Source organism: Bradyrhizobium sp. IAR9 (assembly GCF_013408065.1).
In the GTDB taxonomy this organism is placed as follows: domain Bacteria; phylum Pseudomonadota; class Alphaproteobacteria; order Rhizobiales; family Xanthobacteraceae; genus Bradyrhizobium.
Genome location: NZ_JACBZW010000001.1, coordinates 671,809 through 727,659, shown reverse-complemented (window position 1 = coordinate 727,659; position 55,851 = coordinate 671,809). Strand labels below are relative to the sequence as shown.

Below are 55,851 nucleotides of genomic sequence, written 5' to 3'. Positions count from 1 at the left end.
TCGGAACCGCATTGGAAGCGACAGGGAAGTGAGATGAGCAATTTCAACCAGGAAAGCGTTTTGAGCGTCCACCACTGGACCGATACGCTGTTCTCCTTCAAGACCACGCGCAGCCCGACTTTCCGCTTCCGCAACGGCGAATTCACCATGATCGGGCTCAAGGTCGGCGAGAAGCCGCTGCTGCGGGCCTATAGCGTCGCCAGCGCCAATTACGAGGAGACGCTGGAGTTCTTCTCGATCAAGGTGCCGGACGGTCCGCTGACCTCGCGGCTCCAGCATTTGAGGGAAGGCGACGAGATCATCGTCAGCCGCAAGGCCACCGGCACGCTGGTGATCGACAATTTGGAGGAGGGGCGCAACCTCTACCTGATCGGCACCGGCACGGGCCTTGCGCCGTTCCTGAGCGTGATCAAGGACCCCGAGACCTATGAGCGGTTCGAGAAGGTCGTGCTGTTGCATGGCTGCCGGCACGTCAAGGAGCTCGCCTATGGCGAGATGATCACCGAGACGCTGCCGAAGGACGAGCTGATCGGCGAGTACATTCAGAACCAGCTGATCTATTATCCGACCGTGACGCGCGATCCGTTCCGCAACCGCGGCCGCATCACCGACCTCATCACCACAGGCAAGCTGTTCGCCGATATCGGCCTGCCGGCGCTGGAGGCCGCCCACGACCGCGTCATGATTTGCGGCAGCCCGGCACTGGTCGCTGATACCCGCGTGCTCCTGGGAGAGCGCGGCTTTGTCGAGGGCAATCACGGCGAGCCGGCCCAATTCGTGGTCGAAAAGGCCTTTGCCGAGCGCTAACGCGCAATTCTAGCTTGAGAAGACCGCATTTTCGCCGCGTGGGGCCCGTTGCGGCGCCGATTCGGCGCTTGATACACTGTGGGAACGAATCAGCGGAGTTCCCACATGGTTGCGGACAGCGACAGCAACATCGCCTGGCACCGGGTCCAGTTGAAGAAGAACCGCGCCGAGTTGAAGGCGCTGGAGACCGCGCGCTTCACGATGGGCGAGATCGCCTCCTCGAAGCGGAACGGCCAGACCCAGAAGGCGATCGCGGAACTCAAGCGCAAGATCGCCCAGTCCGAGCGCGTGATCGCCGATCACGACAAGCGCACGCGCCGTCCGCTCGGCACGGACATGCAGAGCCTCAGCAACGGCAGCTGGAGCCATTGGGACGCCTATACCAACCAGCAGCAGCGCAAGACCGGCCAGCGCTCGCCGGGGCGTGGATAGATCGTCGTCTCCTCGCGCGGGTTCCGACTTGCGGGTTGGCCCGCGCATACCATCTGGGTGAGACGCCAACAATCACTCCGGTGATCCCATGACAGCGCGCCTCGATTTCACCAGCGAGGCCTTCTTTCGCGATCCGCCCAAGGCGATCGCGGCGTTGCGCATGTCCGGTCCTCTCGTCGCGACGCGATTTCCTCTGGTCGGCGATGTCTGGATCACCACGACCCATGACGCGACGGCACACGTGCTGAAGGACGGCGCTACCTTCACGCTGCGCAAGGAGGATGGCGACGTCGCGGCTCTGCGCTGGTGGATGCCGAGCTTCGTCAGAACCATCGCCAACAACATGCTGACGATGGACGAGCCGGATCACACGAGGCTCCGCAGCATCGTGGACGAGGCCTTTCGCCGTCGTGCCATCGTCGCGATGGAGCCGCGCATCCGTGCCATTGCCGACGGCCTGGCCGACGAGCTGTTCGCGGAGGGACGGCCAGCCGATCTGGTCCAGCGCTACGCGCGCATCCTGCCGCTCGCAGTGATCTCCGAGCTTCTGGGATTGCCTCTGGCCGACCGGCCCAAATTCATCGCCTGGGGCAACGCGATGTCCTCGCTGACGAACGTCGTCAGCTTCTTCCGCTTGCTGTGGGCGTTCCGAAAGATGCGGAGCTACCTGGAGCAGCAATTGCAGGCCGCGCGCGTGCAGGGCGGCGAAGGCCTGATCGCCGAACTGGTCCAGGTCGAGCGCGAGGGTGCCCGGATCACGCCGGATGAAATGGTCTCGATGGTGTTTCTGCTGCTCGCAGCAGGCTCCGAGACGACCACGCATCTCATCAGCGGTTCCGCCTACGAGCTGCTTAGGAGTCCTGGCCTCCGCGACTGGCTGGAGCAGGACTGGAGCCGTGTCGGGCTTGCGGTGGAGGAGTTTCTTCGCTTCGTGTCACCGGTGCAGTTCTCCAAGCCACGCTATGTGCGGCGGGACATCGAGGTCGAAGGCGTGCGTCTGAAGAAGGGCGACCGTGTCATGGTGATGCTCGCCGCCGCCAACATGGATCCGGCGATGCATGATCGTCCCGAAAGCCTCGATCTCGAACGCAAGCCGAACCGTCACCTCTCGTTCGGGACGGGAATCCATTTCTGCCTTGGCCATCAGCTTGCGCGGATCGAGGCGGCCTGCGCGCTGGAAGCGCTGTTCGTGCGCTGGCCGAAACTTGGTCTGGCCGTCGACCCCTCGCAGATCCATTGGCGCAAGCGCCCGGGGATTCGCATGATTGCGAAGCTTCCCGTCACGGCCGAGATCCACGGAACATTTGCCGCTGCGGCGCCAGCGATGGCCGATCGTTCTCCCGTGCGGGCGGAGTGAAGCTCTCTCCTTCGGCAAATCGTCGCTGACCATGATCCGCTCGGAACGGCCTGCGGCGCTTGCTGTTGTCCACCGGGACCTGAGGCACGCGACGGAACAGTTCCGGGCCCAGAAGTCCCATCTCTCGAAGAGGTTGGATCATGACCAGCAAAATGCCGAATGTTCCGCCGGCCAATCAGAGCCGGAAGGGAACTGGCGACACCAAGCAAACATCGGCCGATCAGACTCCGCGCGGTCAGCAGCGCGCGGAAAATCCGGACCAACAGGGACAGCAAGGCAACATCAAGCAGAACACGACCAATCAGGGATACCAGCAAGACCGTTGAGGAGGCGACATTCATGTCGACATCCACCAAGACACCCAACAGTATTCGCCAGGGCGGCCCCGGCGCATCGCATGAGAATGCGAAGGCGCCGCTGGAAGTGAAGAAGCCGCCTGCGGACGATGAGCAGCGAAGCCACAGCCGCGTCTCCGGTGGTGGAGGCGAGCAGGATTCTCATCACCGCCACGACGCGGCCGGCAAGGGCGGCGGCAGGTGACGATTGGAGATCAGAATGCAAGGCAGAAAGACCCACGAACAGCAGGTTCGCATTCTCGAGCGCAAGCCTGACATTCCCGATGCGAGGGAGCTCGATCAGGCATCCGGCCGCAACGTCGAGGGTACCGCTGCTCATCGCGCGCGGCCGGAAGCTCGACACAGCGAATTTCCGGTGAGCCGCGGCGGTCTCAACCAGGAGAGCGACCACAACAAGCACAACGACGCCGGCCAGAGCGGCCACAAGCAGCCGAAACCGACAGCGGCGCAACAGAAGCACTAGAGAAGATCACGGCCAAGAGGAGAGACTGATGCCAGGTGGGCACGGTAGCAAGACGCACTTCAGATCCGGCATGCATGGCAAGGGCGACGGCACCGGTGCATTGACCGATGTGCCCAAGGAGAAGATCGGCGATAACATGGTCCTGTCCAACCGCGACAAGGCCCAGCATTCGGACATTCGCGGCATGGACGGCAAGTCCATTCAGACCGAACAGTATCAGGATCATGCAGCCAACCGGCTCGACGAGACGCCGGAGACTGATGAGACCTGAGAGGGGCGTTCCTCCCGCTGAACTCGCGGACCGGTCTTCAGCCGGTCCGCTTTTTTGTCGGCACGAGGTCGCGCTCCCAGCCGAACACGGAGCGGCCGTCGAGGTCGGGTGAGGCCCCGCGCTCGCCGGCGATATAGGTCTCGACGGACGGGCCGCGCGCGGTGCGTTCCAGCCGCCGCGCCTGGTCGTCGAGGCGCCTGATCGCCTGCATCTCTTCGTCCTGTCCGAGCTTGGCGCTCTGGATCGCGCCCTTCAGCACGCGAATGGTCTCGTCGTAGACCTTGATCGGGACAGGGTAGGGATGCCGATCCTTGCCGCCATGGGCGAGCGAGAAGCGCGCGGGATCCTTGAAGCGATAGGGCGCGCCGTGCATGACCTCGGCGACCATCGCCAGTGAGCGCACGGTGCGCGCGCCGACGCCGGGCGTCAGCAGCAGCTCCGGGAAATCGATCGGGCCGCGCTCGGCGGCTGCGGCGAGGGTGCCGTGCAGGCGCCGCGCGAATACATCCTTCGGCCGGACATCATGATGCGCGGGCATGATCAGATGCGGCAGCATGGCCTGCGCAGGCTCGGGCGCAGTCCCGGTGAGCCGCTCGAATTCAGTGAGGATGCGATCGGGGCCGAGATCGCTGAGGAGCTCGAGCTGCGCGTTGCGCGAGACATCGGCGCGGTGGTCGGTCAGATTGACGATCTCGCCTTGTTGCGGGCCGTCGATCGCGCTGTGCGGCGCATCGACAAAGCTCTTCAGCACCTCGGAATGCCAGTGATACCGGCGGGCCTGCCGCTTGTCGCCGTTCATGCCTTGCTGCACCACCGTCCATTTGCCGTCGGCGGTCACGAAGAAGCCGTGGAGATAGAGATCGAAGCCGTCCTGCACGGCCGCGCTGTCGACCTTCGCCACCAGGCGGCTGGCGCGGGTCAGCTTTGCGCCGTCGAATCCGACGCGGTCGCCGAGCTGCATCAACTCGTCCGGCGTCTTGCGCGAATGCTGGCCGCGTCCGCCGCAGACATAGATGCCAAGCTCATCCTGAAGCGGCCCGAGCCCGCGTTTCAGCGCGCCGATCACGGATGTCGTGATGCCGGAGGAGTGCCAATCCATTCCCATCACGGCGCCGAACGACTGGAACCAGAACGGATGCGACAGCCGCTGCAGAAACGCATCGCGGCCGTAATGATGCACGATCGCCTGCGTGACGATCGCCCCTAACGAAGCCATGCGGCTCGCAAGCCACGGCGGAACCCGTCCGGTGTGCAAGGGAAGATCGGCGCTGCCGGTACGTCTGGTCATGATGCCCCCAAATTAGCGCAGTTCGGCGACGGTTGCATCTGCGGAATGCTGCGTTGCACGAGAGAGGGGAGCGAAGCCGGCCGGGAGGCGTTGAGCGGGCTACGCGAATGCAATGACGGGGACAATCGATGAATCTGCAGGCACTGATGGCCGACATCGACAGGATGTTCGGCTGGATACCGTCGTGGTTTGTCGGCCTCGGCCTGGTTCTCGGTGCGATCTTGCTTGCGCTGTTCATCTACCGGGTCGCCGTATGGCTGCTGGCTCGCGCCTTCGGAACCCGTCTTCCGCTGCTGAGCGTGTTCATCGACCGCACCGCGGGCCCGGCTCAGCTGGCGCTTTGCCTGGCGGCCGTCGCATTGGTCCTGCCGCTTGCCCCGCTCGACGACATGATCCGCACGCCGCTGATGCGCCTGTTCGTCGTGGCCGTCATCGCCCTGATCGGCTGGATCTCGATCCGGGTCGTTGACATGAGCGCGGCGCGGTACCTGCAGAATTTCCGCGATGTCACCGAGAATTTCGTCGCGCGCAAGCACGTCACGCAAGTTCGCGTGTTCAAGCGCGTCACCGATACCATCATCGTCGTCATCACGGTGTCCACCGCGCTGATGACGTTCGATTCGGTGAGGCAATACGGCGTCAGCCTGTTCGCCTCCGCCGGCGCGGCCGGCATCATCGTCGGTCTTGCCGCACGGCCGCTGCTCAGCAACCTGATCGCCGGCCTGCAGATTGCGATCACGCAGCCGATCCGCATCGAGGATGCCGTGATCATCGAGAACGAATGGGGCTGGGTGGAGGATATCGCCTCGACCTATGTCGTGATCCGGCTGTGGGACTGGCGCCGCATGGTGGTGCCGCTGTCCTATTTCATCGAAAAGCCGTTCCAGAACTGGACCCGAGACACCGCCTCCCTGATCGGCGTCATCGCGCTGCACGTCGATTATCGCGCCGACGTGCCGCGCATCCGGCGTTGGCTGGAGGATGCCGTGAAGCAGTCCAAGCTCTGGGATGGCGCGGTGGTCAATCTCCAGGTGATCGACGCGGACTCCCGGACCATCGAGCTACGTGCGCTGGTCAGCGCAAGAAACGCGCCGCAATCCTGGGACCTGCGCTGCGAGATCAGGGAAAAGCTCGTCGCCTTCATCCGCGACGAGATGCCGGAGGCGCTGCCGCGCGAGCGCGCGATCCTGATCCCGTCGGCCGACGATGATGCCGATCTCCTGCGGCCCGTCGCGCGGCCGGAGAAGATGCGGGCGAGCGCGCATAATTGACCGTCCGAGCGATCAGCGGGCGCCGACCACGGCCGCGCCGGCCTGGCGGTCGGAGCGCGGTCGCCGCTTGCGCAGCTTACGTCGGGCCCAGATCAGGAGACCGGTCGACAGCAGCGTGAGCAGCGCGATCGACGTCACCACATTGAGCGACGAGGCGATCAGGGCCGACCAGTTTCCCTCATGGATCAGGCGCGGCCAATTGCGTGGCAGTGGCGTGACCTCCGATGAATTGACGGCATAGGCGCGTAGTTCTCCTCCGTCATAGATTCGCGCCATCATGTGGCCACCGCGCAGACCGATCGAGATCACGTGCGTGAGATCGTGGGAGGCCGCGACCATGCGTATCGCGTCAGGCAGGGCGAGGGGGCGGCCGCTGCCGGCCGGAACGCCTCCGCTCTGAAACGTCAGGCCGAACGCCATGCACAGGCCGCTCAGCGGGCTCAACAGGACGAGTGGCAGCGCGAACCAGGCCGTGCCCTTGTGCCATCCGGACAGCGTGTTGCGCAGCCGCGGCAGTCCCATGAGGCTGCCGAGCAGCATCAGGATGACCATGGCGATGGTCGAGCTTGTCGCCAGCCACGCCTGGCCGAGCAGCCGTTCATGCGTGATCCGCGCCCACCGGAAGAGATCGGTCGGGCCGGAGCTGGCCGCAGCGGGTGCGCCGGTCACGAGATCGATGGCCGGCGCGCCGGAGCCTTGCAGCGTCATCCGCTGGCTAGCCGCATTGATCGAAAGCCCGCGCGCCTTGTTGTGTGGATCGTACGTCTTCACCAGCTCGACGACGCGCGCGGCATCGATCGCCGGACCGCCGATGCCATTGACTTGCATCAGCGGCTCGAACGACAGGATCAGGCCGGTGGTGATGATCGCGAACAGGGGAAGCGCAAAGACCAGCGTGATCCAGCGATGGAGTGTCAACAACAGGGGTTTGTTCATTCTTCGGTCTCCGGCGATCTTGGCACTGGTCGCCTAGCGCAGCCCCGAAGACAAATGACGCTTTGTCCACCTTGTCGCGTTGATTTGCAGCAAATGGACGCGAGGCTATCGCGATGCTGCGATCGCCAATCGTTCGCAGGTTTTCGAGAGACTTGCAGCAGCTGCGTCGTGCGGTCTCGCTCGGCAGGACCTACTCGCGCGTTACCTTCATCGCGCCGCGCAAGCCAGCCTGACGTTGGATCGTCTCCAACGCGCCGGACGACTGTTTCTCCGCAACGAAGCTGTTGAGCAGTGACAGCGCCTCCTCGCGTCCTCTGGGGATCGCGATGGCCATGTGCTCCAGGCCCCAATTGCCGTCGAGAATCCTTGCGCCCGGCATCTGGTCGGACATTTCGAACAGCGTCGGCTTGTTGGTCGCGTAGAGATCGATCTCACTGCTCCCGAACATCGCGATGGCGGCCTTGACGCTTGCGGCGGGAACGATGGCCGCGTTCTTGAATTTTGTCGGCAGCGTGCGCTCGGAGGTCGAGCCTTTGGTGACGCCGATCTTCACACCGGGCTTGTCGATGTCCTCGACCTCTCTGATCGGCGAATTCGCCGGGACGAGAAAGCCGAGCTCGATTGCCAGCACGGGCCGGCTGAAGCTCACCTCGTTGGCGCGGGCCGGCGTGGCGTTGGTCACGGTGAAGTCGATCTTGCCATCGTGGATCGCGCTGACGATGTCGGCAACGCGCTCGAACCTGACATAATCGACGCCAACGCCGAGCCGTTTGGCGAGCTCGGCGCCGAGATCATAGGCGAGGCCGTGCGGCTTGCCGACGGCATCCGTCACCATCGAGGTCGGGCTGCCCGGATAGATGCCGACGCGCAAGCTGCCACTCGGCGCCAGCAGCTTTGCCTCGCCGTCGGCGCGCGCGGACGCGCCGACGAGGCTGATGATTGCGGCCACCAGCAGGGCGGTGCGGGCGAGGCGTCCAGAGAAGGCCCTCATGCAAAGAGGCTCACTGCGCGCGGATGTTGGCCGCCTTCAGCACCGGCTCCCATTTGGTCGCCTCGGCGTGCATATAGGCGTCAAACTCCTTGGCGGAGGAGCCGACCGGAGCGGCGCCGATCTTGCCGAGCGTCGACAGCACGTTCGGATCCTGCAGCGCCGCCTTGAGATCGGTTTCGAGCTTCGCCACGATCTCCGGCGGCATTTTTGCCGGACCAAGCACGCCCCACCAGACCGAGACGTCATAGCCGGAGACGCCGGACTCGGCGACGGTCGGGACGTCAGGCAGCGCCTTGGAGCGTTCAGCCGAGGTCACCGCGAGCGCGCGCACCGGACCGCCTTCGAGCTGGCCGATCGCTTCCGCAAGCGGATTGATGCTGAGCGGGATTTCGCCGGCGATGACAGCGGTCAATGCCGGCGCGCCGCCCTTGTAGGGGATCGCGACGATCTTGCTGCCGGACATGTGTTTCAGCAGTTCGCCGGCCAGATGCGCCGAGGTACCGTTTCCGGACATGCCGTAAGATAGCTTGTCCGGCTCTTTCTTCGCCGCAGCCAGGAGGTCGCCGAGCGTCTTGTAGGGACTGTCCTTGGCCACCACGATCGCGAGCGGTGAGGAGGCGACTTCGGTGATTGCGGTAAAATCCCTGAACGTGTCGTAGGGCACGCTCGGATAGATGAACTGGTTGAGCGGATGGCCGCTCGCGACCAGGATCAGCGTGTAGCCGTCGGGCGCGGCCTGCGTCAGCGCCTGCGAGGCAACGATGCCGCCGGCGCCGGGACGATTGTCGACTACCGGCTGCTGACCCCAGGACTTGGCCAGCGCCTGGCTCAGCGTGCGCGCGAGCACGTCGACCGCGCCACCGGCCGCGTAAGGTACGAGGATGTGAACCGGCTTGCTCGGATAAGTGTCGGCGGCCTGCGCGGCGCTGCCCGCGAGCAGCAAACCGGCGCCCAGCATCAATCCGCCGATTGTCTTGTTCATACCCAGCATTTTCCCAGCACTCCTTGCGGGCGCACGCATCCTTGCATCGGTCTTCCAGGCCGTCCGGACGCCGCCCATGGTTTTTGTTGACGAGACCTGATCTTTTGTACGATAGTACAAATCACATGGTACGCAAGCCCACCAGCAAGGAAACGGCCCGCAAGCCGAACATGCGCGAGGCAATCCTCGCCGCGGCCGAGGAGCTGTTCGCCACCAACGGCTTCAACGCCGTCTCGGTGCGCGACATCGCCCAGGCTGCCGGAGCCAATCCCGGCAGCGTGACCTATCATTTCAAGACCAAGGACGGCTTGCTGCTGGAGATCTACCGGCGGCATTGCGGGCCGATGAATTTGCGACGTTGGGAGCTGCTCGCCGCCGCCAGGCGGGTGCGCGATCTCCAGGACCGGCTGGAGGCTGTGGTGCGGGCCTACGTCGTGCCGGCTTTCACCTCGGGCAGCGACCTTGCCGGCGGCGGTGCGCGCTTCACGCGGCTGCGCGCCGTGATGTCGGCCGAGGGCAACGAGGTCGCGCGAAAAATCATCGCGCAGACTTTTGACGACACCAGTCACGCCTTCATCGATGCGATCCACGAGAGCCTGCCGCACATTCCGCGCACCGACATCGTCTGGCGCAGTCACTTCCTGCTCGGCGCACTCTATTACTCGTTGGTGACACCGGATCGCGTCTCGCGCCTGTCGCGCGGCGAGGCCGATGGCGGCGATGCCGCCAGCGCTATCGAGCAGCTGGTGCAGGCCACGGTCGCCTCATTCCAGGCGCCGCCGCTCGATCATGCCGCGCCGGTGCGGCGGCGGCCGGTCGTCAGCAGCAAGACTTGAAAGAAGCCACCCGAGCGGAGGCGCGTAACAGCGCTTCCGCTCGCAGGCGGACGGTGTGACAGGGTGTTGGGAACATGAACAGGCGGGAGTGCTTGCATCTCTTGACCGGACTGGCCGGTACGGCGCTTGCGAGCGAGGCGTGTGCGCAAGGCGCAGAGCCGAAAGCGATGCCGACGATCACGCCGCCGGACCCAAATCCCACGACGCCGTCGTTCAGGCTGCCGGCAAAATCCTGCGACAGCCATACCCACATCTTCGGGCCGGCGTCGCGTTACCCCTTCGCGGAAAAGCGTCCCTACAACACGGCTGATGCGCCACTGGAGGCGTTCCGCCGCGTGCACGAGACGATCGGCGTCGAGCGCTGCGTCATCGTGAATGCGACCGTGCACGGCACCGACAATCGCGTCGTCACCGACGCCATCGCCCAGAGCGAGGGGGCCTATAGGGGCATCGCCAACGTCAATGACGAGATGACCGAGAAGGAGCTGGCGGCGCTCGACAAGGCCGGCATCTGCGGCTGCCGTTTTGCCTTCCTCAGGCGTCTCGGCGGCGTCGGCGATATGGGTAAGTTCCAGCGCATCGTGCACCGCGTTGCCGAGCTCGGCTGGCACATCGACGTCTATTTTGAGCCGGGCACGATCGCCGAATTCGCAGGCCTCCTGACTGCGCTGCCGACGCCTTATGTGATCGATCACATGGGCACGGTGCAGGCCGGGAAGGGGCTTGACGATCCCGGCTTCACCGCGCTGCTCGACCTTCAGAAAAAGGACGAGAAGTGCTGGGTCAAGATCACCGGCCTCGAGCGCGCCTCCGCCGTCGGCAAGCCGTTCCACGATGCGGTGCCGTTTGCCAAGGCGCTGATCGACAACGCGCCCGATCGCGTGCTCTGGGGCACCGATTGGCCGCACCCTAACGTCAAGGTCATGCCGAACGACGGCGAGATCGTTGACCTGATTCCCCTCTACGCGCCCGACGCAAAGGTCCGGCAAAAGCTGCTGGTCGACAATCCCGCACGCCTGTTCAAGTTCACCTGATGACGATGATGTACACACCCACCATTCCGCCGCCCGATCGGAACACGCGCACGCCGAAGTTCAAGCTGCCAAAACTGTCCTGCGATGCGCACTGCCACATCTTCGGGCCCGGCTCGAAATACCCTTACGCGCCTGACCGATCCTACACGCCGCCGGATGCGCCGCTGGAGGATTTCCGCGCGCTGCATGCCAAGATCGGTGTCGAGCGCGCCGTCATCGTCAATGCCAGCGTGCACGGCACCGACAACAGTGTGGCGCTCGATGCCATCGCGCAGAGTAGCGGCGCCTACCGCGCCGTCGCCAATATCGACGGCACCATCACCGAGCGCGGGCTTCGTGCGCTGCACGAGGGCGGTTTTCGCGGCTGCCGCTTCAATTTCGTCCGCCATCTCGGCGGCGTCCCTGACAAGGGCGTGTTCGATCGCGTCATCGCCATGGTCGCGCCGCTCGGCTGGCACATCGACCTGCATTTCGATGCGATCGACCTGCCTGATTATGCCGACATGCTGGCAAGGCTGCCGCTGAGCTACACCATCGATCATATGGGACGGGTGAAGGCCTCCGAGGGGCTCGACCAGTTGCCGTTCAAGATTTTGATCGAGCTGATGCAGCGCGACGAAAAATGCTGGGTCAAGATCTGTGGCTCGGAGCGGGTGTCCTCCAGCGGTCCGCCCTTTACCGACGCGGTGCCGTTCGCGCGAAAGATCGTCGAGACTGCGCTTGACCGCGTCATCTGGGGCACCGACTGGCCGCATCCCAACGTCAAGGTGATGCCGAATGACGGCGACCTCGTCGATCTGATTCCGCTGTTCGCGCCGGAGCCGGAGTTCCAGCAGAAGATCCTTGTCGACAATCCGGCGCGCCTGTTCGAATTCGACCGATGACGGTGCTCGCGATCGACAAGCCGCGCGGGCGGCCCTGGTGGAGGGAGCTCTGGATCCAGGTGCTCATCGCCATGGCGGCCGGCATCGCGCTTGGGATCGCCAGTCCGGAGGCGGGCGCCAAGATGCAGCCGCTCGGGGATGCCTTCATCAAGGCGATCCGGATGCTGATCGCGCCGATCATCTTCTGCACCGTCGTGCACGGCATCGCCCACATGGCCGATATGGCGCGGGTCGGGCGCGTCGCGGTGAAGGCGATCGTCTATTTCGAGATCATGACCACGATCGCGCTGATCATCGGTCTCATCGCGATCAATTTGCTCAAGCCCGGCGTCGGCATGAACATCGATCCCGCCAGCATCAATGCCAGCGCGATCGAGCCTTATGTCAAGCAGACCAGCGTCATCGGCTTCGTGCCATTCCTGATGAACATCGTGCCCGCGACGTTCATCGGCGCCTTCGCCGAAGGCAACATCCTCCAGGTGCTGTTCATCTCGGTCCTTTGCGGCTTTGCGCTGGTGCAGCTCGGCGAACGGGCCGCGCCGCTGGTCCATCTGATCGACATCGCCGCCAAGATGGTGTTCGCCGTCGTCGGTTTCGTGATGTGGGCGGCCCCGATCGGTGCGTTCGGCGCCATCGCCTTCACGGTCGGCAAGTTCGGCGTGGGATCGCTGGCCTCGCTCGGCAAGCTCCTCGGAGGCTTTTATCTCACCTGCCTGGTGTTCATCGTCGCGGCGCTCGGCCCGGTCGCGCGGCTCTGCGGCTTCTCGCTGCTCAAGCTGATCCGTTACATCTGGGAAGAGCTGCTGATCTGCATCGCCACGACGTCGTCGGAGACGGTGCTGCCGCGGATGCTGACCAAGCTGGAGAAGGCGGGCTGCGAGAAGAGCGTGGTCGGGCTCGTGATCCCGACCGGCTACTCCTTCAATCTCGACGGCACCTGCCTCTACCTTGCCGCGGCCTCAGTGTTCCTGGCGCAGGCGACCAACACGCCGTTCGGGCTTGCCGAGCAGATCGAGCTCTTGCTGATCCTGCTGGTGACCTCCAAGGGCGCGGCGGGGATCGCGGGCGCCGCCTTCGTCGTGCTGGCGGCGACGCTGTCGGCGACCGGCACCATCCCGGTGACGAGCGTGGCGCTGGTGCTCGGCATCCATCGCCTGATGTCGCAGGGCTTGACGCCGACCAATCTGATCGGGAACGCGGTCGCGACCATCGCGATTGCCAAATGGGAAGGCGCGCTCGACGGCGAACGGCTGAGGCGCGTGCTCGACGGCGAGGAACAAGCGGCCGCTGCGATCCGATGAATTGGCTTCCGGCGCGACGCAGGCGGCTTATGATGCTTACGAACAAGAGAGGGGAGTTTCTCCCATGAAGACAGGTCTCGTCATCACCGCCCATCCCGGCGATTTCGTCTGGCGCGCCGGCGGCGCGATCGCGCTGCATGCGAAGAAGGGCTATCGCATGAAGATCGTCTGCCTGTCCTTTGGCGAGCGCGGCGAGAGCCAGTTTGCCTGGAAGGAAAAGGGCGCGACGCTGGAATCGGTCAAGGCCGGGCGCAAGGACGAGGCGGAGCGGGCGGCAAAGCTGCTAGGCGCGGAGATCGAGTTCTTCGATTGCGGCGATTATCCCCTCAAGCTGACCGAGGCGCATTTCGACCGCATGGTCGACATCTACCGCGAGCTCAATCCCAGCTTCGTGCTGACCCACGCGCTGGAAGACCCTTATAATTTCGACCACCCGAACGCAGCGCATTTCGCCCAGGAGACGCGTGTGGTCGCGCAGGCGATGGGTCACAAGCCCGGCGCGCAGTACAAATATTCGGCGCCGCCGGTGTTCCTGTTCGAACCGCATCAGCCAGAGCAGTGCAATTACAAGCCGGATCTGCTCCTCAAGATCGACGAGGTCTGGAAGGAGAAGTACGAGGCATTCCAGATCCTCGCCGCGCAAAAACATCTGTGGGGCTATTACGAGCGCGTCGCGCTCAACCGCGGCATCCAGGGCAGCCGCAACACCGGCGTGCCCATGACCTATGGCGAGGCCTATCAGCGCCTGTTCCCAACGGTTGCGGAGGAGCTGGCATGAAGCCGGTCGTCGTTCGCAATATCAAGCGTGCCGATCCCGCCGGAATGGCGGCGTACGGCGTCTCGACCGTGCACGAGGCTTACGGGCGCGTGGGTCTGATGAAGCCCTATTTGCGCCCGGTCTGGGCGGGCGCGTCGATCGCCGGGCCCGCCGTCACCGTGCTGGCGCAGCCCGGCGACAATTGGATGATCCATGTCGCCGTCGAGCAGTGCAAAAAGGGCGACATCCTCGTCGTCGGCTGCACCACCGACAATACCGATGGCATGTTCGGCGAATTGCTGGCGACCTCGCTGCAGGCACGCGGCGTGCAGGGGCTGATCATCGATGCCGGCTGCCGCGACGTCAATGCGCTGCATGAGATGAAATTTCCGGTATGGTCGCGCGCTGTCTCGGCCAAGGGCACAGTCAAGGCGACGCTCGGCTCGGTCAACATTCCCGTGGTCTGTGCCGGCGTCAATGTCGATCCCGGCGACATCATCGTCGCCGATGACGACGGCGTCGTCGTGGTCCCGAAGCGCCATGCGGCCGAGGTCGCCGGGAAGGCGAAGAAGCGCAACGCTGACGAGGGCGGCAAGCGCAAGCGTCTCGCTTCGGGCGAGCTTGGCCTCGACATGTACAGCATGCGCGAGGCGCTGGCGAAGGCCGGGCTCGTCTATGTCGACAATCCCGAGGACGTCTGAAGATGAGCGGAGCGGGCGGATGGATCGTCTCAAGCTGAAGGCCGTGCTCGGCAATCATCCCCATGTGCAGGCGGTGAAGAGCGGCGCGCTCCGCTCCGATCTTTTCGATCTCGACTTCATCACGTACACGCCGACCAACACCGCGTTCAAGCCGATGGTCCGGGAGCAGGCCTTCGATGTCTGCGAGATGGCGATTGTCACCTACCTGATGGCGAAAGCCCACGGCAAGCCGCTGGTGCTGCTGCCGGCGACCATGCTTGGTCGCTTCCAGCATTCCTATGCGCTCTACAATCCCACGAAGGGAACGCTCGGGCCGTCCGATCTCGAAGGCAAGCGCGTCGGCATCCGCTCGTTCACGACGACGACCGGCGCCTGGATCCGGGGCATTCTCGCCAACGATTACGGCGTCAATCTCGACAAGATCCGCTGGGTCACCTTCGAGGATCCGCACGTGGCCGAATATGTCGACACCACCGAGCGCGCCCCGAAGGACAAGAAGATTCTGCAGATGCTGCTCGACGGTGAGCTCGACGCTGTCCTCGGTGAGATCTCTGATAGTCCCAGGTTGAAGCCTCTATTCCCGGATCCGGCCGCGGAGGCTGCCAGATGGTACGCCAAGCGCGGCGTCGTGCCGGTCAATCATCTCGTGGTCGTGACCGAGCAACTGGCGAGAACGCGTCCCGGGATCGTTGCGGGCGTCTATGATCTCCTCAAGCAGAACAAGGTGCAGGTGGGGCCTGCGGCAACGCCAGATCTTGTCCCGTTCGGGATCGAGGCCAACCGGAAGCCGCTGGAGTTGATCGTCGACTACGCATTCCAGCAGGCGCTGATCCCGCGCCGCTATGCGGTCGAGGAGCTGTTCGACGAGACGACCCGAGGATTGAACTGATGGTGGATCCGAAACGATGGCAGATCGGGCTTATCGGCTATGGCGAAGTCGGCCGTATCCTGGCCGAGGATTTGCGCCAGCAGGATATCAAGGTCTCGGCCTATGACATCAAGCTCGGTGGCGAGCAGGGCGCGCCGCTGAAGGAGCATGCGGCGAAACACGGTGTGACGCTGGCAGCATCTCATGCTGAGCTGACCGCGAAATCAGATTTCATTATCTCCGCTGTCACCGCCAGCCAGGCCGTGCCGGTGGCGAAGGCCTGCGCCGCTGCGATCAACCAGGGCACCTGGTTCCTCGATTTCAATTCGGCCTCTCCGGGCGCCAAGCAGCGCGCCGCTGCGCTGATCGACGGCGCCGCCGGCCGCTATGTCGAAGGTGCCGTGATGACCTCGGTGCCGCCCTATCGCATCAAGGTGCCGTTGCTGCTCGGCGGTCCCGGCGCGAGAGAGTTGGAGCCGCTGCTCAGCGCGATCGGCTTTGCCGCCAGGGTCGCGAGCGACAAGCTCGGCGTGTCCTCCGCGGTGAAGATGTGCCGCAGCATCATGATCAAGGGCCTGGAGGCCATGGTCATCGAGAGTTTTACGACCGCGCGCGCCTATGGGGTCGAGGATGCCGTGCTGGCCTCGCTCGCGGAAACCTTTCCCGCGATCAACTGGGAGAAGCAGGGCACCTATTTCTTCCAGCGCGTCATCGAGCACGGTCGCCGACGCGCCGAGGAGGTGCGTGAGGTCGCCGAGACTGTGCGTGAGGCGGGACTGACACCATGGTCCGCGCAGGGCACAGCCGAGCGTCAGGCCTGGGTCGCTGATCTCGCCGATGAAGGGCTGTTCGGCGCCAGGGGCACCAAGGAGTTTGCGCGCAGCGCTGATTGGCGTACCGAGGCAGATCGAATCCTGAGCAAGATCAAGGGCTGACGCCGAACGCGCAGGTTGAGCTCAAAACCCTGCCGCGGTCGCGATAGTTCGAGATTTCGTCACGGGCGAGCTCGATCAGGTCGACCAGGCATTTGGCCTCGCGGACGACCTGCTCCTTGGCGGGCGCGGGGCGGAACTCTGCGAGAATCATGCGGATGCACTTGTCGGCAGTATCCAGCGTCCAAAGCGCGCGGGTCATGTCGTCCTGCGTGTGGATCGCCGAGATGTCGAGGCCAGATAGGACTTCGCCGATTCCCTTCAGGCGCTTGACGGCCGTTTCCGCCGGCGAGTCGGCCCGAATGGAGCGATAATCCATGCTACTGAATGCGCTGAACATATACATGCTTCCCCACTGAACGCAGATCGTTCAGTGCGCCCCTTTAATATGATCCGGACGGCCTGTTGTGCAATGCGCACAGCTACGGTCCGGGATTCTACCGGGCTCGGATCTGGGGACGGATCGACCGTGAATCGGCGCGAAACGGTCCGATGATCAGCCGTGTTCCTGACGATTTTACCGTTGGAGAGTCGACCGGAACGCGTTCAGGCCCCAGGCCGGAACAGCGCGGGCCGCTGCCGTGCGAACGTCTGTCGGCCATCCTTGAAGCCCATCATGACGTCGGGCAGCGCGGCGATGGCGAAGCGGCTGTCTTGCGTGTCAAGCACGATGAGATCGGCGGGATTGCCGACCTTGATGCCGTAATCGTCGAGGTTCATCAGCCGCGCCGGCAGCTCGGTCACGAGATCGAGGCAGGTGTCGAAATCCCCCACCGAGGCGTGCGCGACATTGGCGTAGAAGTTCGCCATCCGCAGCAGCGAGGCATCGCCGAACGGCGTGAAGGGATTGAGGACGTTGTTGGTGGCGACCGAGCAAACCACGCCGTCGCCCGCGAGCTTGTGGGCGAGGGTCAGCCCGCGTGGCGCGTTGTGGGTGGCGTCGCGTCCCATCAGATATAGATCGGTCGCGGGCAGCACGGTGACGGCGACGCCGGCTTTCGCCAGTTGCGCGGTGGCAGCCTTCATCCGCTCCGGCGGCAATGCCGAGAGCTTTGTCGCATGGCCGATCGCGACCCGTCCATGATAGTTGCGCCACTCGGTCTGGCGGCAGACCTCGTCGAGATGCCACCAGGAGGGATCGAGATCGAAATCCAGATGGAGGTCGACGTCGACGTCGAACTCCTGGGCGAGATCGAAGATGCGCGCAAGATGCGCGGTCGGATCGGTGTCGGTATAGGGACAGCCGCCGATCGTCTCGCCGCCGTCGCGCAGCGCCTGGACCAGCAGCTCCTCAGCTCCGGGATCGTTGGTTAGCCCCTCCTGCGGGAACACGCAGACCGACAGGTCGAGCGCCCATGCATAGTCGCGCTTCAGCGCCTTCACCGCCTCGAAGCTTCGCAGACCGATCCGCGGATCGATTTCCACATGCGTGCGCATGCGCGTCGTGCCGTTTACGATCGCGCGTTCGAGCACCTTGGCGCCGCGTGCGTAAACATCCTCGACGGTGAAGTCGCGTTTCATCGCCGACACGGCCCGGATGGCGTCGCCGAGACTGCCGTGATCGTGGCCGCAGCGGTCGAGCAGGCAGGCCTTGTCGAGATGGATGTGGGTGTCGACGAAGCCGGGCAGGGCGAGGTGACCGCCGATATCGACCTCGACCGCTTCGCAGGCGAGCTTTGGCGCGATCGCGGCGATCCGGCCGGCTTTCACGCCGATGTCGACGGGCGCGGCGGATGATCGCAACAATGCGTTACGGAAGATCAGGTCGAAGGCGGGCTGGGTGATCATGGCTCTTGCGGACGGAATTTAGAGCAATCAGCCGGGATCGGCGGCTCCAGATTGTCGGCAGTGTAGCGAGGCAGATGTTCAAAATATATGCATGGATTCGGCGACAGTGGCGGTAATATTCCGCGAACCCGGGAGAGCCTGCCATGTCCGTTGCCGCCAAAGCCGAAACTGCTCAATTGTCCGATGCCGCGATCGTGGAGGCCTATCTCACGGCATCGATGATCCCCGATCCCGACGCTGCGGCCGCCTATATGGCGCCGGGCACCGTGATCACCTTCACCGGCGGGCGCGAGTTCGATCATCCGCGCGGCCCGACCGGCTTCAACGCCAAGCGCTACCGCTGGGTCAAGAAGAAGATGGACCGGTTCGACGTCTGCCCCGGCGACGGCGAGACCGTGGTTTACAGCGTCGGTACGCTCTACGGCGAATGGAAGGATGGGACCCCGTTCGAGGGCAACCGTTACGTCGACCGCTTCGTGGTGCGCAATGGCAAGATCACCAAGATGGATGTCTGGAACGACAGCGCCGAGCGCATCCTGGTCCAACGCGGCATCGACGCGTAATATCCGTCTCGGCAAAGGCGGAGCCGAACGGCCGCTCGTCATATCGAAAGCTGCAATAGCTGATAGGCGCCAGCCCGTCTGGCGGCTGGCGCGCGCCTGCGCTATCAAATCCCGCGATTGCGCCCGGCATGGAGGCGCGAGCCCCCTTTAGGAGCAGCCGATGCGTCTACCCACCGTTATCCTGGCCCTGACATGTCTTGCGGGCGCAGCTTCAGCCGAAGATCTGTCGGGCACGCTCCAGAAGATCAAGGAGACCAAAAAGATCACCCTGGGCTATCAGGAGGCCTCGGTCCCGTTCAGCTATCTTGACGGCAACCAGAAGCCGGTCGGCTTCGCCATGGACATCTGCCTTAGGATCGTCGACGTCGTGAAGAAACAGCTGGACATGCCAGACATCGTCGTCGACACGCTCGCCGTGACCTCGTCGAACCGGATTCCCTTGATGGTGAACGGCACGCTCGACCTGCACTGCTCGGCGACCACCAACAACGCCGATCGCCAGAAGCAGGTCGCCTTCACCAACACGCATTTCCTCAGCGCGACGCGGTTCGCCGCCAAGAAAGCCGCAAAGATCAACACCATCGACGATCTCAAGGGCAAGGCGGTCACGGCGGTCGCCGGCTCGGTCAACCTGACGCAGCTCGCCAAGGTCAATACGGAACGCAATCTCGGCATCAGTCTGATGCCGGCGAAGGATCAGGCCGAAGCCTTCCTGCTCTTGGAAACCGACCGCGCCCAGGCCTACGCACTCGACGACGTGCAGCTCGCGGTCGCGATCGCGCGCTCGAAGGAGCCGCAAGCCTTCATGATCAGCGAGGAGGCGTTCTCCAAGCCGGAGCCTTACGGCATCATGTTGCGGCGGGAGGACGCGCCGTTCAAGGCGCTCGCCGACCGCGCGACTGCGGAGCTCTATGCAAGCCCGGAGATCGAGGTGCTCTACAAGAAATGGCTGCAGTCCCCGACGCCGCCGAACGGCCTCAACTACAACGTCCCGATGTCGCCGGCGCTACGCAACGCCTTCAAGAAGCCGAGCTGGAGCGCAGATCCGGACGTGTATCTGGCGAACTGAGGCGAGAGGTTGCGCATTACTGTGCCCTCTCCCCTTGTGGGAGAGGGCAGCTCCGTTCGTAGACAAAAGCTCACTTGGGTGAGGGGTATGTCTCCGCGCGCGAATCTCTAGTTTCGTGCGTGCGGATAGATACCCCTCATCCGGCGCTTCGCGCCACCTTCTCCCACAAGGGGAGAAGGAAGAAAGAGAGCGTCGCCCGGTGAGCTAGCCGTCTTCTTTCACGCGTTCGAATATTTCTTCAGCTCGAACCGGGCGATCTGGTTCCGGTGGACCTCATCCGGTCCATCGGCAAGCCGCAGCAAACGCGCGGTGGCATAGGCCTGGGTCAAGCCGAAATCGTTCGAGGTGCCGCCGCCGCCATGGGCCTGGATCGCCCAGTCGATGATCTGGCAGGCCATGTTGGGCACGGCGACCTTGATCATCGCGATCTCGGCCTTCGCGACCTTGTTGCCGACCGTGTCCATCGCGTAGGCCGCGTTCAGCGTGAGCAGCCGGGCCTGCTCGATCATGATGCGGGATTCTGCAATGCGCTCTTGCGTCACCGTCTGTTCGGAGACCGGCTTGCCGAAGGCGACGCGGCTGCGCACGCGGCGGCACATCTTCTCCAGCGTGCGTTCGGCAAGGCCGATCAGCCGCATGCAGTGATGGATGCGGCCGGGCCCCAGGCGGCCCTGCGCGATCTCGAAGCCACGGCCTTCGCCGAGCAGCATGTTCTCCTTGGGGACCCGCACCTCGGTGAAGACGACTTCGGACGCCCGGTCAGGCACGCCGTAGAAGCCGAACACGGGCAGGGGACGTTTCACCTCGATGCCGGGCGTGTCCATCGGCACCAGGATCATCGATTGCTGCTTGTGGCGGTCCGGATTGTCAGGATCGGTCTTGCCCATGAAGATGCAGATCTTGCAGCGCGGGTCGGTCGCATTGGTCGTATACCATTTACGGCCGTTGATGACGTAATGGTCGCCATCGCGCAGGATCGAACTCTCGATGTTGGTCGCATCGGATGAGGCGACCGCAGGCTCCGTCATGGCGAAGCAGGAGCGGATTTCACCTGCCAGCAGCGGCTTCAGCCAACGCTCCTTGTCCTTCTCCGAACCGTAGCGCTCCAGCACCTCCATGTTGCCGGTATCGGGCGCCGAGCAGTTGAACACTTCGGGCGCCAGATGCGAGCGGCCCATCACCTCGCAGAGCGGGGCATATTCGAGATTGGTCAGGCCTGCGCCATGGCCGGACTCCGGGAGGAACAGATTCCAGAGGCCTTCCGCACGTGCCAGCGGCTTCAACTCCTCGACGACAGGATAGACCTTCCAGGGTCCCAGCTCTTCCGCCTCGCGATAGAAACGCTCCTCGTTCGGGTAGATGTGCCGGTCCATGAAGCTCTCGAGCTTGCGCTTGAGCTCGACGACTTTTGGCGACATCGGGTAGAGCATCTCTGGTCTCCTTGATTGATCGGCGGCAGGATCAGCCGATTTCGAGATAATCCGGGCCGGGCAGTTTCGGGAAGAGCGCCGTCGGCAGGGTCTGATACCAGAACGCGACGGAGGCGATATCGTCCTGCAGCGGAAGGTATTTGGCCTCCTTGGTGCCCGGCAACCAGCCCAGCGCCTGGATCGTCACGCGCAGATCGGAGCGGAAGCGCACGGGATCGGGGATGTGCCAGCGATACATGCCGAAGCGTTGCTGCGATTTGTAGACGCCGTCGGGGCGGATCACCTGGGGCAGGCCGGCATAGGGCGTGGAGAATTCCTGGTAGCGCGATTGCTGGCCCTGGCCGGAATGGGCGACATAGGGATCGAAATTATAGGCACCGCAGAAATAATCCTCGGTGCCGGTGCCGCAGATCGTCGGGAAGTCACCGTCGCCGTCGATGAAGAACTTGATTTCGCCTTCGCCCCACCAGCCGTTGTTGTTGACGCCCCATGCGATGTAGGTGCCAACATAGTGGCCCGCGCCGCTGATGCCGTCGAGGATGGTATAGACCGCCTTGTAAGGCAGCGGGTTGGTGCGGCGGAATTGGGCATGGAAGTAGGCGCAGTCCTCCGGCACGTCGGTCAGGGTGTAGTTGATCTGGTAGTAGACGGTGAGTTGCTCCTCGCTGCGGTTCTCCAACGTGACGCGCGCGCGCTTGCGAAACGGCATCTCCCAATAGCAGTTGAAGGCGCGGCCGGGATTGACGCAGACCGCGAGGGAGGACACCTGCGCGAACTCCTCCCATCCGCAGGCGAAGAAATCGCCGACCGGGCACTCGACGCTCGGCAGCGTTTGATCGTCCCAGTAGATGCGCAGGATCGAATGCCGCAGCCGTCCGCGCGCCAGCGTCATCCAGATCTGCTGGATCGCGCCTTGCCCGGCGATGTCGCCGAGCGCGAAGGTCGTGCCCGGTTCGATGACGACATAGGGCGAGACCTTCCAGCCCTGTCCGAGATCGCGCGCCTGGCGGGCGGCGGGGCCATCGACGGACATGCCGCCCTTGCCCTTCTCGCCGGTGAAGTTCTCGGGGCTGATCGAACGCGTCTGCGCGTCCGACAGGCGCGACAGATTGCCGAGATGCAGGCCCAATCCGGAAAAGGCCATGATGTCCTCGATGAGCGATTAGCGACGTTTCGCCTATATCGCCCCCAAATCTACCAAAAGATGAAGACGATCGGATACGGAACGGCCCGCATGTGATCGCGTGCCGTTCATGCGACGCGATACTCCCTGAACTTCTCGCGCAGAGCCGATTTCAACACCTTGCCGGTCCCCGTCATCGGGAATTCGTCGAGGAATTCGACGGCGTCCGGCATCCACCAGCTCGCGACCTTCGGGCGCATGTGGTCGAGCAGCGTCTTGCCGTCGATCGTCGCGCCCTTCCTGCGGACGACGAGGAGCAGGGGACGCTCCTGCCATTTCTCATGGTTGATCGCGACCACGGCTGCCTGAAGCACATCGGGGTGAGACAAGGCGACGTCCTCGAGCTGGATCGAGGAGATCCATTCGCCGCCGGACTTGATCACGTCCTTGGAGCGGTCGGTGAGTGTGACGTGGCCCTGCGGGTCGATCACCGCCATGTCGCCGGTGATCAGCCAGCCGTCGCGGTCGAGGCCTTCCTCCAACTTCATGTAGCCGGAGGCGACCCAGGGGCCACGGGCGCGCAAATGGCCGACGGACTTGCCGTCGCGTGGCAGCTCGACGCCACTGTCGTCGACGATGCGCAAGCTCGTGCCGAAGCAGGCGCGGCCGGACACCTGGCGCCGGTCGAACTTCTCCTTGTCGGTGAGGTGCTCCGAGCCCGGCCGCAAGCCCGGCATGGAGCAGCCCAGGGCCTCGGTCATGCCCCAGGCCTGGATGTAGTCGATATTGTAGTCGCGCTTCAGCTTCTCGACCATCGCGCGCGGCGGCGCCGAGCCCGACGACAGCGTTGCCCGCAGCGTGGAGAATTTGTTGCCGGTGCGCACCAGCCAGTCGAGCAGGATCAGCCAGAAGCTCGGCACGCCCGCCGACAGCGTCACCTTCTCGCCTTCGAGCAATTCGTAGAGCTTGTCGGGCTCGTAGTTGCGGCCGGGCAGCACCAGCTTCGAGCCGGTATAGGGGGCGGTGAACGGCATGTTCCAGCCATTGCCGTGGAAGAGCGGCGCCATTGGCATCATCACCTCTCGCACGCCTTCGACATGCCCCGGCAGGAAGTCGAAATTGCAGCACGTCATGGTCTGCAGGATCGCGGCGCGGTGCGAATAGATCACGCCCTTGGGATTGCCCGTCGTGCCCGACGTATAGCAGATGGTCGAGGCGGACTTTTCGTCGAACTCCGGCCAGGTGAAGCCGGCCTCGTTTTCCTTGTCGAGAAGCTCCTCGTAGCAATGAACGTTGGCGAGCTTGGTCTCGGGCATCCGCTCGCGCGACGACATCACGACATAGGCTTCGATCGTCTTGAGCTGCGGCGCGATCGCCTCGACGATCGGCAGCGTGGCGCGGTCGATGAACAGCAGGCGGTCTTCGGCGTGATTGATGATGTAGATGAGCTGCTCGGGAAACAGTCGCGGGTTGACGGTGTGCAGCACATAGCCCATGCCCGGCGCGGCATAGAACATCTCGAAATGACGATGCGTATTCCAGGCCAGCGTGCCGACGCGATCGCCGGGATTCATGCCGAGCCGCTTCAGCGCCAGCGCCATGCGCTTGATGCGCGGATGGGCGTCGGCATAGGTGTAGCGATGGATGTCGCCTTCGATCTCGCGCGCGACGATCTCGGCCTCGCCGTGATAGTCCGCGGCATACTGGATCAGGCCGCTGATCAGAAGCGGCATGTCCATCATCAATCCCTGCATGGTCTCCTCCACGGCCACGTCGTTGCGTGGCGTTGCGCTCGTGATTTGCGCGTGAGGTTAGCGGAACGTCACGCGGCGTTCACGCAAAAAACATTGGACGCGATTGCATGCGTCACTTTTTCAGGGCTAACTGATCCGAGCTGCCGGCGAAGCAGCGTTCTCCTTGGAGGAAATGCATGTCAGCGGAAAGACACAAGACCGGTGCAGCCGGCGAACCTACCGTCGATATTGCAGCCCTCCGCGCGCGCTATCGCGACGAGCGCGACCGCCGTCTGCGTGCCGAAGGCAAGGCCCAGTATGTCGAGGTAACAGGGGAATTCGGCCGCTACCTCGACGACCCCTGGGCCGATCCCGGATTTGCGCGCGCAGCTGTCAGTGAAGAGACTGAAGTGCTCGTCGTCGGTGGCGGCTTTGGCGGGCTGCTCTGTGCCGCGCGTTTGCGCGAAGCCGGCATCGATGATTTCCGCATCGTGGAAAAGGCGGCCGACTTCGGCGGCACCTGGTACTGGAATCGCTATCCTGGCGCCGCCTGCGATACCGAGAGCTACATCTATCTGCCGCTGCTGGAAGAGACCGGCTACATGCCGGTGCGCAAATATGCGCGCGCGCCGGAGATCTACGAGCACTCCCGCCGCATCGGCCGCCATTTCGGCCTCTACGACCGCGCGCTGTTTCAGACCGTCATCTCGCGGATGGCATGGCAGGAGCAGGAGGCGCGTTGGCTGGTCGAGACCGATCGGGGCGATCGCATCCGTGCGCGCTTCGTCATTCTCGCCGGAGGTCCGCTCAGCAGACCGAAGCTGCCGGGCATTCCCGGCATCGAGACCTTCAAGGGCCACAGCTTCCATACCAGTCGGTGGGACTACGGCTACACCGGCGGCAATGCGGATGGTCTGACCGGACTTGCCGACAAGCGCGTCGGCATCATCGGCACCGGCGCCACCGCCGTGCAATGCGTGCCGCATCTCGGACGCGCTGCGAAGGAGCTCTATGTCTTCCAGCGCACACCGTCGGCGATCGGCGTGCGCGACGACCGGTCGACGGATCAAGACTGGGCGCAGAGCCTCAGGCCCGGCTGGCAGCGCGAGCGCATGGACAATTTCACCGCCGTGATCTCCGGCGAGCCGGTCGAACGGGACCTGGTGCAGGATGGCTGGACCGGTCTGCTCGGCGAGATCCTGCTGGCGCCGCGCCGTCAGCCGCAGCCGGTGACCTCGATGGAAGAGGCGCTGAAAGTCATCGAGCAGGCCGATTACCGCAAGATGGAGGAGATCCGCGCCCGCGTCGATGCGGTGGTCAAGGACACGGCGACCGCGGACGCGCTCAAGCCCTGGTACAAGGCGTTCTGCAAGCGGCCGTGCTTCCACGACGAATATCTCGATGTCTTCAATCGTCCCAACGTGCATCTCGTCGACACCAAAGGGCAGGGCGTCGAGCGCATCACCGAGAACGCCGTCGTGGCTGGCGGCAAGGCTTACGAGCTCGACTGCCTGATCTATGCCAGCGGCTTCGAGGTCGGCACCGATTACGCCCGCCGCATGGGCTTCGAGGTCTACGGCCGCGACGGCATGAGCCTGACCGAGCGCTGGCAGGGCGGCGTCAAGACGATGCATGGGTTCTACAGCCGCGGCTTTCCGAACTGCTTCCTGATCGTTACGGTGCAGGCTGGCCAGAGCGCCAACTTTCCGCACATCATCGACGAGCAGTCACAGCACATCGCCTATGTGATCGCCGAAGCGCGCAAGCGCAAAGCCCGAACGCTGGAGCCGACGCTGGCCGCGGAAAACGCCTGGGTCGAGGAGGTCGTCAAGGCCGCGCTCGGCCGCCAGACCTATCTCGCCGAATGCACGCCCGGTTACTACAACAACGAGGGCGTGTTCGATCCGATCGCGGCGAGAAACAGCCAATATTGGCGCGGGCCGGTGGCGTTCCTGCGGCTGCTCGACAAATGGCGGAAGGAAGGCAATCTGGACGGCCTGGAGTTGACCTATGGGACCGCGGCGGAGGCAGGCGGCTCTGCGTTGTCGGCTTAAGCGGCATGATCCCGCCACCCACGGGCGCCACGCGCCTCTATGTCATCGTCGGCGATCCCATCGCCCAGGTGCGCTCGCCCGCAGGCGTGACCGCAGCCTTCGCGGCCCGCGGCCATGACGGCATTCTCGTTCCGGTTCAGGTCTCGGTCGCGGATCTGCCGGATTTCCTCTCATTGGCACCGCGCCTGAAGAATCTCGACGGCCTCGTCGTGACCATCCCGCACAAATTCACCTGCTACCAGGCTTGCACGAGTGCGACGGAGCGCGCTCACTTCCTGCGCAGCGTCAACCTCATGCGCCGGCGCGCCGACGGCGCATGGCATGGCGACATGGTCGACGGCCTTGGCTTCGTCGGTGCGGCGCGGGCGAAAGGGGTCAACCCTGCGGGCCTGCGGGCGCTGCTCATCGGCGCTGGCGGCGCGGGCTCGGCCATCGCGCTCGCGCTGGTGGAGGCCGGCGTGAGCGAGCTCGCCATTCACGATAGCGCAACTGAGCGCCGCGACGCGCTGATCGGGCAACTCAACGGGCTCGGCAAGGCGCTAGTGCGGGCCGGCAGCACGGATCCCACCGGCTTTGAATTTGTCGCCAATGCGACACCGGCAGGGATGAAAGAAGGCGATCCGCTGCCGGTCGATGTGGCGCGGCTTGCGCCCTTGGCCTATTGCGGCTGTGTCATCACCAAGCCCGAAATCTCGCCCTTCATCGCGGCGGCCCGAAAGGCCGGCTGCGTGACCGGGACCGGCACGGACATGTACGAGCAGCACCAGGGGATCATGGTGGATTTCCTGCTCGGCCGTGGCGAAGGGCGGTGATCCGCCCGGATGTCAAGGCGCCCGTTGCGCTCCGCGGGGCTTGAGCGATCAAAGCCGACGTAGGATCATGCGCTCGCGCGAGCCGGTCGCGTATTTGAGGAGAGGATAAGAGGAATGACCAAGGGCAGGACCGTTGCGACGGCCATGATCGGCGCCACAGCGCTGGTGCTCTCTCTGGCGCCCCGCGCCGAGGCCGCCACCTGCGGCAACGGGCCGGGCGGGTTCGAGGCCTGGAAGCGCGAGTTCAGCGCGGAGGCGCAGGGCAAGGGCATCGGCCAGACCGCGCTCTCGGCGCTGATGCAGACCAACTACGCCAGTGCCACCATCGCGGCCGACCGCGGCCAGCGCAGCTTTTCGCTGACGCTCGACCAGTTTCTCGCCAAGCGCGGCGCCACCACCATTGTCGCCAAGGGGCGGCAGCTCAAGCAGTCTCAGGCTGCCTTGTTCGCCTCCATCCAGCAGCGCTATGGCGTCCCGCCTGGCCCGCTGATCGCGATCTGGGGCATGGAGACCGGTTTCGGCAGCCAGCGCGGCAACCAGAACATGCTGTCGTCGATCGCAACCCTGGCCTATGACTGCCGGCGTCCTGAATTCTTCACCGACCAGCTCTACGCGGCCTTGAAGCTGGTCGACCGCGGCACGCTGTCGGGGGCGACCCGCGGCTCCATGCATGGCGAAGTCGGCCAGACCCAGTTCATGCCCAAGAACATCCTGGCCTATGGCACCGGCAACCTAGAGGTGGCCGCCAACGCGCTGAACTCGACGGCGAATTTCCTCAAAGGTCATGGCTGGAAAGCAGGAGCCGGTTACCAGCCGGGCGAGCCGAATTTCGCCGCCATCGAGGCCTGGAATGCGGCCGGTGTTTATCAGAAGGCGATTGCGCTGATGGGCCGGCAGATCGATGAGGGCGGCGGAGCGGCGGCCTCGCGCTGACGAAAACCCGTCCACTTCGCTCGAAAACGCTCTTGCTCAGCAAGGCGTGATGGGCCGGCATGAGAAAGTTGTTGCCATCAGGAACCGAGGGCACGAGGTTTGCTTTGATCAGATTCAGGGCTGGGCATGAGGAGACTCAACATGGCAACCCAGATCGTGATGGACCAGACTGGCGATACGCGCCACGAGTTTGATCCTGGCAATGCCGAAGCGCTGGCGCGAGCCGAACGGCGCTTTCGGGAGCTGACCGGAGCCGGCTTCACCGCGGCCCTTCGCAACGGACCCGGCGAAGTCACTCGTATCAGATCGTTCGACCCGACCGCGCAGGAAACGCTGTTCTATCCCCGCTTGGTCGGCGGTTGATCTGAGCTGCTCATGATTACGGCGGTTTGGCTCCGCGCGCCGGCGCGTGCGCGTCTGCATGCGCTGCGTGAACTGTACCGGCGCTTCTTCGGCGAGAATACGCCGGATGCCCGTGGTCGCCGGCTGCTCTTCGATTGGCTCTCGCCCGCACAGCGCGCCCAATTCGAAGAGCACCGGTATTTCGACGTCATCGGATGCGACACCGGCAAGACCTACCGCATTCACTACGGCACCGCCGCCAATGTCCACGAAATCGACGGCGAAGGCCGCGCGACGATGGGATGGTGCTTCGTCCCGTCAGGCTTCCTGGTGCCGGGCGACGTCATGCTGGCGCAGAAGATCGCGCTCGAGACGGATGAGACAGGCGCGCTCTCTCTCGCCAACCGGTTTCCGCCGGCAACGCATTCGGAGCACTTCTACCGGCGGCCTTTCTAGCGGCTGAAATGGCGAAGCGGTCGGTGGTTAGTGGTGCGTGGTGCGGTAGGCGTCCAGCGCGTGCGCCGCGAAGACACCGGCGCTGCAAAGGGCGAGCAGGCCCGAGATCAGCTCGATCATAGCTCGTCCTCCCGTAGTGAATGGGCAACGAGGTTGCGACAGCAGGAATAGTCGTAGATCAGGTCGAGAAGGAATTGCATGGTAGCCGTCCCTGTATTTATTTTGACAACGACTTAAGCGGCGATCTGTTTCAGCGGTGTTTCGTCGCCTCGGGAAAGGGGTTTCGCCGGGAACCTCGGGGCTGGTTTTGTGCGCTGCGGTCCCGCTATTGCTGGAGCCCTTTGGCCGCCTCTTCGAAGGCGGCGCAAGACATTGCGAGGCAAAATCATGGCGCAGGTCGAATGGTTCGATGATCTGGCGATCGGAATGCGGTTTAGGTCCCCCGAGGTCGTGGTCACCGAAGCCGACATCAAGCGCTTCGCGGCCGAGTTCGATCCCCAGCCGATGCATCTCGACCACGAGGCGGCCAAGGCGACCCTGTTCAAGGGCCTTGCTGCATCGGGATGGCACACCGCGGCGATTGCCATGAACCTCGCGATCCAGACCCGCCCATTCGGCCCGCACCCGCTGATCGGCGCCGGCGTCGACGGCCTGCGCTGGACGATGCCGGTACGGCCCAATGATCGCCTGCATCTGGTCGGGGAGGTCATGAGCCTGACACCCTCGAAGTCGAAGCCGCAGGGTATTGCGCTGGTGAAATGGACCATGTTCAACCAGAGCGGCGAGGAGGTTTACACCTTCACCCCCATCGCGATCGTGCCGCGGCGAGGATAGGCACAAGCGCCGCCGTTCTGCCGGGGTAAGCCCTTGCGGCCCTCCCGCGGAGGTGGTCATCTCGGCCCGGGGAACGCGCTGGAGGCTGACATGAAACGATTCCTTCTTGCCGCTTTGCTGATCGCGACGGGCGCCTTAAGCGCCGGGCCGGCGCATGCGCAACAATCCAGGGTCGGCGACTGGACCATCGAAAAGCGCACGCAGGACACGCATTGCAATGCAAGCCGCGGCTACAAGGACAAGGATGACGAGAACCGCGACTACGTCATCGTGATCACCTATTCCGAGAAGGCGATCGTGATCGTGATGATCTACGATGGCTGGGAATGGGAGAATGTCGGCGAGATCCTTCGGGCCGATGTCGGCACTGATGATGCGGACATCATGAAGAAGGCGAAGTGGGAGGTCATGGACAAGACCACCGTGCGCGGCATCTTCGAGTACGACCAGTCGATGATGGACCGCCTGTCGAAGGCGAGGCGCCTGACGCTCGATTTCGAGGACGATGACGACGACAGTATCGAGATGCAGATACCGCGTGCCGGCGAAGCGCTGGCGGCGTTGAAGTTCTGCGAGGAGAACCGGAAATAAGTTGCCGCTGCCGGCCGTGAAAGCGGCAGGACGTCGGCAATGACGTGGTGGCAGCGAACCGGCGCGTGACTCAACGCACACAGTCCACGCGCTGTTCGCATTTATCCTAGTCTTTGGCGAAACAGTCCAAGCCGCACCCTGCGGTTGACGTTACGCAAGGACGATGTTCGATATTCCAGCATCTGGCTGCAACGTTTTTTCCTCGTCGAAGGCGGCAATTGACCGGCCCGTCTTCTCCGTCAGTTCCCGGATCGCGGGCTCTCCGTCCCGGACGGGCCGCACGCAGATGGCGTCGCCCGTCCGATGACGACCCACCAGGCAAACCGGTTCTCGTCTCTGATCGGCGAGATCTACGACGCGGCGGTTGACCCCGCCTTGCGCAGCGGCGCGTTGGAGCAGGTTTCGCAGTTCGTCGGTGGTTGCGCCGCGATGATCCTGTCCAGGGATTCAGCGCGGCTTTCGATCGAGATTCACCAGCATTTTGGAACCGACGCCCGCTTCCGTCAGCTTTATCGCGACCGGTATGTGGAGCTCGATCCTCTGCTCGACCGTCATCTCACCCTCGCGCCCGAACAGACGATCGGCGTGACCGACATCATGCCCCATGCGGACTTCCTCGAGACGAGCTTCCACCGCGAGTGGGTGGAGCCACAAGGGGCGATAGACCTTGCGACTGTCGCGCTCGAGAAGACGGCCGCGCGCACCACGATCCTGCAGGTGCTGCGCCATCGCTCCCGCGGAACCGTTGACGAGGCGATGCGCGAGCGCATGCGGCTGCTCGCTCCGCACATCCATCGGTCGCAGATCATGGGCCGGCAGATCAGGGCACGCTCGCACACGGTGGACGACCTTGCCGACGTCCTCGACGGATTGAATACGGCGATCTGCCTGCTCGACGCGGACGGCCGGGTCGTCCATGCCAATGCGGCGTGCCGTCAGCTGTTCGCCGATGCCAATCTGCTTGCGATCGTCGGCGACCGGATCGTGGCCCGCAACACCCGAACCGACAAATTATTCCGCGGCCTGTGCGAATTCGATGAAGGCACACATTCCGCCGCTCGTCGTCAGATCGAACTTGCGACGTCGGCCGATGGGCAGCATTATCTGCTCCATGCTTTTCCGCTGAAGCGGGATCGCAGCCTGCCAAGGGACGTTGCAGCCACGATGCTCTTCGTTCAAAGAGCTTCCATGCTGCCGCTGCTCGCAGCCGACGCGATCGCCGCAGCCTTCAGGCTGACGCCGTCCGAATTGCGCGTGCTGATGGCGATCATCGAGATCGGCGGTGTCCCCGACATCGCCGCAAAACTAGGCATCGCCGAGACGACGGTGAAGACGCATCTCGGTCGCCTGTTCGAGAAGACGGGCGCCGGCAGGCAGGCTGATCTGGTGAAGATCGCCGCCGGCTTTGCCGTGCCGTTCGCGCGGCGAACGAGCGGCGATGACGGCGCCGCGTGATTCATTTCACATGCCTCGATGTGACGTGCCGCGTTCTCAATCCATTGTGATGATCGGCGCTCGCGGGTCATCCGAATGCAGGACGCGAGTCATTCAGGACTTTCGTATATCGCGCTTCTGATAATTGAAGAGCAGCGAGCGCCGCGAAGCTTGCCACAACGGCACCGAACGCGCGTCTGAGAAAACGACAGCGTGTGGCCGGTCTGCTCGTCGGCTGGAGAGATTGCAGTGAGCAGCATGGTTGATTTTTCCGTTCTCAATGTTTCAACGAACGAAATTCCCGAAAACGAGCGCATCCCGTTGCTTCGCGATTTCTACTGCCGCGGGGTGCTGAAGGCGGAGGTCGAGGCAAGGGAAGGAAAGCCGGCCGCGGCGAGCTTCACCTCTCATGTCTTGCCCGAAGCCCAGTTGTTGATCGGGGGCCTGTGCGGAGCGCGGGTCATTCGCACCAAGCAACTGGTGGCCGACGGCGACGACAGCCTCGCCCTGATCGTGAACAGGTCCGGCGTTCTCGGCATATCCGAGCGGGGGCACGATCTGAGGCTTCATGCAGGGGAGGCGGTGTTGACGAGCGCGGAGGACGTCACGACGTTCGAGCGGCTGTCGCTGGGAAGCTGCTTCTCGCTGCGCGTGCCGAGGCGCGTGTTGGCGCCGATGATCGTGGACGTCGACGATGCCGTGATGCGCGTCATGCCGGAAAGCTCCGCCGGACTGAGGCTGCTGGTCGACTACGCGGTAACGCTGGTGCGGGAGAAGGCGTTCGTGACGCCCGTGCTGCGGCAGCTCGGGGTCGGGCATCTGCACGATCTGCTGGCGCTCGTCCTTGGTGCCACCGGTGAAGCGCGGGAGCTGGCCGGACGGCGCGGCGTCAAGGCGGCGCGGCTCCAGAAGGCGAAAGTCTCCATCGCCAACAATTGCTGGCGGCAGGATCTGTCGGTGGCCTCGGTCGCCCAGGAACTCGGCGTGACGCCGCGCTATCTCCAGCGCCTGTTCGAGGCCGACGGCAAGACGTTCTCCTCATTCCTGATCGAGCAACGCGTCAAGCGCGCGCATCGCATGCTGCGGGAGCCCGGATACGCCGAGCGAACGGTGAGCTCGATCGCCTACGATGTCGGCTTCGGCGATCTCTCTTATTTCAACCGCTGTTTCCGGCGAACCTATAACGCGACGCCGAGCGACATCAGGAGCGGCGAAATGCCGTGACCGCGCGCGACTGAATTGCAGCCAACTGCCGATTTCAGCCAGCAGACAGGGGTCCGTGATCCTTGATTGCGAAGCCATGACCCAAGCGTTGCGTGCGGCATCCGCAGCCGGAGTATTGAATGCGCCGTTTCTTTTTCGACCTCCTGGTCGGCAACATCGTGAAGATCGACCCGGGCGGCATGGTGTTCGAATGTGCGGAAGCGACATTCGTGGTGGCCAACGAGATGGCAAGCCATCTCTTCGTCTGGCGTGATGATCTGCGTGACCGCGACGCCTGGATCCGCGTCAGGGACAACAGCGGCCGCGAAATCTATCGCGCCCCGGTCTGGTCGGAATGCGCGGAGAAGCAGGGCTGGGACCAGGCGTGAGCGCCGCTTCGGTGCAGCAACTCTGCACCAGTTCGACGCGAGGCGCATTCATCGGCGCGGTGGCCGGCCTCGGCTTCGACTACCGCACCGGGGCCAATTTGTCCGTGTTCGGCGCGGTCGAGGGCATGATGATGTCCGACCAGAGCCGCACCGGCACGGCCAAGGGTGGCGTTCGCGTCGCGTTCTGAGCCGGCATCAGCCCTGGCGGCTCGAACGCGATGCCCGCCGGCCGGGCTCCATCTGCCCGGCCGGCGCCTCCTCCGATCGGAGGATGTCGCATGCTACGGTTGTGTTAGGCTCGCCGGCATTGATCATTCAGTGCCATTTTGAGCCATGCACGGATCGCAAAAGCTGCCAGATCTCGTCGAGTCCATCTACGATCCCTCGCTGTGGAATAACGCGGTGGCCGGCATCCGGGATTTCGTCGGCGGCCAGGCCTGCGGGCTGTTCTCGAAGGATTCGATCAGCAAATCCGGTGTCACGCATTACTATTGCGGAGCGGACCCGCACTACATCCAGCTCTATGCCGAGACCCATTCGAAGTTCGACCCGCTGACGGTGCTGCCGCCACACGGCAAGATTGTGAGCATTCCGGATCTCGTCAATTTCGAAGAATACCGGCGCGGGCGCTTCTACCAGGAATGGATGCAGCCGCAGGGGTGCAGCGACGCGGCCAATGTCGTGCTCGAGATGTCGAATGCGAATTGCCCGGTGATGATGACCGTGCTGTCGGGCCGCCGCATGGTCGATCGCGGCATGAAGCAGCGCCTCTCGCTGCTGGTGCCGCACGCCAGCCGCGCGCTGCTGATCAACCGCGCCATGACCGCGCAACTGACGCTGGCGACGGCACTTGCTGATGTCCTCGACAGTTTGACGGTCGGGATCTTCCTGCTCGACGGCCTCTGCCGCCTGGTGCATGCGAATTCGGCCGGTCAGGTCCTGCTCGCGGCCGATGATGTGGTCCGGTCCGTTGCCGGGCAACTCGTGACCGGCAGCGCTGAAGCCAATCAGACCCTGCGCAAGGCGTTTGCGGACCATCGCGACGGTGCAATGCTTGCGGCGAGCGGTCATGCGATTCCGCTGTCGTCCGCCACCGGCGAGCGTTATGTCGCTCACATGCTGCCGTTGTCGTCCCTGCTGCGCAATGGCAGCGAGCGCGTGGTCGATGCCGCCGGTGCGCTGCTTGTGCGCAAGGTGTCGCTCGGCGGACAGTCCTGTGGCGAATTGATCGCGCGGACTTTCGAGCTGACGCCGGCGGAGCTCCGTGTGTTCCTGTCGATCGTCGAGGTCGGCGGCATCCCCGAGACGGCGGCAGCGCTCGCTATCGCAGAGACGACTGCGAAAACGCATCTGCATCGCGTCTTTGCCAAGACCGGCGTGTCCCGGCAGGCCGATCTCGTCAAGCTCGCCGCGGGTTTTGCCAATCCGCTCGTCCACTGAAGATCGCCGTCGGCGTTGAACCTTTTTCTCCCGCGACAGACTCACAGGAGCCGCCGGGCACGAAGAAATCCGCAAATCTTCGAATTTGACCATTGGCTCTTCCGATGCCCCGACTTCCAAGACATTCCGAGCTGATCGAGAGCATCTATGATGCCGGGCTCCACCCTGAGTTGTGGACCGAGGTCGTCGTCATGCTCAATGCCTTCATCGGCAGCCAGGCCTGCGGCCTGATTTCGAAGGATACGGTCAGCAAGTCCGGCGCGACCCATTATTATTGCGGGGTCGATCCGCACTACATCCAGCTCTATTCAGAAACCTACTCCCGGTACGATCCGCTCGCCCGGCTTCCCGGATATGGCGAGGTGCGCAACATCCCGGACCTCGTGAATTTCGACGAGTACCGCCGCGGGCGATTCTACCAGGAATGGCTGCAGCCCCAGGGCTGCGTCGACGTCGCCAACGTGGTGCTGGAGCAATCGAAGTCGCCGTGCCCGATGTTGCTGACCGTCATCCCGGGCAGGGAGATGCTCGATGCCGAGCAGCGCGCGCGAATGCAGTTCCTGGTCCCGCATGCGAGTCGGGCGCTGATGATCAACCGCGCGATCGAGCGGAAGCAGCAACGCGCGACCGCACTGGCCGACGTCGTGGATCGCCTGAATGCCGGCGTCATCCTGCTCGATGCGGCCTGTCGGATCGTCCACAGCAATCCGGCGGCCGAGACGATCCTGGCCGCAGACGATGTCCTGCGCTCCATCTCGGGCCGGCTGGTGACGAGATCCTCCGAGGCCAATCTGGCCCTCCGCAATATCTTCCGCGATCCGGGAGAGGTGGCTCTGGCTGCGGCCGAAGGTCGAAAGATCCCTCTGACGTCGCACGACGGTTCGCACTACGTCGCGCATGTGATTGCGCTGCCCTCGCTGCTGCGTGATGGCGCGGCCGAGCGCACCTCGGCCGTTGGAGCCTTGCTGGTCTGGAAGGCGGAACTCGACAGCCGCTCATGTGCCGGCCTGATCGACCGCACGTTCGAACTGACGCCCGCGGAACTGAGGGTTCTGCAATCGATCGTCGAGGTCGGCGGTGTGCCGGAGACGGCGGCCGCCCTCGGGATCGCCGAGACCACGGTGAAGACGCATCTGCATCGTGTCTTTGCCAAGACCGGTGTGTCCCGTCAGGCCGATCTGGTCAAGCTTGCGGCGGGATTTTCCAATCCGCTTCTGCACTGACGCGCACGCGCCTCGCGTCGCTCTTCGCGGCAGCACGGGGATAGGTTCAAACAGAGACATCATTAGAAAGTTATCGCGCGTCATTCGATCGAATGACGCGTTTTTTTGCGTTTCCTTCTACAGACGCGTCACACGATTTCTTGTTCGACGTATCAGGCTTCTTTGTGAAGCAACTCACAGCAGGCTGGAGTGAATCTCACCATTCTCGCGCACAGGTTGAGAGGAGGTCGTTATGCGAAGGACGTCACTTGCGATGGCCGATAGGTTCCGCGACATCGTCGCTCGCGTCGGCGCCGTGTTTCGCGAGCAGCGCAAGATCGACGCGCAACGCGCATTGCAACGCTATCACCACTTGCTGTCCCAGCCCGGCGAAGCATTGCCTTTGAACGAAATCATTCCGGTCAGCAAGCAAGAGGATGTTTCAGGAAATGCCCACGGATTTGATGCGCGCGAGCGCGCCGCCGGCGAGCCCGCCTACGAGCGCGCGTAATTTCAACATCGTCGCGATCGCGCTGACCGGGGCGCTCGTCGCTCTTCAGCTGGTCGGGCTGGCGCTTCTGGAACGATCCCACGCCCACGCGATGCAAATGTCGTTTCCGCGCGAGGCGGCCGCATGCACCGAGAGCCCGGATGCTGTCGTTCCGCAGATCCCCTATGATTGACCGGAGGACGGTCCGTGCCTGACGTCACGACTCTGATTCTGCTTAGCGTTGCCGTATTCGCTGGCGCCTTCGTATCAGGACTCTCGGGTTTCGCGTTTTCGGCCGTCGCGGGCGCAATCCTGCTGCGGGTGTTTCAGCCGCTCGAAGCCGTGCCGCTGATGATGGCGTGCAGCATCGGCGTGCAGGCGACCAATCTGTGGGCGCTCCGGCGCAGCATCCGCTGGGAGGGCAGTCTGCTGCTGATCGTCGGCGGATTGATCGGTGTGCCCATCGCGGTGTCGCTGTTGCAGAGCGCGGATACGCATCTGCTCAGGCGCGGCTTCGGCATCATCGTCGCGCTCTATGCGGCCTATATGCTGCTGCGGCCGACGCTGGTGACGGCAGGCGAGGCGGTCGGCCGGCACTGGGTGGCGCTGATCGGATTTGGGGGAGGGCTCGTCGGCGGGCTCACCGCGATGCCGGGCGCGATCCCGACGATCTGGTGCGACATGCGCGGCATGCCCAAGAGCGAGCAGCGCGGCCTGGTGCAGCCCTTCATCGCGGCAATGCAGCTGTTTGCCATCGCGCTGCTGGTCGGGCATCAGGACCTGTCGTCAAAGGTCTTCGTCGACCTTGCCGTCAGCCTGCCGGCGTTGTTCGCCGGCTCGGCGCTCGGCGTGATCGCCTTCCACCGGGTCAACGAGACGGTCTTTCGCAAGACCGTGCTCGTTCTGTTGCTCGTGTCGGGGATATCCCTGATCTAGTGTCCTTGGACTTCGTGAAGTCCCTGGACCGGCGCCGCGCTGATGTCGCTGCCGTGATGCACCAGCGGCTTGTTACCGGTCACGGTCCGCAGCAGCACATAGAACACCGGCGTCAGGAACAGGCCGAACACGGTGACGCCGATCATGCCGGAGAACACGGCCACGCCCATGGCTCGCCGCATCTCCGAGCCCGCGCCGGTCGACAGCACCAGCGGCAGCACGCCCATGATGAAGGCCATCGACGTCATCAGGATCGGGCGAAGCCTTAAGCGGCTCGCCTCGATCGCGGCGCGGATCGGCGTGCGCCCGGCGAATTCGAGCTCACGCGCGAACTCGACGATCAGGATCGCGTTCTTGGCCGAGAGTCCCACGAGAACGATCAGGCCGATCTGGGTGAAGACGTTGTTGTCGCCCTTGGAGATCCAGACGCCGAACATGGCGGCGAGCAGGCCCATCGGCACGATCATGATGATCGAAAGCGGCAGGGTCAGGCTCTCGTAGAGCGCGGCCAGCACCAGAAACACCAGCAGGATCGCCAGCGGAAACACCCAGAGACCGGAATTGCCCGCGATGAACTCCTGATAGGTCAGGTCGGTCCACTCGAAGGCAAAGCCGGGTGGCAACGTCTCCGCCGCGATCCGGGTTGCCGCCTCCTGCGCCTGGCCCGACGAGAAGCCGGGCGCGGCGGCGGCGTTGATGTCGGACGACAGAAAACCGTTGTAGCGGATCGCGCGCTCCGGTCCCGCGCTCTGGCGGATATTGAGCAGCGCCGACAATGGCACCATGTCGCCCGAGGACGAACGCACCTTCAACTGCCTGATGTCGTCGGCGCGTGCACGGAACGGCGCGTCGGCCTGCACATAGACCGAATAGGTGCGGCCGAACTTGTTGAAGTCGTTGACGTAGTAGGACCCGAGATAGATCTGCAGCGTGTTGAACACCTCAGTCACGGGCACGCCAAGCTGCAGCGCCTTGGTGCGGTCGATGTCGGCGAAGAGCTGGGGCACGTTGACCTGGAAGCTCGAGAACACGCCGGCGATCTCCGGCGCCTTCTGCATCGCCGCCATGAACGCTTTCGTCGCTTCGTTCAGCGCCTCATAGCCGAGGCCGGCGCGGTCCTCGATCTGGAGCTTGAAGCCGCCGATGGTGCCGAGGCCGTTGACCGGCGGCGGCGGGAACATGGCGATGAAGGCCTCCTGGATGCCGGCGTATTTCTTGTTCAGGTCGGCCGCGATGGCATTCCCGCTCAGGGCCGGGCCCTTGCGCTCGTCGAATGGCTTCAGCGTCGAGAACACGATGCCGGCATTGGACGAGTTGGTGAATCCGGAGATCGACAGGCCGGGGAAGGCCACGGAACTCTCGACGCCAGGCTGGGTCAGCGCGACGTCGCTCATCTTGCGGATCACCTCTTCGGTGCGGTCGAGCGTTGCGCCATCGGGCAGGCGTGCGAAGCCGACCAGATATTGCTTGTCCTGGCCCGGCACGAAGCCGCTCGGCACCTGCTGGAACAAGAGGGCGGTGAGGCCGACCAGGACCACGTAGAGCCCCATCACCGCGGCCTTGCCCGAGATCACCTTGGTGACGGTGCCGCTGTAATTGTCCGAGGAGCGCGTGAAGGCCTTGTTGAAGCCGCGGAAGAACCAGCCAAGGCTCTTTTCCATGATGAGCGTCAGCCGGTCCTTCGGCTCGTTGTGGCCCTTGAGCAGCAGCGCCGACAGCGCCGGCGACAGTGTCAGCGAGTTGACCGCCGAGATCACGGTCGAGATCGCGATGGTCAGTGCGAACTGCTTGTAGAACTGCCCGGTGAGGCCGGAGATGAAGGCCAGCGGCACGAACACCGCGATCAGCACCATGGCGATGGCGATGATCGGACCCGACACCTCGCGCATGGCCTGATAGGTGGCGCCGCGCGGCGACAACCCGGCCTCGATGTTGCGCTCGACATTCTCGACCACGACGATGGCGTCGTCGACGACGATGCCGATCGCGAGCACGAGACCGAACAGGCTAAGCGCGTTGATGGAGAAGCCGAACACGTGCATCACCGCGAACGTGCCGACGATCGACACCGGCACGGCCAGCAGCGGGATGATCGAGGCCCGCCAGGTCTGGAGGAACAGGATCACCACCAGCACCACCAGCGCGATCGCTTCGAGCAGCGTGTGGATGACGGCCTCGATCGAGGAGCGTACGAACTGGGTGGGGTCGTAGACGATCTGGTAGGACACGCCTTCCGGCATGTTCTTCTTGATTTCGGCCATGGTGGCGCGGACGTTGTCGGAAATCTGCAGCGCGTTGGAGCCCGGCGCCTGGAAGATCGGAATCGCGACCGCCTGCTTGTTGTCGAGCAGCGAGCGCAGGCCATATTGCGAGGCGCCGAGCTCGATCCGCGCGACGTCGCGCAGCCGCACGACCTCGCCGCGCGTGCCGGTCTTGACCACGATGTCGCCGAACTGCTCTTCGCTGGACAGCCGGCCTTCCGCATTGACGGACAGTTGCAGGTCGATGCCCTGCACGTTCGGGGAGGAGCCGACGACTCCGGCGGCGGCCTCGACGTTCTGCGCCTGGATCGATTTGACGATGTCGCTCGCGGTCAGGCCGTGCTCGGCCGCCTTCTGCGGATCGACCCAGACCCGCATCGAATAGTCGCCGGCGCCGTAGAGCTGGACGTCGCCGACGCCGTCGATCCGCGCCAGCCGGTCCTTGACGTTGAGCACCGCGTAGTTGCGCAAATACGTCATGTCGTAGCGGCCGTTCGGCGACAACAGATGCACGACCATGGTGAGGTCGGGCGAGGACTTCTTGGTGACGATGCCGAGCTGGCGCACCACGGCCGGGAGGCGCGGCTCGGCCTGCTGCACGCGGTTCTGCACCAGCTGCGTCGCCTTGTCGGGGTCGGTGCCGAGGCGGAACGTCACCGTCAGCGTCATCGCGCCGTCGGTGGTCGCCTGGCTCGACATGTAAAGCATGTTCTCGACGCCGTTGATCTGCTCCTCGATCGGGGTCGCTACCGTCTCTGCGATCACCTTGGGATTGGCGCCGGGATAGGTGGCGCGCACCAGGACCGATGGCGGCACCACGTCCGGATATTCCGAGATCGGCATTGCGAACAGCGAGATCAGGCCGGCAAGGAAAATCAGGACCGACAGCACGCCGGCAAAAATCGGACGATCGATGAAGAATTTTGAGAGATTCATGGCTTTGCCCTGGGCAATGTCCTGCGTGTCTCCGCCAACTCACCCCGTCATTCCGGGGCGCGCGCTCAGCGCGCGAACCCGGAATTCGGAGGTGAGATGGATCGGAGTTTCCAAACTGCTCGATTCCGGGTTCGCGCTACGCGCGCCCCGGAATAACAGAGAACACTAGCGTTGCACGACGTCCTGGTTGCTGTGGTTCGAAGCCTGCTGCCCACGCGCGCCCATCGCCGCGACCTCGGTCTTGAGGAGGGCGCCCGGACGCACGCGCTGCAGGCCGTTGACGACGATGCGATCGCCGGACTTCAGGCCCGAGGTGACGATGCGAAGCCCGTCGACGGCGCTGCCGAGCGTGATCGGACGGTAGACCGCGCGGCTGTCGTCGCCGACCGCCATCACGAACTTCTTGTCCTGATCGGTGCCGATCGCGCGCTCGTCGATCATGACCAGCGTCTGCTGCTTCGGCTGGCCCATGCGCACGCGGGCGAACTGGCCGGGGATCAGACGCCCGTCCTCGTTCCGGAACACCGCGCGCACCCGGATGGTGCCGCTCTGGCCGTTGACCTGGTTGTCGATGAGCTGGATGTGGCCTTTTGCCGAGAGGCCGCCGGAGGTCGCCATCTCAACCGGGATCTGGTCGAGCTTGCCGCGTCCGCCCTTGGCGTCCGCGATCGAGTTCAGCGCACGCAGCACGACCTCTTCGTCCGCATCGAATGACGCATAGATCGGATTGACCGAGACCAGCGAGGTCAGCACCGGGGAGGCGGTGCCCGCAGCGACGAGATTGCCGACGGTGATCTCGATCTTGCCGACGCGACCGTCCACGGGCGCGCGCACCTCGGTGTAGTCGAGATTGAGCTTTGCGGTCTGGAGCGTTGCCTCGGCCGCCTTCACGCTGGCGATCGCTTCGCGGTTGGCGTTCTCGCGCTGGTCGAAATCGCGGCGTGTCACGACGGCGTTGCCGACCAGCTGCGCGCCGCGTTCGACCTCGCTGGTGGTGAACACCACGCGCGCCTTTGCGGCCTCGAGCTGGGCGTTGGCCTTGTCGACCTCGGCGGCGTAAGGCGCCGGATCGATCTTGAACAGCACGTCGCCAGCCTTCACCAGCGCACCTTCGGTGAAGTTGGTGGAAAGGATCGCACCGGCAACGCGCGGGCGGAGCTCGACACGGTTGATGGCTTCCAACCGGCCGGAGAAGTCGTCCCACAGCGCCGTCTGCCGCGGCTCGATCATGGCGACGGTGACGGGCACCGCCTGTTCAGCCGCTGCGGCTGTTGCGGTTGCCTGGGCGGAACGAAGATAGTGGCCGGTCGCAACCGTACCGGCTACGGCGAGGGCGCCCAAGATGGCAACGCCGCCAAGAAGGCGGCCAAGGCGGCCGGCGCGGGAGGTATTTTGGGAGGGGGGCATTTGCGCGCTCCAAATATGTAGTGTTCACTACAGATGTGGAGGTGGATGTCGCAGTGCAAGATACTTATGTACCATTCACTAAGAAAAATGTACGCCGATACCGCGACGATTGGAAGACACAAGAAAAAGAAAGCCAGAACAAATAGATAGGACCGGCGTTAAGCTGATACAGGCCGCCGATTCCGAGGAGACAGGCACATGCGCATGGGACGCCCCCGCGAATTCAACGCCGAAACGGCGTTGGACCAGGCGATGGAAGTGTTTTGGCGCCATGGCTATGAGGGCGCCACGATCGCGCAGCTGACCGAGGCCATGGGCATCAATCCGCCCAGCCTCTATGCCTGTTTCGGCAACAAGGAAGGTCTGCTGAAGGCTGCGCTCGATCGCTACACCAAGCTGCGCGGCGTCTGGATGGACGAGGTGGTGGCCGCGTCCACCGCCCGCGACGTCGCCGAACGGATGCTGATGGGCATCGCCGAGAAGCAGACCGATCCCGCCAATCCGCCCGGCTGCCTGCTCGTGCAGGGCGGCATCGCCTGCGGCACCGGCTCCGAAAACGTCCCATTCGAGCTCGCCGCCCGCCGCGCCCAGAACGAGGACCAACTCCGGGACCGTTTTGTCCGTGCCAAGGCCGATGGCGATCTCAAGGAGAGCGCCGATCCCGCCGCGCTCGCGCGCTACGTCTCGGCCGTCGCGGTCGGCATGGGCGTGATGGCATCCTCGGGCGCAGATCGCGAAGCGCTGCGGCAGGTGGCGAGCGTCGCCGTGCAGGCGGTCGAGGCGCAGTCGGCCGACCGAACGTGATGGCCGTAAGCGCCGCCCGCTGTCATCCCGCAGATTATGCAGACAGCGCCGGCGGCGGCACGAAGCCGCCGAACTCGCGTTCGATCAGGTCGGCGAGCGCCATCGTCGTACGATCCTCCAGATAGGGCCCGATGATCTGGACGCCGACCGGCAGGCCCGTCGCTGTGCGCTCGATCGGAACGGCGGTTGCCGGCAAACCGCAGGTCGACGCGGGGTCGGCCCAGATGAAGCACGCATCGGAGTAATTATAGAGCTTGCCATCGATGTCGAGCTGCCGTGCGTCGAACGGTTCGGAATGGTCATGCGGAAAGGCCGGCACGGCGGCGGCCGGGTAGATCACGGCGTCGAACTCACGGAATAGCTGCTGCCACCGTCGTTGCAGCTGCAAGCGCGCCGCATCGGTCGCGAGCCATTCGCGATGGATCATGCCCCAGCCGCGGGCGCGCTCGGCCTGCAGGCTGCGGTCGTCGGGGGAGAGTGCGGCGGCAGCTTCTTGCGCCTCGGCGAGGGCGGCCGGTGTCAGGCGCGGGCTTCGCGCGGCGTTGAGCAGCTTCATGTAGAGCCGCGCAGACTCGGCGAGATCGGGCAGCAGCGTGCTCGAGCGCGCCACCTGTGCGCCCGATCTGCCGAACCGCTCGGCCAATCGTCCAATGGCTGAACGCACGGCCTCGCCCGTCGGCATCAACGGGTGCGTGTCGACCACGAGGATCCTGAAATCCCTGAGATCATCATGGCGCGAGGCGGGCAGCGCAAGCCGATAGCCGATCCCGTCGCGCGTCTCGTCCGGGCCGGCGATCACGTCGAGCGCCAGCGCGAGGTCCGAGGCCGTGCGCGTCATCGGCCCAACGACCGCGAGATCGCCCTGGCTCGGGACGGGCGGTGCGGGCGGCAGGCCGTATCCGCGGAGCGGGACCAGGCCGAGGCTCGGCTTGTGTCCGAACACGCCGCAGAAATGCGAGGGGACCCGGATCGAGCCGCCGATATCCGACCCGATCGAGAGTGGACCGAAGCCTGCGGCCAGCGCCGCGCCGCATCCGCCGGAGGAGCCGCCGGGCGACCGGCCGAGGTCCCACGGGTTGTTAGTCGTCCCGTAGATCTCGTTGTAGCTCTGGAAATCCCTGAGGCCGATCGGAATGTTGGTCTTGCCGATGACGATGGCGCCGGCCGCCTTCAACCGCGAGACGACGAGGGCATCCTCCGCCGGCTGGAAATCCCTGAAATGCGGAAAGCCCCAATTCGTCGGCAGGCCCGCGACGTTGAAGGGCTCTTTCAAGGTCACGGGGATGCCGAGCAATGGCCGTTGCTCGCCGCGGCCCAGTGCGGCATCGGCGGCGCGCGCGGCCGCTCTCGCGCGATCGAAATCGCGCACGATGACCGCGTTGATCCGCCCGTCCAGTTCCTCGATGCGCGCGATCGTGTGCTCGAGCAATTCCGAGGCAGATATCTTGCGGGCGTGCAGGGCGCTCGCCAGTGCTCTGATCGAGCCGTAGTTCAAGTCAGCAGCATCTGCGGTCATCACGAACTCCAATGTATCTCATCGCGGTGTCGACGCTACCCCGCTGCAGATCGCTCGGGGCACCGAACTTGCGATTTTGAGAGGGGGATGAGGAGGCGGCGCAACGGACATCAGATCTGCTTGCCGGGGGCACCGATGCGGAGGCCGGGCTTCGAAGCAGCTATGCCTTCCGACCCGTTAACGGACCGGCGCGCTGGCGGGATTCCCAATCGGCCATGATCCGACTCCGCGCCTGCTTTGCCCGACGTGTCAAACGTCCGCGGCGGCAGGCCTTGGCGGCGTGCGGCGCGAAATTCTTCAATGATTTGTACTTTGCATGGGGTTGTTTTCGCGTTTTTTGTTTGGGCGTCCCCCGGGCCAGGGCATCAGCCGTCAAAGGCCGTATCGATACGGGCGCTCCTAAGAATTCTTACACACAGTTCTGGCACGCTCCCGCGCGTCAAAGTTCCCGCAACCTGCATCGTCGCGTCTCATTGCGCGCACGAAAAGATGGGCCCGCGGAGATCAAAGGGGCGTTGCTCATGACCGCATTTGCTTCGGACGCCGGTTGCGCGAAGCGGGGGATCGTGCCGATCCTGCTGTGCGTCGTGCCGTTCAGCCAAATTCCGCTCGATGCCTATACGCCCGGCCTGCCGCAGATGGTGGTGGATCTCGCCGCCGATCCCGCCTCGATGCAGAACACCGTCACCGCCTACATGCTCGGCATGAGTCTGGCGCTGGTGCCGGTCGGCATCGCCTCCGACACGCTGGGCCGCCGCAACGTCCTGCTCGCAGGCCTGTCGGTGCTGATCGCGATGAGCATCGCCTGCGCGCTCGCCACCAGCGCCTCGCTCCTGCTCGGCTTGCGTTTCCTGCAAGGGATCGGCGGCTGCACCTGCCTTGTCGTGGCCTATGCGGTTGCGGCCGATTGCTATCGCGGCCGTGAGCTCACGGCGATCTCCGGCCTGCTGGGCGCTGCCTGGGGACTCGCGCCGGTGCTTGCGCCCGCGGCCGGCGGCTTCATCGTCGAGCTGACGTCATGGCGTGGTGTCTTCGTCATCATTGCGATCGCCGCGGCCATCGTCGCTGCGATCGTCGTGTTTCTTCTGCCCGAGACGTTGCCGGCCGAGCGGCGCGCGCCGTTCGATCCGCGCCGTACCGCGGGTATCTTGCGCGAGGCGGTGGTCCGCCCGGGCTTCCTGGCTTTCGTGCTGGTGTTCGCTGCGGCCGCGAGCGCGCAGCTGGCATTCGGCGTCGTCGCACCGTTCTTCTACCAGACCGGCCTCGGTTACTCGGCGGCGATCTACGGCCTCGTCGCGCTCGGCCTCGGCGGGGTCAACCTCGCCGGCGAGCTCGGCTGCGCGCATTTTGCGCGCGTCATGCCGGCCCGCATGCTGGGCTTCGGCGCCTTCGCGCTGTTTCTCGCAGGCTCCGCGGTGCTGACCGTGACAGGCATGGTCGTCGGTCTCGATTTCGCGTCGATCACGATCGGCGGCGCGCTGGTGCTCGGCGGCTGCGGCGTGCTGTGTCCGATGATGTACGGCATGGCGCTCGGCCTGTTCGAACGCGACCACGGCCTGATCGGCGGCCTCATCAGCGCGCTCTGCTATCTCGCCGTGAGCGGCGCCATGGCGATCGCGGCGGTGTTGCCTGAAGCAACGCAGGCGCCGATCGGATGGCTCTATCTCGGCCTCTGCGCCATCGCGGGCACGCTGCTCGCGATCTCCTTGCCGTCAGTGCGCCAGCCAAACAGTCTTAAGGAAGGGACCCAATCATGACCACGGTCGGTATTCGCGGCACGTTCTTCGACTTCGTCGACGATCCCTGGAAGCATGTCGGCGACGAGCAGGCCGCCGCGCGCTTTCATCAGGACGGCCTCATGATCGTCACGGACGGCGTCATCAAGGCGTTCGGTCCTTACGAGACGATCGCCGCCCGCCATCCGAGCGTTGAGATCACCCGTATCAAGGACCGCATCATCGTCCCCGGCTTCATCGACGGCCACATCCATCTGCCGCAGACCCGCGTGCTCGGGGCCTATGGCGAGCAGCTGTTGCCGTGGCTGCAGAAATGGGTCTATCCGGAAGAGCTCAAATACCGGGATCGCAACTACGCGCGCGAGGGCGTCAAGCGTTTCCTCGACGCGCTGCTGGCCTCCGGCACCACCACCTGCCAGGCCTTCACGAGCTCCTCGCCAGTTTCAACCGAGGAACTGTTCGAGGAAGCGGCCCGCCGCAACATGCGCGTGATCGCAGGCCTCACCGGCATCGATCGCAACGCGCCAGCCGATTTCATCGATACGCCGGAGAATTTCTATCGCGACAGCAAGCGGCTGATCGCAGAGTATCACAACAAGGGCCGTAACCTCTACGCCATCACGCCGCGCTTCGCCTTCGGCGCCTCGCCGGAATTGCTCAAGGCGTGCCAGCGCCTCAAGCACGAGCATCCGGATTGCTGGGTCAACACCCACATCTCCGAGAACCCGGCTGAATGCAGTGGCGTGCTGGTCGAGCACCCGGACTGCCAGGACTATCTTGGCGTCTACGAGAAGTTCGACCTTGTCGGGCCGAAGTTCTCAGGCGGTCACGGCGTCTATCTCTCGAACAACGAATTCCGGCGCATGTCGAAGAAGGGCGCGGCGGTGGTGTTCTGTCCGTGCTCTAACCTGTTCCTCGGCAGCGGCCTGTTTCGCCTCGGCCGCGCCACCGATCCGGAGCATCGCGTGAAGATGTCTTTCGGCACCGATGTCGGCGGCGGCAATCGCTTCTCGATGATCTCCGTGCTCGACGACGCCTACAAGGTCGGCATGTGCAACAACACGCTGCTCGACGGCAGCATCGATCCCACGCGGAAGGACCTCGCGGAGGCCGAGCGCAACAAGCTCTCGCCCTATCGCGGCTTCTGGTCGATCACGCTCGGCGGCGCCGAGGGCCTCTACATCGACGACAAGCTCGGCAATTTCGAGCCCGGCAAGGAAGCTGATTTCGTCGCGCTTGATCCGAACGGCGGGCAGATCGCCCAAGCGTGGCACCAATCGCTGATCGCCGAGGGCGCCGGCCCGCGCACGATGGACGAGGCCGCGAGCATGCTGTTCGCGGTGATGATGGTCGGCGACGATCGCTGCGTCGACGAGACCTGGGTGATGGGCAAGCGGCTCTACAAGAAGAGCTGAAGCGGACCGCGACGATGAGCACGTCTCCGGATACAGCCGGCAAGCCGGTCGCCCTCGTCATCCAGCGTCGCATCGCTGACGAGGGCTTTGCCGCGTTCGCGCGATGGAACGGCGAGGTGGGCGAGGCGCTCAAGGCCTGGCCCGGTTTCCTGGGGCAGGAGGTGGTGCCGCCGCAGCCGCCGGCGCATGTCGACTGGGTGACGATTTTGCGCTTCGCCAGCCCGGCCGCCGCGCGCGCCTGGCTCCAGAGCGAGGTGCGGGCGAAGCTGATCGGGGAGGTGCAGCGCTTCTTCGTCGGTTCGGAGGATGTTCATATCCTGCCCGACACCGGCGTCCAGCGCGACAGCGCGGTGTCGGCCGTCATCTCCTTCAAGGTGCCGGATGGACTGGAGGACGCGTTTCTGAAATGGCAGCAGCGCATCCAGGCTGCCGAGGCCGAGTTCAAGGGGTTCTTGCGCCACAAGATCGAGCGGCCGATTCCGGGCTTGCGCGACGAATGGATCGTCATCCTGTCGTTCGACAGCGATGCCAACCTCAATGCATGGCTGGGCTCGCCCGTCCGGCAGACCCTGCTGAAGGAGGGCGAGCGCTTCAACGCCGGCATGAACGTGAAGCGCGCGAGCTACGGCTTCAATTTCTGGTTCCCGGCCGGCAAGACGGGGGCTCCCGAGCAGGGCCCGGCCCTGATCTGGAAGAGCAACCTCATCGTCCTCCTGGTGCTCTATCCCGTGGTCTATCTCTGGGGCACTTTCATCAGCCGGCCGCTGATCGACAGTCATGGCGTGCCGATCTGGCTGTCGCTGTTCGTCGGCAATCTCGTCAGCACCCAGTTGCTCGGCTGGTGGCTGGTGCCCGCCGCCTTCAAGGCACTCGACTGGTGGGTCACGCCGAAGGCCGCGATCAGTCGCCAGATCGCGGGCTACGCACTTCTTGCCGCACTCTACGCCGCGTCGATGGGGCTATACGCGCTGTTGCTCGCGTGGCATTGGGGACGGTGAGACCGTTCACCGTACCGTCGCGGAGAGGGGCGGTCGCTGGACATCGACGACCATGTTTGCCCTGACATTCCTCGGCACCTCGGCGAGCGTTCCTTCCGCGGAGCGCAACCATCCGGCCCTGCTGATCGAGGCCGTCGGACAGCGCATGCTGGTCGATTGCGGCGAGGGCACGCAGCGCCAGTTGCTGCGCAGTGGCGCAGGTTTTCGACGGCTCGACCGCATTCTGCTGACGCATGCGCATCTCGATCATGTGCTCGGCATCCCCGGCCTGTTCTCGACGCTGCGCTTGCGGCAGAGCGCCGAGGTGATGATGGTTCATGGCGGTCCAGCGACGCTCGAGACGGTCATCCAGATGCTGGCCGGGTTGTGGGGTGCGGGCAGGGCGCCGCTTCCGGTGGAATTCGCTCCCTTGGCCGCAGGACGGTTCGTCGACGCCGGCGACTTCACCATCGACTGTTTTCCGGTCCGCCATCGCGACACCGACAGTTTTGGATTCGTCTTCCAAAGCCCCGCTCGCCGCCACCTTCAGCCAAATCTGCTGGCGGCGCTGGACGTTCCCGACGGTCCCTTGCGCGGCGAGTTGGCCGCAGGCCGGGCGATCGTGATCGACGGCGATCGAACGATCGATCCGGAAGATGTCCTGGGACCGCCGAGCGGCGGCAGGAAACTTGTCGTGATCGGCGACACCGAAACCACCGAGGGGCTGGCGCAACACGTCGTCGACGCCGACATGCTGGTGATCGAGGCAACGTTCCTCGATCGTGACGCCTCGACCGCGCGGGATTACGGCCATCTCACCGCGGCAGAAGCGGCGTCGTTTGCGGCAGAGAGCAATGTGAAGCAGCTCGTGCTGACCCATATGTCGGGACGCTATGAGGACGAAGAGATTCTCGCCGAGGCGGCGAGGATCTTTCCGAACACCCGGATCGCCGCCGACTTCGATCACATCGTGGTCTAGCCGTCGCGACGAAACATCGCCAGTCGCGGTCTCGTCCGGCTCTACAGATCGGCGGCAACACCGAGGCGGCCGATGCCCGGCAGCTTGACGGCGGGCCGGCGGATGTCGAGGCCGAGCACGGCGCCGAAGAAGTTGATCTCGAGGCCTTCGACCCAGCCGAGGGTCAGGCCGAGATAGCCGAAGAGCGAGGCATAGAAGCCGGTGCGCGAGGCGGTCAGCCCAATCCATTCCCCGGAATAGGGATAATCCTTGCCGATCGCGGTCGGTGGCAGAACCGCGCGAAGTTCCGGCACGGCATCAAGAGCGGCTTGAACGAAGGTGTTTGAATTCGGTCCCGGCCAGGCGCTGTAGTCGCCGTAGGTTCGAAACTTGTAAGTCTCGATCACAGTCCTAATCCTGGGAATGAGGAGCTCGGCCCGTGACCCATCTACGGCGACGACGGTTTCCGGCAGGGCGCCGAACCACCTTCCATCGGGAGCGAAGCCGTTGCTCCGGATCGGTTCGCCCCACGCGGTGTAGTCGTATCGGCTGTAGCTGGTCGCATCCTTTTCCTTGACGACGATCCACGTGTGGACGGCAAAGATGCTTCGCCACCGGACCGTTCGGGCCGCATAAACCCGGATCAGGGCATCGGGATGGGAAGAAGCCGGCGGCAGCAGGCCTGCGCTGGAACGGTCAGCCGTCTGCCAATTGCCGCGGCCATCTCCAAGCCAATAGTACCGCGCGGCCGATAGGCCGATCGGCACGAACAGGAGCAGGAAGAAAATGAGCACGGCTCTTCGCAAGGGGAAATCGGGTTTCGGAAGGAAGCCTTGACGATATAGGTCGCGAAAGCGTTTTCACAATGATCTTCGAATGCAGATCGTCAGCTGTGACGTCGCACGGGACACGTCCTCGAAGAGATCGCTCAGCTCGTCAATCCCGACTTGATCGCGAGATCCTGTACCTGGCTGGTCAGCTCCATCAGCCGCGGCAGTGCCTGGTCGCGGAAGGCCGCCATGTCCATGCGCATGGCATCGACCGTGATGCTCAATCCCCCGATCACCGAGCCCTGGGCGTCGAAGATCGGCGTTGCCAGCGTGCGCAGGCCGTAGGCGTTCTCGCCGTCGGAGACGGCATGGCCTTTTCTCTTCACCTGATCGAGCCGGGCGAGCAAGGCATCGAGATCGGTCAGCGTCCGCTCCGACAGTTTGACGCGAGGGCGCGATTCCAGTCGCTCGATCTGCTCGTCCCGCGCCAGATGCGCCAGCATGACGTGACCGAGCGCGGCGCTGTAGGCGGGAATGCGCGTGCCCGGCCGGCGATCCATCTTGTGGCGGTCGAGGCCCGCGCCGACGCGCGCGAGATAGACCACGTCGCCGCCGTCGAGGATGCCGAGCGAAGCCGCATCGCCGACATCGGGCACGAGATCGCGCAGCAACGGCTCGACCATTGGGCGCAACGACCCATGCGATAGCACGGTGTAACCGAGGTCGAGGCAGGCAACGCCGAGGCGGAACCGGCGGCTCTGCGGCACGGCCTGGAGATAGCCGATCTCGGTCAGGGTCTGAATCAACCGGAACGCCGTTCCGCGATCGAGATTAGCCCGTGCGGCGATCTCACTCAGGGTGAGTTCGAACGCCTCGCTGCTGAAGCTCTTCAGTACGGCAAAGGCCTTGCCGACGGACGCCACATGATTCTTGGGGTTTTTCGGGGGCGATTCCGATTTGCGCTTTGTGGCGTTCTTTTCGACCTTGGCCATGCCCGAATGCCTTGCCATGACAGCCACCGCCCTTGACGCGGCGGCAAGCTGATTTTACGACTGGTCAAGCCAATAACAAATGTTCGCATTCCGAACAACTGATTTGACGATCGGAGGAAGTTTGTCGACACCATCGCTGCACCCTCATGGCGTGTTTTCCGCCGCGCTGACCCCGCTCGACTCCCAGCTCGCTCCCGATCATGCGCGCTTCATCGCGCATTGCCGCTATCTCCTCGATGAGGGCTGCGACGGTATCGCGCTGCTGGGCACGACGGGCGAGGCGAACTCCTTCTCCGCGGCGGAGCGCATGGCGCTGCTCGAGGCGGTGGTGGCTGCCGGCATCGCGCCGCAACGTCTTCTGCCGGGCACCGGCGTGGCCGCGCTCAGCGAGACCATCGCCCTGACGCGCCACGCACTCTCGGTCGGCGTCGACACCGTCGTGATGCTGCCGCCGTTTTATTACAAGGGTGTCACGGACGACGGCGTTTACGCGTCCTATAGCGAAATCGTGCAGCGCATTGGCGATGCCAGGCTCAAGGTCGTGCTCTATCACATCCCGCAGATGTCGGCGCAGCCGATCTCGCATGCGCTGATCGAGCGGGTGCGAACGGCTTATCCGGCAACGTTCGTGGGTATCAAGGATTCCTCCGGCGACTTCGCGAACATGACCGCGATGGTCGAGCGCTTCCCCGGCTTTTCGGTTCTGGTCGGAGCCGATCCGTTGCTGCTGCCGCTGCTGCGCAAGGGCGGCGCCGGCTGCATCACGGCGACCTCCAATCTGGTCGCGCGGGACCTTGCCTATGTCTACAAGCATTTTCGCGATAGCGACGACGACGCGGCGCTCAAGACGGCGCAGGCGCGCATCGTGAAAGCGCGCGAGCTGGTCTCGCGCTTCCCGCAGATGGCCTCGCTGAAGACATTGGTGGCAGAGCGCACTGGCCACGCCGGATGGCAGCGCCTGCGACCGCCGCTGGAGTCGTTGCCGCCCGAGCAGGTGAAAGAGCTGCTCGCGAATGCTGCGGCATTCGCAGCCGCTTTGTAGCCGGCGCGACGACGAGGCGATCCGATGTCGGACTCCTTCCAGGACGCGCTTTCCGGGCTTGCCGCGATCGTCGGCGACAAGCAAATCATCGCGTCCGGACCCGACCAGGAGCCTTATGTGGTGGACTGGCGCGGGCGTTATCACGGCCGCGCGGTTGCGGTGGTGAAGCCCGGCTCCACCGCCGAGGTCGCCGCAGTCGTCAAATTCTGTGCGGCACGGCAGCTCGCGATCGTGCCGCAGGGCGGCAACACCGGCATGTGCGGGGCGGCAACGCCGGACGATCGGGCCGGCAATGTGGTGATCCGGCTCGACCGGATGCGGGCCGTGCGCGACGTCAGCCCGCTCGCGAACACGATCACAGTCGAGGCCGGCTGCATCCTCGCGGAGGTGCAGAATGCGGCGCGCGAGGTCGATCGCTACTTTCCCTTGAGCCTGGGCGCCGAAGGCTCCTGCCAGATCGGCGGCAACATCTCGACCAATGCGGGCGGCACGGCCGTGCTGCGCTACGGGCCGACGCGCGATCTCGTGCTCGGGCTGGAGGTCGTGCTGCCCGACGGGCGAATCTTCAACGGCCTGCGCGCATTGCGTAAGGACAACACGGGTTATGGGCTGAAGCAGCTCTTCATCGGGGCAGAGGGCACGCTCGGCATCATCACCGCGGCGGTGTTGAAGCTGTTCGCGCCGCCGCGCAGCTCGGCGCTGGCGCTGCTGAAATTGCAGGGTGTGGAGCAGGCGCTTGAGATCATGCAGCGCCTGCGCGGCGCGGTCGGCGACCGGCTCGGCAGCCTCGAGATCATGTCGCGCGCGCAGATCGAGGCGATCGCAGAGTCCGTGCCGCATGTCACGATCCCCTTCGAGCTGACGACGCCGTGGTATCTGATCGTCGAACTGACCGACACGCTCGCCGGCGTCGACCTCGATGAGCCGCTCGCCACGGCGCTGGCGGATGCGATGGAGGCCGGCCTTGCCGAGGACGCCATCCTGGCCTCCAACCTCGCACAGGCCAAGGCGATCTGGGCTGTCAGGCACAGCGTGTCCGAAGGCAACAAGCGTAGCGGCTATGTCGTCTCGCACGACAGTGTCGTTCCGCTGGAACGCCAGGCCGCCTTCGTCACCAATGTCGAGGCCCGGATCAACGCCGCGGTACCGCACGCGCGGGTCGTGATGCACGGCCATATCGGCGACGGCAACATCCACGTCATCGCCCTGATCGATCGCGCGCGTTGCCAGGATCCGGCGGCGACGGCGGCGCTGGTGGCGGAGATCAACGAGATCGTTGACGACGAGACCGCGGCGCAGGGCGGTGCGATCAGTGCCGAGCACGGCATCGGCATCACCAATCGCGGCCGGCTTGCCCGTGTTGCCGATCCTCTCGACATCGAGCTGATGCGCGATATCAAGAAATTGCTCGATCCGAAGGGCTTGATGAATCCCGGCAAGATTTTTGGTGCGGGAGCGGCATAACCATGACGAGCGTCCGCCTGCTTGCCGACGATCTCACCGGTGCGCTCGACACCGCGGCGGAGTTCGTCGGCCTGTGCGGTCCGTTCGATGTCGTCTGGTCGGGCGCGCTTGCGCCGCTGGAGTCCGGGAGCCTGGCAATCGATAGCGGCACCCGTGAGCGGTCGAAGGCCGAGAGCGTCGAAATCGTTGGGCGACTGGCGCCCCACCTTCAGGGCGGGACGATCGCCTACAAGAAGGTCGATAGCCTCCTTCGGGGCGCGTGGGCGGCTGAGCTCGACGCCTGCCTGCGCAGCGGCCATTGGGCTTCTTGCGTGGTCGCGCCGGCGTTCGATTATCAGGGACGCCGCACTGTCGGTGGCCAGCAATTCGCCCGCACCGTGCATGGCGATTGGCACAGGGTCGGCGACAATTTGCTGGATCAGTTGCGGCAAGACGGCATCGAAGCACGACAGGGCACGGCCGAAACGCTCTCGCAAGGCGGCGTTCAGGTGTTCGATGCCGAGAGCGACCTCGACCTCGATCGCGTCGTCGAAATGGCGCAGCGCATGCCGAGGCCCGTGTTGTGGTGTGGCAGCGGCGGCCTCGCCGGTGCGCTTGCCCGGGGTCAAGGCTCCTCTGCGTCCTCGCAACTGAAGCGGCCGGTGCTGGGGCTGTTCGGCTCCGACCAGGCCGCCACCGCATCCCAGCTGGCGGCATGTGGTCACGCCACCATCGCGCTGGCCGAGGGGGAGGGCGGCGCGGGCGTTCGACGCAAGCTGGCCGACGAGGGCGTGGCGCTGGTCAAATTCGCCCTCGCTGACGGCTTGACGCGAGCCGAGGCGGCGCGGCGGATCGCGCACGAGATGACCCGGCTGATCACAGCACTCGAACCACCGGGCACGCTGGTTGTTGCCGGTGGAGAAACACTGAAGGCCGCATGCCTTGCCCTTGGCGCGCATGCGCTCGAGGTGACAGGACGTATCGTGCCGGGATTGCCGCGCTCGACGTTGCAAGGCGGCCGCTGGGCCGGCGTCGATGTCATCTCGAAGTCCGGCGCCTTCGGTCTCAGCGAGCTGTGGCGCGACCTGCTTCGGGATAATCATTTGCTCAGCAAGGGGAGTCCGACATGACCTCTCGTCATCTTGCCATCACCATGGGTGATCCCGCCGGGATCGGGCCGGAGATCATCGTCAAGGCCTGCGTCGGGCTGAAGGACCGGATCGCGAACGGCGATCTGCGGATCCTGATCATCGGCAGCGGCGCGGCGCTCGATGGTGCGAAAGCCGCGCTCGGTGCCGGCATTGCGATTCCCGAAGTGCGCAGCGAGGATCGTGACTGGCCGAACCTCTGCTTCCTCCAGGCCGACATCGAGGGCGACCCGATCAAGCCCGGCGTGCTCAGCGCCGATGGCGGCCGCTTTGCCTACAAGGCGATCGAGCAGGGCGTGCGCCTGACGCAGGCGGGCCGGACCGCGGCGATCGTCACGGCGCCGCTCAATAAGGAAGCGCTCAACAAGGCCGGCTATCATTTCCCTGGTCATACCGAGATGCTGGCGCATCTCACCGGCGTGCGCGGCTCGGTGATGCTGCTCGCCCATGGCAATATGCGCGTCAGCCATGTCTCGACCCATGTGGCGCTGGAGGACGTGCCGAAGCGCCTGACGCCGGAGCGTCTGCGCATGGTGATCGACCTCACCAACGATGCCCTGCTGCGGCTCGGAATCGCCAAACCGAAGATCGCGATCGCGGCGCTCAATCCGCATGCCGGCGAGGGCGGCCTGTTCGGCCGGCAGGACATCGACGTGTCTGCACCGACGATCGCGAAAGCGGTCGCCGACGGCCTCGACGTCGTCGGGCCCGTGCCCGGCGATACCATCTTCGTCAAGCTGCGCGCCGGCCAGTACGATGCCGCGGTCGCGATGTATCACGACCAGGGGCACATTCCAGTCAAGCTGCTCGGCTTCCAGGTCGATCCCGCGACCGGCCGCTGGCAGGAATTGTCCGGCGTCAACATCACGCTGGGCTTGCCGATCATCCGCACTTCCGTCGATCACGGCACCGCCTTCGACATCGCCGGCAAGGGCATCGCCAACGAGCACAGCCTGATCGAGGCCATCGACTATGCCGAGCGGCTCGCCGCTGGCGCCTCCGTATCCAAATCATGAGTTCGAACGCACGATGACCAACGCCTTCACGCCCATCGAAATCCAGCGTCCCACCGTCCTCGAGTTCGGCAACGGCACGATCGGCGCGGCAGCGCGCTACGCCGAGCGGATCGGCGCCAGGCGGCCGCTGGTGATCTCGGA

Annotated in this window: 58 protein-coding genes (1 of these 58 only partly in view); 44 read left to right on the top strand and 14 right to left on the bottom strand. The window is 64.5% G+C overall.

Going from position 1 to position 55,851, the window contains the following annotated elements:
- Positions 1–33 precede the first annotated feature (33 nt).
- From GGD67_RS03560 to GGD67_RS03530, 7 genes are all read left to right on the top strand, one after another.
- The gene (locus GGD67_RS03560; RefSeq protein WP_179730930.1) at positions 34–807 is read left to right on the top strand and encodes a ferredoxin--NADP reductase; all 774 of its coding nucleotides are present in this window, start codon (positions 34–36) and stop codon (positions 805–807) included.
- 105 nt (positions 808–912) lie between these two features.
- Positions 913–1,239 carry a hypothetical protein gene (locus tag GGD67_RS03555; RefSeq protein ID WP_018320980.1) on the top strand — a complete coding sequence of 109 codons (327 nt, stop codon included), beginning with the start codon at positions 913–915 and terminating at the stop codon, positions 1,237–1,239.
- Positions 1,240–1,327: 88 nt separating this feature from the next.
- Positions 1,328–2,596: a cytochrome P450 gene (locus GGD67_RS03550; RefSeq protein WP_179730928.1), complete on the top strand. Its 1,269-nt coding sequence runs from the start codon at positions 1,328–1,330 to the stop codon at positions 2,594–2,596.
- A gap of 140 nt (positions 2,597–2,736) precedes the next feature.
- On the top strand, positions 2,737–2,922 hold the full coding sequence (locus tag GGD67_RS03545) for a hypothetical protein (RefSeq protein ID WP_018320982.1): 186 nt from the start codon (positions 2,737–2,739) through the stop codon (positions 2,920–2,922).
- A gap of 13 nt (positions 2,923–2,935) precedes the next feature.
- Positions 2,936–3,136: a hypothetical protein gene (locus GGD67_RS03540; RefSeq protein WP_018320983.1), complete on the top strand. Its 201-nt coding sequence runs from the start codon at positions 2,936–2,938 to the stop codon at positions 3,134–3,136.
- Positions 3,137–3,151: 15 nt separating this feature from the next.
- Positions 3,152–3,415, top strand: a complete 264-nt coding sequence (locus tag GGD67_RS03535) for a hypothetical protein (protein WP_018320984.1) — start codon at positions 3,152–3,154, stop codon at positions 3,413–3,415.
- 28 nt (positions 3,416–3,443) lie between these two features.
- Positions 3,444–3,686, top strand: a complete 243-nt coding sequence (locus GGD67_RS03530; RefSeq protein ID WP_018320985.1) for a hypothetical protein — start codon at positions 3,444–3,446, stop codon at positions 3,684–3,686.
- A gap of 37 nt (positions 3,687–3,723) precedes the next feature.
- On the opposite strand, the gene GGD67_RS03525 is transcribed toward GGD67_RS03530, so the two are convergent.
- Positions 3,724–4,974, bottom strand: a complete 1,251-nt coding sequence (locus GGD67_RS03525; protein WP_179730926.1) for a DUF763 domain-containing protein — start codon at positions 4,972–4,974, stop codon at positions 3,724–3,726.
- Positions 4,975–5,102: 128 nt separating this feature from the next.
- On the opposite strand from GGD67_RS03525, the gene GGD67_RS03520 reads away from it, so the two are divergent.
- Positions 5,103–6,245, top strand: a complete 1,143-nt coding sequence (locus tag GGD67_RS03520) for a mechanosensitive ion channel family protein (RefSeq protein ID WP_179730925.1) — start codon at positions 5,103–5,105, stop codon at positions 6,243–6,245.
- Positions 6,246–6,257: 12 nt separating this feature from the next.
- On the opposite strand, the gene GGD67_RS03515 is transcribed toward GGD67_RS03520, so the two are convergent.
- The 3 genes from GGD67_RS03515 to GGD67_RS03505 all read right to left on the bottom strand — a co-directional run bounded on the left by GGD67_RS03515 (position 6,258) and on the right by GGD67_RS03505 (position 9,163).
- The gene (locus tag GGD67_RS03515) at positions 6,258–7,181 is read right to left on the bottom strand and encodes a PepSY domain-containing protein (RefSeq protein ID WP_179730923.1); all 924 of its coding nucleotides are present in this window, start codon (positions 7,179–7,181) and stop codon (positions 6,258–6,260) included.
- A gap of 190 nt (positions 7,182–7,371) precedes the next feature.
- Positions 7,372–8,172 carry an ABC transporter substrate-binding protein gene (locus tag GGD67_RS03510; protein ID WP_179730921.1) on the bottom strand — a complete coding sequence of 267 codons (801 nt, stop codon included), beginning with the start codon at positions 8,170–8,172 and terminating at the stop codon, positions 7,372–7,374.
- Between the two features lie 10 nt (positions 8,173–8,182).
- Positions 8,183–9,163, bottom strand: a complete 981-nt coding sequence (locus GGD67_RS03505) for a tripartite tricarboxylate transporter substrate binding protein (protein ID WP_179730920.1) — start codon at positions 9,161–9,163, stop codon at positions 8,183–8,185.
- 116 nt (positions 9,164–9,279) lie between these two features.
- Here GGD67_RS03505 and GGD67_RS03500 point away from each other — a divergent pair, with 116 nt between their 5' ends.
- From GGD67_RS03500 to GGD67_RS03465, 8 genes are all read left to right on the top strand, one after another.
- Positions 9,280–9,990, top strand: coding sequence for a TetR/AcrR family transcriptional regulator (locus GGD67_RS03500; RefSeq protein ID WP_179730918.1), 711 nt, complete (start codon positions 9,280–9,282; stop codon positions 9,988–9,990).
- A gap of 74 nt (positions 9,991–10,064) precedes the next feature.
- Positions 10,065–11,024 (top strand): amidohydrolase, encoded by a 960-nt coding sequence (locus GGD67_RS03495; RefSeq protein WP_179730916.1) that lies wholly within the window; start codon positions 10,065–10,067, stop codon positions 11,022–11,024.
- Positions 11,024–11,908 (top strand): amidohydrolase, encoded by an 885-nt coding sequence (locus GGD67_RS03490; protein ID WP_179730914.1) that lies wholly within the window; start codon positions 11,024–11,026, stop codon positions 11,906–11,908. Before GGD67_RS03495 ends, GGD67_RS03490 begins: the two co-directional genes overlap by 1 nt.
- Entirely contained in the window at positions 11,905–13,209 is a 1,305-nt protein-coding gene (gene dctA / locus GGD67_RS03485) for a C4-dicarboxylate transporter DctA (RefSeq protein WP_179730912.1), read from the top strand. Before GGD67_RS03490 ends, dctA begins: the two co-directional genes overlap by 4 nt.
- 64 nt (positions 13,210–13,273) lie before the next feature.
- The gene (locus GGD67_RS03480) at positions 13,274–13,987 is read left to right on the top strand and encodes a PIG-L deacetylase family protein (protein ID WP_008552603.1); all 714 of its coding nucleotides are present in this window, start codon (positions 13,274–13,276) and stop codon (positions 13,985–13,987) included.
- The gene (locus GGD67_RS03475; RefSeq protein ID WP_179730910.1) at positions 13,984–14,667 is read left to right on the top strand and encodes a 4-carboxy-4-hydroxy-2-oxoadipate aldolase/oxaloacetate decarboxylase; all 684 of its coding nucleotides are present in this window, start codon (positions 13,984–13,986) and stop codon (positions 14,665–14,667) included. The genes GGD67_RS03480 and GGD67_RS03475 overlap by 4 nt, the downstream gene beginning before the upstream one ends.
- A 19-nt stretch (positions 14,668–14,686) precedes the next feature.
- A complete protein-coding gene (locus GGD67_RS03470; protein WP_018320996.1) occupies positions 14,687–15,556 on the top strand; it encodes a hypothetical protein in 870 nt (289 codons plus the stop codon).
- The gene (locus GGD67_RS03465) at positions 15,556–16,470 is read left to right on the top strand and encodes a DUF1932 domain-containing protein (protein WP_409411098.1); all 915 of its coding nucleotides are present in this window, start codon (positions 15,556–15,558) and stop codon (positions 16,468–16,470) included. Before GGD67_RS03470 ends, GGD67_RS03465 begins: the two co-directional genes overlap by 1 nt.
- Here the strand turns inward: GGD67_RS03465 and GGD67_RS03460 are convergent.
- Positions 16,460–16,807, bottom strand: a complete 348-nt coding sequence (locus GGD67_RS03460) for a hypothetical protein (protein WP_179730908.1) — start codon at positions 16,805–16,807, stop codon at positions 16,460–16,462. The genes GGD67_RS03465 and GGD67_RS03460 overlap by 11 nt on opposite strands.
- 206 nt (positions 16,808–17,013) lie before the next feature.
- Complete coding sequence (locus GGD67_RS03455) at positions 17,014–18,255, bottom strand: amidohydrolase family protein (RefSeq protein ID WP_179730906.1); 1,242 nt, start codon at positions 18,253–18,255, stop codon at positions 17,014–17,016.
- Positions 18,256–18,398: 143 nt separating this feature from the next.
- On the opposite strand from GGD67_RS03455, the gene GGD67_RS03450 reads away from it, so the two are divergent.
- Together GGD67_RS03450 and GGD67_RS03445 are read left to right on the top strand one after the other, a co-directional pair.
- Positions 18,399–18,818, top strand: a complete 420-nt coding sequence (locus GGD67_RS03450; protein WP_179730904.1) for a nuclear transport factor 2 family protein — start codon at positions 18,399–18,401, stop codon at positions 18,816–18,818.
- Between the two features lie 160 nt (positions 18,819–18,978).
- The gene (locus GGD67_RS03445) at positions 18,979–19,887 is read left to right on the top strand and encodes an amino acid ABC transporter substrate-binding protein (protein WP_179730902.1); all 909 of its coding nucleotides are present in this window, start codon (positions 18,979–18,981) and stop codon (positions 19,885–19,887) included.
- A gap of 218 nt (positions 19,888–20,105) precedes the next feature.
- Here the strand turns inward: GGD67_RS03445 and GGD67_RS03440 are convergent, their stop codons facing one another.
- From GGD67_RS03440 to GGD67_RS03430, 3 genes are all read right to left on the bottom strand, one after another.
- Positions 20,106–21,317, bottom strand: coding sequence for an acyl-CoA dehydrogenase family protein (locus GGD67_RS03440; RefSeq protein WP_179730900.1), 1,212 nt, complete (start codon positions 21,315–21,317; stop codon positions 20,106–20,108).
- Between the two features lie 31 nt (positions 21,318–21,348).
- Positions 21,349–22,461 carry a glycoside hydrolase family 172 protein gene (locus GGD67_RS03435; RefSeq protein ID WP_179730897.1) on the bottom strand — a complete coding sequence of 371 codons (1,113 nt, stop codon included), beginning with the start codon at positions 22,459–22,461 and terminating at the stop codon, positions 21,349–21,351.
- A gap of 107 nt (positions 22,462–22,568) precedes the next feature.
- On the bottom strand, positions 22,569–24,194 hold the full coding sequence (locus GGD67_RS03430; RefSeq protein WP_179730895.1) for a long-chain fatty acid--CoA ligase: 1,626 nt from the start codon (positions 24,192–24,194) through the stop codon (positions 22,569–22,571).
- 176 nt (positions 24,195–24,370) lie between these two features.
- Between GGD67_RS03430 and GGD67_RS03425 the strand changes: the two genes are divergently transcribed.
- From GGD67_RS03425 to GGD67_RS03350, 16 genes are all read left to right on the top strand, one after another.
- Positions 24,371–26,227, top strand: a complete 1,857-nt coding sequence (locus GGD67_RS03425) for an NAD(P)/FAD-dependent oxidoreductase (RefSeq protein ID WP_179730893.1) — start codon at positions 24,371–24,373, stop codon at positions 26,225–26,227.
- Positions 26,228–26,232: 5 nt separating this feature from the next.
- The gene (locus GGD67_RS03420) at positions 26,233–27,039 is read left to right on the top strand and encodes a shikimate dehydrogenase family protein (protein WP_018319781.1); all 807 of its coding nucleotides are present in this window, start codon (positions 26,233–26,235) and stop codon (positions 27,037–27,039) included.
- A gap of 114 nt (positions 27,040–27,153) precedes the next feature.
- Positions 27,154–27,972, top strand: coding sequence for a lytic transglycosylase domain-containing protein (locus tag GGD67_RS03415; RefSeq protein WP_018319782.1), 819 nt, complete (start codon positions 27,154–27,156; stop codon positions 27,970–27,972).
- Positions 27,973–28,113: 141 nt separating this feature from the next.
- Positions 28,114–28,335: a hypothetical protein gene (locus GGD67_RS03410; protein WP_018319783.1), complete on the top strand. Its 222-nt coding sequence runs from the start codon at positions 28,114–28,116 to the stop codon at positions 28,333–28,335.
- 12 nt (positions 28,336–28,347) lie between these two features.
- The gene (locus GGD67_RS03405) at positions 28,348–28,770 is read left to right on the top strand and encodes a hypothetical protein (RefSeq protein WP_018319784.1); all 423 of its coding nucleotides are present in this window, start codon (positions 28,348–28,350) and stop codon (positions 28,768–28,770) included.
- 387 nt (positions 28,771–29,157) lie between these two features.
- The gene (locus GGD67_RS03400; RefSeq protein ID WP_018319786.1) at positions 29,158–29,604 is read left to right on the top strand and encodes a MaoC family dehydratase; all 447 of its coding nucleotides are present in this window, start codon (positions 29,158–29,160) and stop codon (positions 29,602–29,604) included.
- Between the two features lie 90 nt (positions 29,605–29,694).
- Entirely contained in the window at positions 29,695–30,195 is a 501-nt protein-coding gene (locus GGD67_RS03395) for a hypothetical protein (RefSeq protein WP_018319787.1), read from the top strand.
- Positions 30,196–30,498: 303 nt separating this feature from the next.
- On the top strand, positions 30,499–31,650 hold the full coding sequence (locus GGD67_RS03390) for a LuxR C-terminal-related transcriptional regulator (RefSeq protein WP_179730891.1): 1,152 nt from the start codon (positions 30,499–30,501) through the stop codon (positions 31,648–31,650).
- Between the two features lie 237 nt (positions 31,651–31,887).
- Entirely contained in the window at positions 31,888–32,853 is a 966-nt protein-coding gene (locus GGD67_RS03385; protein ID WP_179731418.1) for an AraC family transcriptional regulator, read from the top strand.
- Positions 32,854–32,972: 119 nt separating this feature from the next.
- Positions 32,973–33,221 carry a DUF6894 family protein gene (locus tag GGD67_RS03380; protein ID WP_018319790.1) on the top strand — a complete coding sequence of 83 codons (249 nt, stop codon included), beginning with the start codon at positions 32,973–32,975 and terminating at the stop codon, positions 33,219–33,221.
- Positions 33,218–33,409, top strand: coding sequence for a hypothetical protein (locus tag GGD67_RS03375; protein WP_179730888.1), 192 nt, complete (start codon positions 33,218–33,220; stop codon positions 33,407–33,409). Before GGD67_RS03380 ends, GGD67_RS03375 begins: the two co-directional genes overlap by 4 nt.
- A 145-nt stretch (positions 33,410–33,554) precedes the next feature.
- Complete coding sequence (locus GGD67_RS03370) at positions 33,555–34,661, top strand: helix-turn-helix transcriptional regulator (protein ID WP_179730885.1); 1,107 nt, start codon at positions 33,555–33,557, stop codon at positions 34,659–34,661.
- Between the two features lie 104 nt (positions 34,662–34,765).
- A complete protein-coding gene (locus GGD67_RS03365) occupies positions 34,766–35,884 on the top strand; it encodes a helix-turn-helix transcriptional regulator (RefSeq protein WP_179730883.1) in 1,119 nt (372 codons plus the stop codon).
- A 253-nt stretch (positions 35,885–36,137) separates the two neighbouring features.
- Entirely contained in the window at positions 36,138–36,374 is a 237-nt protein-coding gene (locus GGD67_RS03360; protein WP_246784225.1) for a hypothetical protein, read from the top strand.
- The gene (locus GGD67_RS03355; protein WP_246790724.1) at positions 36,328–36,546 is read left to right on the top strand and encodes a hypothetical protein; all 219 of its coding nucleotides are present in this window, start codon (positions 36,328–36,330) and stop codon (positions 36,544–36,546) included. The genes GGD67_RS03360 and GGD67_RS03355 overlap by 47 nt, the downstream gene beginning before the upstream one ends.
- Before the next feature lie 14 nt (positions 36,547–36,560).
- Entirely contained in the window at positions 36,561–37,289 is a 729-nt protein-coding gene (locus tag GGD67_RS03350; protein ID WP_018319795.1) for a sulfite exporter TauE/SafE family protein, read from the top strand.
- Here GGD67_RS03350 and GGD67_RS03345 read toward each other — a convergent pair.
- Together GGD67_RS03345 and GGD67_RS03340 are read right to left on the bottom strand one after the other, a co-directional pair.
- On the bottom strand, positions 37,286–40,486 hold the full coding sequence (locus GGD67_RS03345) for an efflux RND transporter permease subunit (RefSeq protein ID WP_179730877.1): 3,201 nt from the start codon (positions 40,484–40,486) through the stop codon (positions 37,286–37,288). The two genes, GGD67_RS03350 and GGD67_RS03345, sit on opposite strands and share 4 nt — an antisense overlap.
- Positions 40,487–40,651: 165 nt before the next feature.
- Positions 40,652–41,893, bottom strand: a complete 1,242-nt coding sequence (locus GGD67_RS03340) for an efflux RND transporter periplasmic adaptor subunit (protein WP_179730874.1) — start codon at positions 41,891–41,893, stop codon at positions 40,652–40,654.
- Between the two features lie 198 nt (positions 41,894–42,091).
- On the opposite strand from GGD67_RS03340, the gene GGD67_RS03335 reads away from it, so the two are divergent.
- Positions 42,092–42,697, top strand: coding sequence for a TetR/AcrR family transcriptional regulator (locus GGD67_RS03335; RefSeq protein ID WP_028145193.1), 606 nt, complete (start codon positions 42,092–42,094; stop codon positions 42,695–42,697).
- 34 nt (positions 42,698–42,731) lie between these two features.
- Here the strand turns inward: GGD67_RS03335 and GGD67_RS03330 are convergent, their stop codons facing one another.
- Positions 42,732–44,213, bottom strand: coding sequence for an amidase (locus GGD67_RS03330; protein WP_179730872.1), 1,482 nt, complete (start codon positions 44,211–44,213; stop codon positions 42,732–42,734).
- Positions 44,214–44,734: 521 nt separating this feature from the next.
- Between GGD67_RS03330 and GGD67_RS03325 the strand changes: the two genes are divergently transcribed.
- From GGD67_RS03325 to rnz, 4 genes are read left to right on the top strand one after another with little or no spacing between them, the layout of a single operon-like run.
- On the top strand, positions 44,735–45,970 hold the full coding sequence (locus GGD67_RS03325; RefSeq protein ID WP_179730870.1) for a multidrug effflux MFS transporter: 1,236 nt from the start codon (positions 44,735–44,737) through the stop codon (positions 45,968–45,970).
- A complete protein-coding gene (guaD, locus tag GGD67_RS03320) occupies positions 45,967–47,364 on the top strand; it encodes a guanine deaminase (RefSeq protein WP_179730868.1) in 1,398 nt (465 codons plus the stop codon). The genes GGD67_RS03325 and guaD overlap by 4 nt, the downstream gene beginning before the upstream one ends.
- 14 nt (positions 47,365–47,378) lie before the next feature.
- On the top strand, positions 47,379–48,362 hold the full coding sequence (locus tag GGD67_RS03315; RefSeq protein WP_179730866.1) for an antibiotic biosynthesis monooxygenase: 984 nt from the start codon (positions 47,379–47,381) through the stop codon (positions 48,360–48,362).
- Positions 48,363–48,414: 52 nt separating this feature from the next.
- Positions 48,415–49,320, top strand: coding sequence for a ribonuclease Z (gene rnz, locus GGD67_RS03310; RefSeq protein WP_179730864.1), 906 nt, complete (start codon positions 48,415–48,417; stop codon positions 49,318–49,320).
- A 41-nt stretch (positions 49,321–49,361) separates the two neighbouring features.
- On the opposite strand, the gene GGD67_RS03305 is transcribed toward rnz, so the two are convergent.
- Together GGD67_RS03305 and GGD67_RS03300 are read right to left on the bottom strand one after the other, a co-directional pair.
- Positions 49,362–50,093, bottom strand: a complete 732-nt coding sequence (locus GGD67_RS03305) for a DUF3750 domain-containing protein (protein WP_179730862.1) — start codon at positions 50,091–50,093, stop codon at positions 49,362–49,364.
- Between the two features lie 134 nt (positions 50,094–50,227).
- Entirely contained in the window at positions 50,228–51,079 is an 852-nt protein-coding gene (locus GGD67_RS03300) for an IclR family transcriptional regulator (RefSeq protein WP_246784226.1), read from the bottom strand.
- Between the two features lie 103 nt (positions 51,080–51,182).
- Between GGD67_RS03300 and GGD67_RS03295 the strand changes: the two genes are divergently transcribed.
- The 5 genes in view from GGD67_RS03295 to GGD67_RS03275 are tightly spaced (at most 24 nt apart) and all read left to right on the top strand, a layout consistent with a single transcriptional unit that may run on beyond the window.
- Positions 51,183–52,103: a dihydrodipicolinate synthase family protein gene (locus tag GGD67_RS03295; protein WP_179730860.1), complete on the top strand. Its 921-nt coding sequence runs from the start codon at positions 51,183–51,185 to the stop codon at positions 52,101–52,103.
- A 24-nt stretch (positions 52,104–52,127) separates the two neighbouring features.
- A complete protein-coding gene (locus tag GGD67_RS03290) occupies positions 52,128–53,567 on the top strand; it encodes an FAD-binding oxidoreductase (protein WP_179730859.1) in 1,440 nt (479 codons plus the stop codon).
- Between the two features lie 2 nt (positions 53,568–53,569).
- Positions 53,570–54,676: a four-carbon acid sugar kinase family protein gene (locus tag GGD67_RS03285; RefSeq protein WP_179730857.1), complete on the top strand. Its 1,107-nt coding sequence runs from the start codon at positions 53,570–53,572 to the stop codon at positions 54,674–54,676.
- On the top strand, positions 54,673–55,710 hold the full coding sequence (gene pdxA, locus GGD67_RS03280) for a 4-hydroxythreonine-4-phosphate dehydrogenase PdxA (RefSeq protein ID WP_179730853.1): 1,038 nt from the start codon (positions 54,673–54,675) through the stop codon (positions 55,708–55,710). Before GGD67_RS03285 ends, pdxA begins: the two co-directional genes overlap by 4 nt.
- On the top strand, positions 55,667–55,851 hold the beginning of the coding sequence (locus GGD67_RS03275; RefSeq protein ID WP_179730851.1) for an iron-containing alcohol dehydrogenase. The gene runs 1,003 nt beyond the window's last position; only the first 185 of its 1,188 coding nucleotides appear in the window; the start codon lies at positions 55,667–55,669; its stop codon lies off the right edge, out of view. Before pdxA ends, GGD67_RS03275 begins: the two co-directional genes overlap by 44 nt.

Coding starts and splice junctions, on each gene's coding strand:
- GGD67_RS03380 (WP_018319790.1), top strand. CDS start 32,973: ATGCGCCGTTTCTTTTTCGACCTCCTGGTCGGCAACATCGTGAAGATC.
- GGD67_RS03495 (WP_179730916.1), top strand. CDS start 10,065: ATGAACAGGCGGGAGTGCTTGCATCTCTTGACCGGACTGGCCGGTACG.
- GGD67_RS03500 (WP_179730918.1), top strand. CDS start 9,280: ATGGTACGCAAGCCCACCAGCAAGGAAACGGCCCGCAAGCCGAACATG.
- pdxA (WP_179730853.1), top strand. CDS start 54,673: ATGACCTCTCGTCATCTTGCCATCACCATGGGTGATCCCGCCGGGATC.
- GGD67_RS03360 (WP_246784225.1), top strand. CDS start 36,138: ATGGCCGATAGGTTCCGCGACATCGTCGCTCGCGTCGGCGCCGTGTTT.
- GGD67_RS03290 (WP_179730859.1), top strand. CDS start 52,128: ATGTCGGACTCCTTCCAGGACGCGCTTTCCGGGCTTGCCGCGATCGTC.
- GGD67_RS03475 (WP_179730910.1), top strand. CDS start 13,984: ATGAAGCCGGTCGTCGTTCGCAATATCAAGCGTGCCGATCCCGCCGGA.
- GGD67_RS03355 (WP_246790724.1), top strand. CDS start 36,328: ATGCGCGCGAGCGCGCCGCCGGCGAGCCCGCCTACGAGCGCGCGTAAT.
- GGD67_RS03415 (WP_018319782.1), top strand. CDS start 27,154: ATGACCAAGGGCAGGACCGTTGCGACGGCCATGATCGGCGCCACAGCG.
- rnz (WP_179730864.1), top strand. CDS start 48,415: ATGTTTGCCCTGACATTCCTCGGCACCTCGGCGAGCGTTCCTTCCGCG.
- GGD67_RS03330 (WP_179730872.1), bottom strand. CDS start 44,213: ATGACCGCAGATGCTGCTGACTTGAACTACGGCTCGATCAGAGCACTG.
- GGD67_RS03560 (WP_179730930.1), top strand. CDS start 34: ATGAGCAATTTCAACCAGGAAAGCGTTTTGAGCGTCCACCACTGGACC.
- GGD67_RS03540 (WP_018320983.1), top strand. CDS start 2,936: ATGTCGACATCCACCAAGACACCCAACAGTATTCGCCAGGGCGGCCCC.
- GGD67_RS03430 (WP_179730895.1), bottom strand. CDS start 24,194: ATGCAGGGATTGATGATGGACATGCCGCTTCTGATCAGCGGCCTGATC.
- GGD67_RS03530 (WP_018320985.1), top strand. CDS start 3,444: ATGCCAGGTGGGCACGGTAGCAAGACGCACTTCAGATCCGGCATGCAT.
- GGD67_RS03345 (WP_179730877.1), bottom strand. CDS start 40,486: ATGAATCTCTCAAAATTCTTCATCGATCGTCCGATTTTTGCCGGCGTG.
- GGD67_RS03535 (WP_018320984.1), top strand. CDS start 3,152: ATGCAAGGCAGAAAGACCCACGAACAGCAGGTTCGCATTCTCGAGCGC.
- GGD67_RS03425 (WP_179730893.1), top strand. CDS start 24,371: ATGTCAGCGGAAAGACACAAGACCGGTGCAGCCGGCGAACCTACCGTC.
- GGD67_RS03285 (WP_179730857.1), top strand. CDS start 53,570: ATGACGAGCGTCCGCCTGCTTGCCGACGATCTCACCGGTGCGCTCGAC.
- GGD67_RS03490 (WP_179730914.1), top strand. CDS start 11,024: ATGACGATGATGTACACACCCACCATTCCGCCGCCCGATCGGAACACG.
- GGD67_RS03545 (WP_018320982.1), top strand. CDS start 2,737: ATGACCAGCAAAATGCCGAATGTTCCGCCGGCCAATCAGAGCCGGAAG.
- GGD67_RS03460 (WP_179730908.1), bottom strand. CDS start 16,807: ATGTTCAGCGCATTCAGTAGCATGGATTATCGCTCCATTCGGGCCGAC.
- GGD67_RS03370 (WP_179730885.1), top strand. CDS start 33,555: ATGCACGGATCGCAAAAGCTGCCAGATCTCGTCGAGTCCATCTACGAT.
- GGD67_RS03325 (WP_179730870.1), top strand. CDS start 44,735: ATGACCGCATTTGCTTCGGACGCCGGTTGCGCGAAGCGGGGGATCGTG.
- GGD67_RS03300 (WP_246784226.1), bottom strand. CDS start 51,079: ATGGCAAGGCATTCGGGCATGGCCAAGGTCGAAAAGAACGCCACAAAG.
- GGD67_RS03520 (WP_179730925.1), top strand. CDS start 5,103: ATGAATCTGCAGGCACTGATGGCCGACATCGACAGGATGTTCGGCTGG.
- GGD67_RS03550 (WP_179730928.1), top strand. CDS start 1,328: ATGACAGCGCGCCTCGATTTCACCAGCGAGGCCTTCTTTCGCGATCCG.
- GGD67_RS03340 (WP_179730874.1), bottom strand. CDS start 41,893: ATGCCCCCCTCCCAAAATACCTCCCGCGCCGGCCGCCTTGGCCGCCTT.
- GGD67_RS03555 (WP_018320980.1), top strand. CDS start 913: ATGGTTGCGGACAGCGACAGCAACATCGCCTGGCACCGGGTCCAGTTG.
- GGD67_RS03420 (WP_018319781.1), top strand. CDS start 26,233: ATGATCCCGCCACCCACGGGCGCCACGCGCCTCTATGTCATCGTCGGC.
- GGD67_RS03515 (WP_179730923.1), bottom strand. CDS start 7,181: ATGAACAAACCCCTGTTGTTGACACTCCATCGCTGGATCACGCTGGTC.
- GGD67_RS03335 (WP_028145193.1), top strand. CDS start 42,092: ATGCGCATGGGACGCCCCCGCGAATTCAACGCCGAAACGGCGTTGGAC.
- dctA (WP_179730912.1), top strand. CDS start 11,905: ATGACGGTGCTCGCGATCGACAAGCCGCGCGGGCGGCCCTGGTGGAGG.
- GGD67_RS03505 (WP_179730920.1), bottom strand. CDS start 9,163: ATGCTGGGTATGAACAAGACAATCGGCGGATTGATGCTGGGCGCCGGT.
- GGD67_RS03470 (WP_018320996.1), top strand. CDS start 14,687: ATGGATCGTCTCAAGCTGAAGGCCGTGCTCGGCAATCATCCCCATGTG.
- GGD67_RS03405 (WP_018319784.1), top strand. CDS start 28,348: ATGATTACGGCGGTTTGGCTCCGCGCGCCGGCGCGTGCGCGTCTGCAT.
- GGD67_RS03455 (WP_179730906.1), bottom strand. CDS start 18,255: ATGATCACCCAGCCCGCCTTCGACCTGATCTTCCGTAACGCATTGTTG.
- GGD67_RS03435 (WP_179730897.1), bottom strand. CDS start 22,461: ATGGCCTTTTCCGGATTGGGCCTGCATCTCGGCAATCTGTCGCGCCTG.
- GGD67_RS03400 (WP_018319786.1), top strand. CDS start 29,158: ATGGCGCAGGTCGAATGGTTCGATGATCTGGCGATCGGAATGCGGTTT.
- GGD67_RS03395 (WP_018319787.1), top strand. CDS start 29,695: ATGAAACGATTCCTTCTTGCCGCTTTGCTGATCGCGACGGGCGCCTTA.
- GGD67_RS03450 (WP_179730904.1), top strand. CDS start 18,399: ATGTCCGTTGCCGCCAAAGCCGAAACTGCTCAATTGTCCGATGCCGCG.
- GGD67_RS03365 (WP_179730883.1), top strand. CDS start 34,766: ATGCCCCGACTTCCAAGACATTCCGAGCTGATCGAGAGCATCTATGAT.
- GGD67_RS03390 (WP_179730891.1), top strand. CDS start 30,499: ATGACGACCCACCAGGCAAACCGGTTCTCGTCTCTGATCGGCGAGATC.
- GGD67_RS03510 (WP_179730921.1), bottom strand. CDS start 8,172: ATGAGGGCCTTCTCTGGACGCCTCGCCCGCACCGCCCTGCTGGTGGCC.
- GGD67_RS03465 (WP_409411098.1), top strand. CDS start 15,556: ATGGTGGATCCGAAACGATGGCAGATCGGGCTTATCGGCTATGGCGAA.
- GGD67_RS03480 (WP_008552603.1), top strand. CDS start 13,274: ATGAAGACAGGTCTCGTCATCACCGCCCATCCCGGCGATTTCGTCTGG.
- GGD67_RS03315 (WP_179730866.1), top strand. CDS start 47,379: ATGAGCACGTCTCCGGATACAGCCGGCAAGCCGGTCGCCCTCGTCATC.
- guaD (WP_179730868.1), top strand. CDS start 45,967: ATGACCACGGTCGGTATTCGCGGCACGTTCTTCGACTTCGTCGACGAT.
- GGD67_RS03410 (WP_018319783.1), top strand. CDS start 28,114: ATGGCAACCCAGATCGTGATGGACCAGACTGGCGATACGCGCCACGAG.
- GGD67_RS03445 (WP_179730902.1), top strand. CDS start 18,979: ATGCGTCTACCCACCGTTATCCTGGCCCTGACATGTCTTGCGGGCGCA.
- GGD67_RS03525 (WP_179730926.1), bottom strand. CDS start 4,974: ATGACCAGACGTACCGGCAGCGCCGATCTTCCCTTGCACACCGGACGG.
- GGD67_RS03385 (WP_179731418.1), top strand. CDS start 31,888: ATGGTTGATTTTTCCGTTCTCAATGTTTCAACGAACGAAATTCCCGAA.
- GGD67_RS03440 (WP_179730900.1), bottom strand. CDS start 21,317: ATGCTCTACCCGATGTCGCCAAAAGTCGTCGAGCTCAAGCGCAAGCTC.